Raw genomic sequence first — 57,671 nt, forward strand, 5'->3', positions numbered from 1 at the left:
GCGGCCGGCGATCTCGCGCGTTCGGACGAGTACGACATCGAGTCCATGGCCGACGTGGCCGCCGAATCCGGCGTCACCAAGTTCGCGGGAACGTGGGTGAACGATGCGACCGCCGAGGTGCAGTGGCCGTTCCCGGTCGGTGTGCCGATCTCGGCGCAGTTCGGATCCACCTCGTACCTGTCGAAGTTCTCGCGGGTGCATCACGGCACCGACTTCACCCCCGGGCGAGGCGCCGAGATCCACGCGGTCGCAGCGGGTACCGTGCGCATCGCCACCGAAGCGGGCGGGGACTACGGCGTGACGGTCGTCCTCGACCACATCATCGACGGCCAGCTCGTGTCGACCCGCTACGGCCACATGGAGTACGGCTCCCTCCGCGTTTCGCCCGGCGAGACCGTCAAGGCCGGCCAGGTCCTCGGCAAGGTCGGCAGCACGGGCAAGTCCACCGGTCCTCACCTCCACCTCGAGGTGCTGCTCGGCGGAACCACTCGCATCGATCCGCTTCCGTGGCTGAAGGAGCACACGCGAGGCTGACCCGGTTACAGAGGGATGCCGCGACTCTGGTATCCTCTTCTAGTTGCCCGCTTGCGGGCAGCACGCCCCGATAGCTCAGTGGCAGAGCACTTCCATGGTAAGGAAGGGGTCGTCAGTTCAATCCTGACTCGGGGCTCGCAGCATCCTTCAGATGCGCCACGGCGGGGTAGCTCAGCTGGTCAGAGCGCACGACTCATAATCGTGAGGTCGCGGGTTCAAGCCCCGCTCCCGCTACGCAAAACCCCTGGGCTCCACCCCGGGGGTTTTGTCATGTCCGGGCGGGGGTCAGCTCGCCGTTCCCATCGCGTCCAGCAGCGCATCCTCCGGATCGACCGGTCGCGGTGGCCGCCGCTCACGGCGTGCACGTGACAGGAACGCCACTGCTCGCGCCGCTGCTACGCAGATGCCGCAGAGTACGGCGACACCCAGCATCCGCAGACTAAGGACGGGTTCGCCCTCCAGCGACGTCCACGGGAGCATGACCCAGACGACGGGGACGGAGGCCACAGCGCCCAACGCCCCGAACGCGACGATGTGCACCCACGTCGAGGTGACGGTCCGCAACGCTCGCGCCGTCAGCCACGCCAGCGGCGAGCCGAGGCAGCAGAGGATGAATACGGCGACGGCGCTGAAAGCGAGGAACCAGCCGAGATAGTCGAACCCGCCGCCCGGCGAGGAGGCCTCGGCCCCCCAGTACGCGCCGACCATGACCGATCCGAGCGCCCACGTCGTGAGCGTGTGCACCGTGATGTCGGCCGACGTGAACGGCACCTGCGCATCGGGAGCGGTATTCATGACCTGAATCTGACACAGATCGTGGGGGAGGTGAAGACGCAGGTCGAACCGCGGCATCCTCACCTATCGGCGGATGCAAGGGATTCGACGCGACACGCCGCCTCACCGGGTCGGTGGGCGGCGTGTCGAGCACGATCTATTGCATCGGTGAACGCGATGCGTCGATCCGGCGAGTCAGACGTCGATGGGGGAGAGGTCGCCCTCGCCCTCCTCGCCGAGCTCGACGACGACCGGATCCTCGCCCTGCGATTCGGGCTGGATGTCGGTTGCGGCATATGTCTCCTCGGGCTCGTCCGCGGGGGTGTCGAGGGGACGTCCCTCGAACTCGGCGTCGGCGGCCTCGGTGTCTCCGACCGTGGTGTCCTCGGTGGGTGCGTCATTCGGGTCGAGGCGGATGCCGTCGTCGCCGGTCTGCTCGGGAGTGCTCATGGTTGTTCCTTCCTTCGAGAACCCCACCTTCACCCACTCCACCTTGCTCACGCAGAGGCTGTCGCGTCGCGCCGGGCTGGGCTACCCTGCCGCGGTGACCACGCGACTGCTGCTGATCTCCGACACCCACATCCCCGGCCGTGCGCGCACTCTGCCCGACGCGGTCAGGCGCGAAGCGGATGTCGCCGACCTCATCGTCCACGCGGGGGACTGGGTCGCGGCATCCGTCCTCGGCGACCTTCGTGACCACGGTGACGTGCTCGGCGTGTACGGCAACAACGACGGCGACGATCTGCGTGCCGTCCTCCCCGAGATCGCGCGTCGCGAGATCGAGGGCGTCCGCGTCGCCGTGGTGCACGAGACCGGGCAGAAGCAGCGCCGCGAGGAGCGGATGGATGCTGCCTTCCCCGATGCCGACTTGCTGGTCTTCGGCCACAGCCACATCCCGTGGGACACGACGTCGCCGAGCGGGATGCGGCTCCTGAACCCCGGTTCACCGACCGACCGACGGCGTCAGCCCCATCACACGCTGATGGTGGTGGAGCTCGCGGACGGCGGCATCCGTTCCGTGGATCTTCGTCGCATCTGACGGGTTGCACCCCGCCGTCGGAGGAGTACTATCGCTGTCGGATTGCTAGAAAAGCGAGGTAAATCTCATGGCGAAGGACTCCCGCCGGTGGCTCGGACTGGTCTTCATCAGTGTCGCGGTGTCGCTGATCATCGTCGACTCGACGATCGTCAACGTCGCGGTGCCGTCGATCGTCGAGGAGCTGAAGATCAGCTCGACCGAGGTGCAGTGGGTCCAGGAGGTCTACACCCTCGTCTTCGCCTCGCTGCTGCTGCTGTTCGGTGCCTTCGCCGACCGCTTCGGCCGGCGCCGCGTCATGCTCATCGGCGTCTCGGTCTTCGCGGCGTCGTCGGTGCTGGCGAGCTTCGCGCCGACGGGTGAGCTGCTGATCCTCGCCCGCTTCGTGCAGGGCGTCGGCGGAGCGATGATCCTGCCGACCACCCTGTCGCTCATCAACTCGACGTTCCGCGGCCGCGAGCGCGGCATCGCGTTCGCCGTCTGGGGATCGACGATCGGCGGCATGGCCGCGGTCGGCCCGCTCCTCGGCGGCTGGCTCACCACGGCGTTCTCGTGGCGGTGGGCGTTCGGCATCAACATCCCGCTCGGCATCATCATCGTCATCGGTGTGCTGCTGACCGTCGCCGAGTCGCGGGAGAGCCGTAAGCGCTCGATCGACGGGGTGGGCGCTCTGCTGTCCGTCATCCTCTTCGGCTCGCTCGTGTTCGGCCTGATCGAGGGCAGGACGTTCGGCTGGTGGATCGCCGAGCCCGGGCTCACGATCGGCGGCTGGACCTGGCCGCTCTCCGTCTCGCCGATCCCCTTCGCCTTCACCATCACGCTCATCGCGCTGGTCCTGTTCGTCCGGTGGGGCCTCCGTCGCGGTCGCCGCGGCCAGGACCCGCTCATCGATTTCTCGCTGCTGAGCATCTCGTCGTTCAGGAACGGCAACATCGCGGCTCTCGTCGTCTCGCTCGGCGAGTTCGGGCTCATCCTCGCGCTGCCGCTGTGGCTCCAGTTCGTCCTCGGCTTCGACGCGCTCCAGGTCGGGCTCCTCCTCCTGGCCCTCGCCGGGGGATCGTTCGTCGCGAGCGGCGCCGCGGGCGCGTTCAGCGGCAAGGTCCCGGCGGTCGTCGTGGTGCGCGTCGGCATCCTCGCCGAAATCATCGGCATCGCCTGGGCGGGGTTCATCATCGGACCGGAGGCCGCCTGGGGCTGGCTCATCCCCGCTCTCGCCGTCTACGGGTTCGGCGTCGGACTCGCGACGGCCCAGCTGACCGGTGTCATCCTGCAGGACGTCCCCGTCGAGAAGTCGGGCCAGGGCTCGGGCATGCAGTCCACCGCCCGCCAGGTCGGGTCGGCGCTCGGCGTCGCGATCCTCGGGACGGTGCTGTTCACGACGACGGGCGGTGTGCTCGCGGCATCCCTCGACGATGCCGGTGTCCCGTCGACCGCCGCCGACAAAGTCGTGACGGCCGTCGTCGACTCGGCGGGAGCGGCGATCGCCGGTCTCGAGGCGGACCCGTCGCAGGCGCAGATCGCGGATGCCGCGCGCACCGCCTTCTCGGACGGCACGCGCGCCTCGGCTCTGACAGCCGCCGGCTTCCTCGTCATCGGGCTGGGCGCGACGTTCGCTCTCGGTTCCGGCCGCCGCCGCGACGACGAGGCTCCGGGACCTCAGCCAGCGGAGCGCTTCCAGGGAGCGTGACCGTCATTCCCCTGTCGCAACACGCCGCGAGCGGCCGCAGTTCGCGACAGGGGAACGCAGCCCACGCCGCCGGCCCGCACTCACCTGTCACAACACGCCGCCGGGTCTCGCCGTTCGTGACAGGGGAGGTCAGTGCGCCGTGAGAGCGGCATTGACCTTCGCGGCCGCCTGAGCGTGATGGCCGAACACGTCCGCTTTCGTGAGGCGGAGGACGGTCCATCCGGCGGCGCGCAGCGCGTCGTAGCGCTCGATGTCGTATGCCCACTGCCCGGGATCGAGCAGGTGATGCTCGCCCTCGTACTCGACCGCGACACGCGCACCCGGATAGACGAGGTCCCCCGTCGCCACGACGCGGCCGCCGGCGACGATCGGGTGGTTGAGACGTGGTTCGGGCAGTCCCGCGTCGAACAGCGCGAGCCGCAGATGGCTCTCTGGCCGCGAAGCCGCCCGGGTCCGGAGCCGAGGAAGCGCTTCGCGAAGTGAGCGGACGCCGACCCGCCGGCCGCGGTCGATCGCAACCGCCAGCTCATCGACAATCGCGAGGGGATCCGGCACCCGCCACGTCCGCACGATCGCGTCGCCCGCGGCCACGAGGTCCCGTTGCGAGCGCAGGATCGCGCCGAGCGTCGCCCATGTCGACGCGGGGTCCGTCACCCGGAGTCCGGTCGTGGGGTGGGTCGCGAACCGTGTGATGCCAGGGAGCAGTTCGTGGCCGCGCACCCCGGCGGAACGGGGGAGCCGTCGCGGGCCCTCGACTCCCACGTGCACTCGACGATCATGCAGCACACCCGGAGGAAGGGGGATGTCCCAGATGACCGCCGCGGTGATATGGCTGAAGGCTTCATGCGGAGCCATCCTTGCGGCGTACTGCCGTGCGCGAAGGAGGTGCGCCGCCTCGGCGTCTCCTCGCGGCATCCCGAAGCGATCAGATCCTGAGTCGTCGTGCGCGTCTCGACGCTCCCGAACACCGTGGAATGGCCGCACGAGGTCGCCGCCTCTTCGCAGTCGACTCGTCGGGATACCGGCTGCCCGAGCAGAGGCGACCGAGAACCGCTCGCCGAGCGACGCGGGAAGGGGGTGCATCCGTCCAGCGTCCCGCCGACGTCGACCCCGCCGCCGCTGGGCTGTGGAGTCGGAGAGGGGACGCCGCCGATCCCCGCCTGTGCAGAAGGCCTCCCCTGTCTTGAACTGCGAGCCGCCGCGGCGTGTCGTGACAGGGGAAGTGGCTGGGGTGGCGCGAAGCGCGGCCGAACTACGATCGGAGGGTCCCGCCCGGCATCCTTCTCTGGAGGTACACCCATGTCCACGCCCCTCACCGGCTCGGCAGCGCTCGACCACGCCGCCGATCTCGCCGACTTCGTCGCCGCCTCGCCCTCGAGCTACCACGCTGCCGCCGAGGTCGCCCGCAGAGTGCGCGACGCGGGCTTCACGGAGCTCGACGAGCGCGACGCATGGCCCTCCCAGCCCGGCGGGCGGTTCTTCGTCGTGCGCGACGGAGCTGTCCTCGCGTGGGTCGTCCCGAACGGGGCGGATGCCGCGACCGGCGTCCATGTCTTCGGCGCACACAGCGACTCCCCGGCCCTGAAGCTCAAGCCGCGTCCCACGACGGGGAGCCTGGGCTGGCTGCAGGCCGGCGTCGAGGTCTACGGCGGTCCGCTGCTGAACTCGTGGCTCGACCGGGAACTGCGCCTCGCCGGTCGCCTCGTGCTCGACGACGGGACGAGCGTCCTCGCCGCGACGGGCGCTCTCCTGCGCCTGCCGCAGCTCGCCATCCACCTCGATCGCGAGGTCAACGACGGCCTCGCCCTCGACAAGCAGCGTCAGACCCAGCCGGTCTGGGGCCTCGGCGACGCGGACTCCGCCGACCTGCTCGGCGAGCTCGCCGCCGAAGCCGGCGTCGACGCCTCGCGCATCCGCGGGTACGACGTTGTCACGGCCGACGCCGCCCGAGGGGCGGTGTTCGGCAAGGGCGATGTGTTCTTCGCCTCGGGCCGTCTCGACGACCTCGCCTCGGTCCACGCCGGCGTCGTCGCCCTCGAGCGTGCGGCCGACGGGTTCGACGCGGAGCGCATCGCGATGCTCGCCGTGTTCGATCACGAGGAGGTCGGGTCCGCGACCCGCTCGGGTGCGGCCGGACCGTTCCTGGCAGACGTCCTCGAGCGCATCCAGCTCTCCCTCGGGGCCGACCGCGAGCAGCAGCTGCGCTCGCTCGCGTCGTCGTGGTGCGTCTCCAGCGACGTCGGGCACGCGGTGCACCCGAACTACGCCGAGAAGCACGACCCGGTGGTCCAGCCTCGCCTCGGTTCCGGCCCGATCCTCAAGATCAACGCGAACCAGCGCTACGCCACCGACGGCGCCGGCGCGGCCGCCTGGCACGGCTGGTGCGACGCCGCCGGTGTCGGCTCGCAGGAGTTCGTCTCGAACAACGCCGTGCCGTGCGGCTCGACCATCGGTCCGATCACGGCGACCCGGCTCGGGATCGCGACGGTGGACGTCGGCATCCCGATCCTGTCGATGCACTCCGCGCGCGAGCTCGCCGGCGTGAGCGACCTGCACGACCTGTCGCGGGTGGCGGAGGCCTTCTTCACCGCCTGAGGCTCAACGCCGAAACGACGGATGCCGCGGGCCCGCCGACGTCATGTCGGGGACCCGCGGCATCCGCGGTGTCAGCTGGTGATCAGTACCAGCCGTTGTTCTTCGAGTGGCTCCAGGCGCCGCACGGGCTGCCGTAGCGGCCGTCGATGTAGCCGAGGCCCCAGGCGATCTGCGTGGCGGGGTTGGTCTGCCAGTCGGATCCGGCGCTGCTCATCTTGCTGCCGGGAAGGGCCTGCGGGATGCCGTACGCGCCGCTCGAGGAGTTGTGCGCGCGGTAGTTCCAGCTGGATTCCTTGTTCCAGAGCGAGACGAGGCAGGAGAACTGGTCGTCGCCCCAGCCGTAGTTCCCGAGCATGCCCCGTGCGGTCGACTGCGCGGCGGCGGCCGACGTGCCGCTGCGAGCCTTGCCACTGGTGGGGACGGAGTTCGAGGAGCTGGAGGAAGACGAAGAAGAAGAGGACGACGAGCGGGACTCGCTGGCGGCAGCCTCAGCGGCCGCTGCCTCTTCCGCAGCCTTCTTCTCGGCCGCGGCCTTAGCGGCAGCCTCTGCCTTGCGCTTCTCCTCGGCGAGGCGTTCCTTTTCCTTGGCGATCGCGGCGTCGAGACGTCCCCGGAGGGCGCTGGTCTTCTCGGTGACGGCGGTGATCTCGGTCTCGAGCTCGGCCGTCGCGTCGCGGGTGTCGAGCAGGAGCGGCAGCGACGACACGGTCTCGAGGTCGTCGACGGCCTTCGAGAGGCCGTCGGTGGGGACCGTGATGTCCGTCGTGCCGACGTTGAGCTTGGACGCCGTGATGTCGGCGGTCACGTCGGTGGAGGCAGCCGCGGCTTCTTGTGCGCGCTGGAGTGCGGACTGGATCTTCGACTCCGGAGCGGAGGTCGCGACGCCGTCGGTCAGCGACTCGGGAAGCTTCTGAGTGAAGGAGGCCAGAGCGATCGCCGGAGTGGAGGTCTCCGAGGATGCGGCCTGCGGCGCGGGGGCCATGGCGGTCGCGCTCGCGGCGATGACGAAGGCCGTGGTCAGCGTCGAGAGGACGAGGACCGGACGGCGCCGCAGGCGGCGGGCTTCGATCTGGGTGGAGCGGATGGAGCGGCGGGTGGAGGGCACAGTCGAGTCAGTAGGCATGCAGCAGTAATGGTTCCGTGTAGCGAGGGGCACGCCTGAGAAGGCGAGCGTGACCGTTCGGGCGGGCACGAGTCGCCCACTCTGGCCGACGTACCTGGGCGTTACCCGAACGTTACCTGGGCGTACCCGATCCGTCGCCCGTTCATAAAAGTCCTGATCACGGAGCCTGGCAACTTCCTGAGGTCGGCCGCGTGGCCTTCCGAACGATATATCGTTGTGTATCGGTCACCACTCAAGGGAGACAACATGAACAGTCCATTCGGTTCGCAGGGCTTCGGATCCAGCGGTTTCGGCGGCAGCGGCCGCGGGTTCGGCTCCGGCCCTCAGGGCGTGGATCTCGGCAACCTCGGCGCCGGGCTCATGGAGGCGTTCGAGCAGTTCCGCACCTCGTTCGATCAGCGCCCCGGCCCCTCTCGCATGAGCCGCGGCGACGTCCGGACCGCGGTGCTCGCGCTCCTCGCCGAGAAGCCCATGCACGGCTACCAGATCATCCAGGAGATCGACTCGCGAAGCGGCGGATCGTGGAAGCCCAGCGCCGGGTCGGTCTACCCGACGCTCCAGCTCCTCGCGGATGAGGGACTCATCGTCGCCGAAGAGGCGGGCGGTCGGAAGACTTACTCGCTCACCGACGCGGGTCGGATGGTCGCCGACGAGGCGGCCGGCTCGGCGCCCTGGGAGACCGCTGGCCCGACGAAGGAGCACCACCCGCGCGCGACGGCGCTGCCGAAGGCGGGCGTCGAATTGGCGCAGGCCGCCGCGCAGGTGGCGCGATCCGGGTCCCCCGAGCAGGTGGCGGAGGCCGTGGAGATCCTCGAAGAGGCTCGCCGTCGGCTCTACGCCCTGCTCGCGCAGGGCTGATCCGCGTGGCAGCACGGCGTCGGGAAGGCGAGGACCTTCCCGACGACCGCGATGCGCGGGCGCGCTATCGGCGGATCCTCCGTTTCGCGGCGAGGGCACTCGCCGTCACATGGTGGTTCGAGCTCTTCCTGCCGCGAATCGGCCTCGGCTGGATCGGTGTGCGGGGACGCTCGGCGCGCATGCAGCGCATCGCCCGCCGATTCCACGGTCTCGCGATCGACCTCGGTGGCCTGATGATCAAGGTGGGCCAGTTCATGTCGTCGCGCCTGGACGTCCTTCCTCCCGAGATCACGAAGGAACTGGAAGGACTGCAGGACGAAGTCCCTGCCGTCCCGTTCCCCGAGATCCGTGCCGAGGCCGAAGGGCAGCTCGGCGTGCCGCTCGACCGCGCGTTCGTCGCCGTGGAGAGCGTGCCGGTGGCCGCGGCATCCCTCGGTCAGGCCCATCGGGCCAGGCTGTCGGAGGAGGATGCCGCCCTCACCGGGCTCGACGCCGTCATCCTGAAAGTGCAGCGCCCCGGGATCCAGCGGATCGTCGACACCGATCTCGCGGCGCTGCGTCGCGTGGGCCGGTGGCTCAGCCACGTCCGCATCGTGTCGGACCGCGTCGACGCCCCCCAGCTCGTCGAGGAGTTCGCCGAGACGAGTCTCGAGGAGATCGACTACCTGCAGGAGGCGGCCAACGGCGAACGGTTCGCGGCGGACTTCGCCGGTGATCCCCGCGTGGGCGTCCCCGCGGTCGTCTGGGAGCGCACGTCCCGTCGCGCGCTCACGCTCGAGGACGTCACGGCGATCAAGATCACCGACCACGACGCGTTGCGTGCCGCCGGGATCGATCCCGCCGAGGTCGCGAAGGTGTTCGCGTCGGTCATGTTCGACCAGGTGTTCACCCACGGGTTCTTCCACGCCGACCCGCATCCGGGGAACATCTTCGTCACGCCTCTCACGGGGACGGATGCCGCCGGTGCCGACGCCCCGTCGTGGCGGCTCACCTTCATCGACTTCGGCATGATGGGCGAGGTCCCGCCGGGCCTGCGAAACGGATTGCGGCGCCTCATGATCGCCGTCGCCGCCCGCGACGGTGTCGCGCTCGTGCAGAGCATCCGCGACGTGGGCGTCCTGCTGCCGAGCGCGGACACGACCGAGCTCGAACGAGCGATGACGCAGCTCTTCGCCCGCTTCGGCGGCATGGGGTTCGCCGAACTCCGCGAGGTGGACCCGCGGGAGTTCCGCGCGTTCGCGATCGAGTTCCAGGACGTCGTGCGGGCACTCCCGTTCCAGTTGCCGGAGAACTTCCTCCTCATCGTTCGCGCGATGTCGCTGACCTCGGGTGTCTGCAGCGCCCTGGATCCGACCTTCAACCTCTGGGATGCGGTCGAACCGTACGCCTCACGTCTCGTCCGCGAGGAAGGACGCAACGCCGTCGGCGACGTCCTGCGGCGTGCCGTCTCGAGCATCACGACCGCGTCGCGGCTGCCGGGGCGCGTGGATGAGCTCATCACGCGTGTGGAGGACCGGCGGATCTCGTTCCCCGACCCGGCACTGGAACGCCGCGTCGCGCGGCTGGAGCAGCTGGGCCGTCGCACGCTGTCGGGACTGCTGTTCGCCGCCCTCCTGGTCGGCGGGGCGACACTGCGTCCCGACGACCCGGTTCTCGGCGGCGTCCTGATGACCGGTTCGCTCCTGCCTCTCGCCCACGCGCTCCTGGCGGGCGTCTTCGGCCGCCGCGGGTGACGGGCGGCCGCCGCCTAGGATGAGTCGGGCGCACCGGCACAGCTCTGACGGTGCGCGTGGAGGAGGCGGCATGGCCGACAACCGGAGGACCTGGATTCTCGTCGACGGCGAGAACATCGACGCGACCCTCGGCGGATCGATCCTGGGGCGGCGCCCCCAGCCCGACGAGCGGCCCCGGTGGGACCGCATCCTCACCTTCGTCGCCGACCAATGGAACCAGGACGCACGCGGCCTCTTCTTCCTGAATGCCTCGACGAACCTGCCGATGTCGTTCGTGCAGGCCCTCCTCGCGCTCGGCTACCAGCCAGTGCCGCTGTCGGGCGACCCCGACGAGAAGGTCGTCGACCTCGCCATCCAGCGGACGCTCCAGGCACTGCAGCAGCACGGTGACGACGTGGTGCTCGTCAGTCACGACGGCGACTTCGTCGACGACCTCGGCGTCCTCGCCGACGGATCGCGACGCATCGGCGTGCTGGCATTCGAGGAGTTCCGCAACGCCGGCTTCGCCCAGATCCCCGGCATCCGCTTCTTCGATCTCGAATACGACGCCGGCGCGTTCGACGCGCAGCTGCCGCGCGTGCGGATCATCCCGATCGACGAGTTCGACCCGGAGCAGTTCCTGCGCTGAGCGGGGTCAGGCGAACCGCACCCAGTTCGCGCCGCGGCCGGTCTCGTACCGCCCCTGCAGGTGCAGGTCGGCGCCGTCGACGCGGTACAGCGAGACTGTCGTCGACCGCTCGCCCGCCGCGACGAGCAGCGCGCGGTCGTCGCTCACGGCGAACCCGCGCGGCTGCTCCTCGGTCGCCGCGAAGCCGGTCGGCGCGCTGAGCGAGCCGTCGGCGTCGATGCGCAGCGCCGCGAGGGTGCTCGCCGTGCGCTCCGACGCCCACACGACGCCGTCGGTGAGGTGGATGTCGGCGCCCCAGACGTAGTGGTTCTCGCGCGGGTCCTCGTCGATGACGCTGTGGCGGAGCTTCTCGGACGGGTCGTGGGCCGGGGTCGCGTCGACGAAGTCGAGGATGCCGTTCGCCGGGTCGCGGCGGAAACGCAGCACCTCGCCCGTGAACTCGGTGAGGACGTAGACGGTCCTCTCGTCGTCGCTGAACGCGAGGTGCCGCGGTCCACTCCCTGCGGGGGCGTCCGCGGTCGCCGGGTCGAGCGCGGAGAGGGAGAGGTCGTCGCCCAGTGCGTACTGCGCGATGAGGTCGGTCTCGAGCGAGACGAAGTAGGCGTGGCGCCCGTCGCCGCTCGCGAGCACCGAATGCAGCCGCGGGAACCGCACCTCGGTGGTCGGTGCGGAGACGACGCCGTCGTCGCCGACCGCGCACACGATGCCGTACCCGCCCGAGTAGGCCGCGCCGAGCAGCACGGAACCCTGCCGCGTCAGCGAGAGGTAGTTCATCGCGCCACCGGGCAGCGCGACCCGCGAGAGCGGGGTGAGCGCGCCGGTCTCGCGATCCAGGGCGAGGGTCAGGATGCCGGCGTCCGGGTTGTCGTCGTCGGCCTTCACCGATGCGTACACGACGCCACGGTCGACGTCGACGGCGAAGTTCGAGCAGCCGGTGGTGCCCGCAGTGACGGCGAGGCGTTCGAGCCCGGCATCCGTCACGCGGAACGTGCTGATCGAGGAGTCACCGGCATTGGCCACGAGGACGAGCGAAGAGGACATGATCCGATCGTATGCCGCTGACCGGAGCGGCCGCTGCGGTCGCCGGGAGTAGGGTCGAGGCATGCGTTTCGTGTCGGATCTGCCCTCGTGACCGCGCTCCCGACCATCAACCGCACCCCGCGCTACTACCTGAGCGCCCTCGGCATCGGTCTGCTCGCCGGGCTCATGTCGGGCATGTTCGGAGTCGGCGGCGGCACGGTCATCGTCCCGCTCCTGCTGACGCTCCTCGTCTTCGACCAGCGCCGCGCCGCAGGCACGTCGCTCGCCGCCATCGTCCCGACCGCCGCCGTCGGCGTCATCTCGTACGCCGCTGTCGGTGCGGTGGCGTGGATCCCCGCGCTCATCCTCGCCGCGGCCGCCGTCATCGGTGCGCAGGTCGGCACCTGGCTGCTCGCGCGGCTGCCGCAGAACGCGATCCGGTGGGGGTTCATCGCCTTCCTCGTCGTCGTGATCGTGATGCTGTTCATCGTGGTGCCGTCGCGTGATGCGGAGGTCCCCCTGACGTGGGGCACCGGTATCGGATTCGCCGTGCTCGGCGTCTTCACCGGGATCATGGCGGGGCTCCTCGGCGTGGGCGGCGGAGTCATCGTCGTGCCGGCGCTCATGTTCCTCTTCGGGACGAGCGACCTCGTCGCCAAGGGCACCTCGCTGCTGATGATGATCCCCACCGCCATCTCGGGCACGATCGGCAACCTGCGTCGCCACAACGTCGACCTCGTCGCGGCGGCGGTCATCGGCGTCGCGGCGTGCACGACCACGGCTCTCGGCGCCTGGCTCGCGACCCTCGTCGATCCCTTCACGGCGAACGTCCTCTTCGCGGTGTACCTCACCTTCATCGCGGTGCAGCTCGGGATCAAAGCGATCCGCGCCCACCGCGCCCGCTGACCGGACCCGCGGGAGGCCCGGACGGTAGGATCGTCCGGTGCCTGTGAATCCCGAGTTGCTCGGTCGAGCCTTCCCGCCGACCACCCCGTACCTCGTCGGACGTGAGAAGGTGCGCGAGTTCGCCCGTGCCGTCTTCGCGACCGACCCGCAGCACGACGACCCGGCCGCGGCTCAGGCCCTCGGCTACGCCGACGTCGTCGCGCCGCCCACCTTCGCGATGGTGATCCAGGACATCACGCTGCAGCAGCTGCTGGGCGAGCCCGACTCGGGCATCGTGCTCGAGCGCGTCGTCCACGCCGAGCAGCGCTTCCGGTACACGCGACCCATCGTCGCCGGCGACGAGCTGACCGGGCGTCTCACGGTCACCGGCATCCGTGCATTCGGCAAGGGTGCGATGGTGACGAGCGAAGCCGAGATCACGGATGCCGGTGGCGACCACGTCGTCACGGCGACGTCCGTCCTGCTGGTGGGAGGAGACGAATGATCCCCCTCGAGGTCGGCGCGGTCGTCGCCGAGCGCACCGTCCACCTGACGCGCGCGTCGCTCGTCCGGTACGCGGGAGCGTCGGGCGACTTCAACCCCATCCACTACAACGACGCCGTCGCCGAGCGCGTCGGCCTGCCCGGCGTCCTCGCCCACGGCATGCTGACGATGGGCCTCGCCGTCGAGACGATCGTCGAGTGGCTCGGCGACTCCGGTCGCATCCTCGAGTACGGCGTGCGCTTCACGCGCCCCGTCCTCGTCGACACCGAGGCCGGCGCGGACGTCACGGTCGTCGCGAAGGTCGGCGCGGTCGACGACGATGCCGTGCGTATCGATCTGACGGTCAGCCACGACGGCACGACCGTCCTCGGCAAGGCGCAGGTGCGCGTCCGCGCGGCATCCTGATGCCCGAGATCACGCCCGTCCCGCTCTCTCAGCTCACGACTCTCCGGGTCGGCGGGTCTCCGCAGCGGATGGTCGAGGCGACGACGGCCGACGAACTCGCCGACGCGCTCCGCGAGGTCTGGGCGGCGGGGGAGCCGTGGCTGGTCCTCGGCGGCGGATCGAACCTGCTCTTCTCCGATGAGGAGTTTGAAGGCACCGTGATCCTCGTCCGCTCGTCGGGCATCGAGCGGCTGCCCTCGCCGAACCCCGGTCACGTGCGCCTCAGGGTGCAGGCGGGTCACTCGTGGGACGACCTCGTCGCGCAGACGGTCGCGGCTGGGCTCAGCGGCATCGAGGCGATGGCCGGGATCCCCGGCACGACGGGCGCCGCGCCCATTCAGAACGTCGGTGCGTACGGTCAGGAGATCGTCGAGACGCTGGTCGAGGTCGAGCTCATCGACGAGGCGACCGGCGAGGTGTCGGTGGTCCCGGCATCCGATCTCGGTCTCGGTCTGCGCACCTCGGTGCTGAAGAAGCACTACGGGTCGGTGCCGGAGCGTTCGGCCGTCATCCTGTCGGTGACCCTCGAACTCGCCCAGGTCGGCCACGGCGCGGTGCCCGTCCGCGGTGCGCAGCTGCGGTCGGCGCTGGGACTCGACGCGGATGCCGAGGTCACCCTCGCGTGGATCCGCGAGACCGTCCTAGAGATCCGCGGACGCAAGGGCATGGTGCTCGACGAGGACGACCACGACACGTGGAGTGCCGGGTCGTTCTTCCAGAACCCGGTCGTGTCGGCGCAGTTCGCCGCGACCCTCCCCGCGGAGGCGCCGCGGTGGTCGATGGCGCCCGCCCTCGAGGCGGATCGCGTCATCCCGCTCGACCGGTTCGACGGGTTCATCCCGCCGCGGGCCGGCGGACCCGCGCCCGTCAAGATCAGCGCCGCATGGCTCATCGAGCACGCGGGGATGCGCAAGGGCTTCCGCCTGCCCGGCTCGCAGGCGTCGCTGTCGACCAAGCACGCGCTCGCGCTCACGAACCGCGGCCGGGCGACGGCCGAAGAGGTCGCCGCCCTCGCGCGGCTCATCCAGCAGCGCGTGCAGTCCGAGTTCGGCGTGCTCCTGCAGCCCGAGCCGGTGCTCTTCGACGTCGAGCTCTGACCCGGGGCGATCGTCGCCCGAGTCCGCCCTGCGTCAGGCGAAGAGGCGCTGAAGGCGCTGGACGCCCTCCAGCAGCTGGTCCTCGCCGAGCGCGTAGGACAAGCGCAGGTAGCCCGAGGGGCCGAACGCCTCACCCGGGACGACGGCGACCTCGGCGCGCTCGAGGATGAAGTCCGCCAGCTCGAGGGAGGTCTCGATGCGGACGCCGTCCCATTCGCGTCCGAGCAGGCCCGTCACGTCGGGGTAGACGTAGAAAGCACCGAGCGGGTTCGGGACGGTGACGCCCGGGATCTTCGCGAGTTCGGCGACGATCAGCCCGCGACGACGGTCGAACGCCTGTCGCATCTTCTCGGCCTCGTCCTGCGGCCCGGTGAGGGCGGCGAGGGCCGCGCGCTGCGCGATGTTGTTGACGTTGGAGGACAGGTGCGACTGCAGGTTGCCGGCGACCTTGATGGCGTCGGCGGGGCCGACCATCCAGCCCACGCGCCAGCCGGTCATGGCGTACGTCTTCGCGACGCCGTTGACGAGGATCGTCTGGCCGGCGAGCTCCGGTACGGCCTCGACGATCGATTGGGCCCGCGCGCCCTCGTAGACGAGGTTCTGGTAGATCTCGTCGCTGATCACCCAGATGCCGTGGGCGAGGGCCCACTCGCCGATGGCCTTCGTCTCGTCGGGGGTGTAGACCGCGCCGGTCGGGTTCGACGGCGAGACGAACACGAGCACCGTGGTCTTGTCGGTGCGAGCGGCCTCGAGCTGGTCGACGGTGACCTTGTACTCCTGGTCGGCGCCGGCGAACACCTCGACGGGCACGCCGTCGGCGAGGGCGATCGCCTCGGGGTAGGTGGTCCAGTAGGGCGCGGGGAGGAGGACCTCGTCGCCGGGGTTCACGACCGCCTGGAAGGCCTGGTAGACGGACTGCTTGCCGCCGTTGGTGACGATGACCTGCGACGGCGCGACCTCGAGCCCGGAGTCGCGGAAGGTCTTCGCCGCGATCGCCTCACGGAGCACCGGGAGGCCGGCGGCGGGCGTGTAGCGGAAGTTGGCGGGGTCGCGCAGGGCCTCGGCCGCGGCATCCACGACGAACTGCGGCGTCGCGAAGTCGGGCTCTCCGGCCGCGTACGAGATCACCGGGCGACCGGCGGCCTGCAGGGCCTTGGCCTTGGCATCGACCTTGAGGGTCGCGGACTCGGCGATGGCGCTGAGCTTTTCGGACACACGGGGTTTGCGGGAGACGGGGGCGCGTTCGGTCACCCTCCGAGCGTACCGTCGGGCATCGCTCGGGCGAGAGGTGTGACGCGGGTCAGCGCGTGGGGCGCGTGAGGATCTCGTTGCCCGATTCGAGGATCGCGACAGTGTGCTCGGTGTGCGCGGTGCGGCATCCCGTCGCGCTCCGGAGCGTCCAGCCGTCGTCGTCGACCTTCAGCTCGTCGGTGTCGACCATGACCCACGGCTCGATCGCGAGCATGAGGCCGGGGCGCAGGCGGTAGCCACGGCCCGCGCGGCCGATGTTCGACACGTGCGGATCCTGGTGCATCGTCGTACCGATGCCGTGCCCGCCGAACTCGGTGTTGACGGGGTAGCCCGCGGCGGTGAGGACGTCGCCGATCGCGGCCGAGATGTCGCCGATCCGGGCGCCGGGCTGCGCCGCCTCGATGCCGGCGGCCAGGGCCTCCTGGGTCGCCGTGATGAGCGGGTCGTTCTCGGCGTGGGCGCCGCCCCCGACGGTGAAGCTGATCGCGGCGTCCGCGGCCACGCCGCTCGTCTTGATCGCGAGGTCGAGGGTCAACAGGTCGCCCGCGACGACGCGCTGATCGCGCGGCCGACCGTGGAGGACGGCGTCGTTCACGGCCGTGCAGATGTAGTGGCCGAACGGGCCGCGACCGAACGACGGCGCGTAGTCGACGTAGCAGGATTCGGCACCCGCGCCGAGGATCATGTCCTTCGCCCACGCGTCGATCTCGAGGAGGTTCGTCCCCGGCTTCACGCGCTCCTTGATCCCGTGCAGGATGTCGCCGACGAGTCCACCCGTTGTGCGGGCGCGGTCGATCTGGTCGGGGGTGAGGATTTCGATCACGAGGCAGTCCGTTCGGTCATCAGGCGCAACGGACAATCATACGTCCGCATGCCTCGCCGTGGTCGGGAGCCGCTCGACGCCCATCTAGGCTCGTCGTGTGCTCGAGTGGATCCTGGCCGAATGGATGCAGATCGTCGGATTCGCGACGGGGGCCGCGTGCGTGTTCCTCGCCGCTCGCCGGAACATCTGGACCTACCCCCTCGGCATCGCCAACAACATCGTCTTCCTCGCCGTCTTCGTGCCGGCCGGGCTCTACGCCGCCGCAGCACTCCAGGTCGTCTACCTCGTGCTCGGGGTCCACGGCTGGGTGCGCTGGGGGCGCGGCGTCGAGCAGGACAAGGGCTACATCGCCCGCACGCCGCGCCGTGCCGTCCCCTGGCTCGTGGTCGCCGGCATCGGCGGGACGGCCGTGCTCGCCTGGTTCCTGGCGACCTTCACCGACTCGCAGGTGGCGGTGGCGGATGCCGCGACCACCGCGGCGAGCCTCGTCGCCCAGTACATGCTCAACCGCAAGTGGATCGAGAACTGGTTCGTCTGGATCGGGGTCGACATCGCCTTCGTCGCGCTGTCGATCGTGACCGGCCTGTGGATCGTCGCGGCGCTCTACGTCCTGTTCATCGGGCTCTGCGTCGGCGGGTACGTCGGCTGGCGGCGCGTCGAGCGGACGTTGGCTCCCGGCGAGGTCGCGGCCGCGCGTGTCTGACACGCGGTTCCGCCACGGCGTCGTGGTGGGGAAGTTCTACCCCCTGCACGCCGGGCACGCCCACCTCATCCGCTCCGCGGCGCGTCAGTGCGAACGGGTGACGGTCGAGGTCATCGCCGCGTCGGTCGAGTCGATCCCGCTCGCCGAGCGCGCGGCCTGGATCCGCGAGGAGCACCCGACCGTCCGTGTTGTCGACCACCTCGACGACACCCCCGTCGACTTCGCCTCCGACACCGCGTGGCAGGCGCACACCGCGACGATCGCGGGCCTGCTCGACAGCCCGGCGGATGCGGTCTTCACGTCCGACGCCTACGGCGAGGAGCTCGCCCGACGCCTCGGCGCGACCTGGGTGCAGGTCGACCCGGGGCGCATCCACAACCCCATCTCGGGAACGGCGATCCGCGCCGACATCGCTGCGCACTGGCACGAACTCGCCCCCGCGGCCCGGGCGTCGCTTGCGGCCCGCATCGTCGTGCTCGGTGCCGAGTCGACCGGTTCGACGACCCTCGCCGCGGCGCTCGCCGAAGAGCTCGGGACGACGTGGGTGCCCGAGTACGGCCGCGAGTACTCCGAGATCCGTGACGGCGGCCTCGACGCCCCGTGGCGGAGCGACGAGTTCGATCTCGTCGTCGACCGCCAGATGGCGATGGAGGATGCCGCGCTCCGCCGCGTCCGCACGCCGGTGCTCGTCTGCGACACCGACGTGCTCGCCACGGCGCTCTGGCATGAGCGCTACGTCGGGCGCCCGGCCCCCGGCATCCGTCGTCGTGCGGAGGGGCACCGGCCGGCCCTGTACGTCCTCACGGGGGACGAGATCCCGTTCGTGCAGGACGGGATGCGCGACGGCGAGCACATCCGGCACGCCATGCAGCGCCGGTTCCGCGAGGTGCTCGCCGAGCAGTCGGCGCCGTGGCTGGAGGTGCGCGGATCGGTCGCCGAGCGGGTCGCCGCCGTCCTGCCGGCCGCGCGCGAGGCGATCGCGCGGGCCACGTCGTTCGCGGCTCCCCTCGAAGGACGCCCGCTCGCCGAGCAGGAGGCCCTCCGCGGGCGCACCACAGGCGACGCGTCCCGTTAGGCTGGCGCGATGGCGGACCGCTGGCACAAGCTCTCGGAATCACCCACGACGAGCGCAGCGGATGCCGGTGTCGCACCGCTCACCGCGGAGGATCTCTTCCGCGCACCCGGCCGCGCCGAGGCGCCCGCGCTCGATGAGAAGGCCCGTCGCGCCTACTACTGGATTGTCAACCGTGCCGTCATCTCGCCCTATTACGACATCGAGTTCTCCGACGGCGATCCGCTGACCTTCGGGGTGGGGGATGCCGGGGCGGAGATCTCTCTGCCGACCCAGCCGTCCTTCTCATCGAACGTCCTCCTCCCGCTCCTGTCGTTCGTCGTCGGTGGCAAGTGCCTGCTGATCGGCGGACCCGGCCGCGGCAAGACGACCGTCGCCGTCCTCATGGGCGTCCTCTCGGGGTCGACCGCCGAGGAGGTGCGCCGCGGCGTGCAGCAGGGGCAGCCGCAGCTCACGATCAGCGACCTCGTCGGCATCCCGCTGCCGCGCGACCTCGTGCAGGCGGGTTCACTCGCCGAGATCGGCATCGCGTGGCGCGAGTGGCTCACGCGCCCCGTGAAGATCGTCGACGAGTACAACCGCATCCCGACCAAGACCCAGTCCGCGCTCCTGACGATGGTCGCCGAGGGGTATGTCGAGAGCCACGACCAGATGCGGCGGACGGCGCCGGAGTCGGGCGTCGAGAGCTGGTTCTTCACCGCCAACGACGACGCCGGCGGCGGGACGTTCCCCGTCATCCAGGCGCTCCGCGACCGCATGGACGTCACCGTCCCGGCGGCGGGGTTCAACAGTCGGTTCTTCGACGAGCTCGTCGCCCGCGTCGAGGCGGGCGAGAAGCCGGAGGAGCACGTCCCCGACGAGCTCGTCTTCGACGGCGACGAGCAGCGTCGGATGCGCGACGAGGTGCGGGCGGTGCCCGTTCCCGACGCCGTGCGTCGCCGCCTGGAGTTCTTCTTCAGCCACTTCGAGTTCGTCCAGGGTGGCGGGCGGCGGTTCGAGTACCGGACGAAGGACACCGTCACGACGGCCGGCGGCCGGGTGCCCGAGGTCATCGAGTCGAACTCCGGCGCCGACCTCACCGCGGACCTCGGCGCCCAGACGATCAACGGGCCGTCGGTCCGGGCTCTCCAGACGCTCATCCTCTACGCGAAGGCGATGGCGTGGTTCCGCGGCCGGCCGACGGTCGAAATCGCCGACGTCGCCGCGATCCTGCCGTTCGTCCTGCGTGGCAAGCTGCTGCCGAACCCGACGCATCCGCGGTTCGACGTCGGCGCCGAACGCGAGCTCGCCACCGACCTGTCGAGCTGGCTGAGCGACATGTTCGCGGAGTCGTGCCGGCAGTACGAGGCGCTCGGCCGCGGGCAGGACGATCCGGTCCGGACGCTGCTGGCCGACCTCGACCGCGGGCTCGACGGCGTCAGCGCTGTGGACGCGTCGCGCCGCCTCACCGAGATCGAAGCGCGCATCCGCGCGATCGCGGCGACGGGCAAGGTCTACGGCCGCGACTTCGACGACCTCGTGACGCTCAAGTACCTCCACCAGCGCTACACGGCCTACCTGCGGTGGGCGGAGCGCCGCGCGTGATCCGGCGTCCCGGGCACCTCGCGGCTGCGCCCCCGTCCGCGCCGATGCCGCACGTCGAGGGCCTCGACGTCGATCTCGCCGCCCGGAACACGGCGGCAGCCGGGGGTGACCCCGCACGCTTCGCGGCGTCGTTCGCCGCCGGGTTCGCCGCGGCATCCGACGTCGACGCCGTCGACCTCGCCGGTGTCGCCGCCTGGCGAGCCGGTGCCCTCGCGTTCCGGGACGACGCCCTGCAGCGTCTCGCGCGGCTGTCGCAGACGCATCCGGATGCCGCGGCCGCAGCCCTCGGGCTCGATTCCGCCGACCTCGACGCGTTCCTCGAGGCGCAGCGGGACGACCGGTTCTGGTGGCCGGAGCGGGCGGCATCCCGCGGCTACGTGTGCGCCGTCGGCGGCTTCGCCGGCCTCGGCGGGGCGTGGATCGCACCGCCTGTCGAGGCGGCTCCGCTCGCCGACCCGGGAGCCTTCGGCATCCGGACGGGCGAGCAGTGGTGGCGCCTCGACGCCGACGCGTGGGGATCGCGGCTGCGTGCTCTCGACGCCGCGCCCGAGGTGGCGGCCGGGGGAGCGGCGAGCATCGTGCTGTTCCCCGATTCCTACCTCGCCTGGGTGCACGTGCGGGATGCCGCGTGAGCGCCCCGGCGACGGTCCCGCTGGAGGGTGGGACGCGGGAGGCATGGGAGAGCGCTCTCGGGCTCTGGGGTGTGCACCTGCGCGACGTGCGTCTCGCACCCGGGGAGGGCGCCGCGAAGGGCACCGCTGCCTGGTTCTCGTTCCCGCCGTCGGTGACCGTCGACCCCGACATGATCCGCACGTGGGGCGTCGGGCACGAGGCCGAGAGCCTGTTCGCCCATGAGATCGGCCATCACGTCCTCGCCCCGGCCACCCGGATGGATTCGCTGAAGATCCGGCATCAGCTCGCCCGCGCACTCGCCGCCGCGGGGGCGGACCCGGTCACGGCGGACGACCTCGCGCTCCTGTCGAACCTCTGGACCGACCTGCTCGTCAACGCCCGGGTCGCGCTGCTGCAACGCCGCCGCGGCGACACGGAGCCGGTCGGGATCGTGCGACTCGTGCAGGCGACGCTCCCTGCGCCCGAGAGCTCCGATCGCCTCTGGTGGGTCTACCTGCGGACGTTCGAACTCGTCTGGGGCCTTCCTGCCGGGCGGTTGTGCCCGCCCGCGCCGCCGACTCCGGCCCCGCCCGCTCCGCCGCACGGACGCTCCGACGCACCGTGGGAGGAGATACCCGAGAAACACCGCGAGAAGGAGCGTGCGCTCCGCGAAGCGCGTCGCGAGCGCGAACGCATCGCCGCCGAGCTCGCGGGCGCGATCACGACGCGTCCCGAGGCGGATGCCGACCAGCTCGCCGGCGTCGTGCGCTCCTTCGCGCACGATCCGGTGCTCGGGGCGTTGCGGTTCGGGGTGCTCACAGCGCCCTACATCGTCGAGCGGCAGCGGTCGTCGCGACGGACACCGCCGACCGGGCCGGCCCACGGCGCGGGCTGCGCCGCCGACGACGCGCCGGTGACCGCCGAGGAGCTCGGCCGCATCCTCTCCGACCGCCGGTTGCACGGCGGCATCCCGGCCCATCCCGGGTCGAGCGGCCCGGGTGCGATCGGCGAGGGCGGCGGGGGAACCGGCGCCGGCGGCGGTAACGGCCAGGCGCTCGGGCTCGCCCGCACCCTCGCGCTGTACGGGGCGAGCGATCCGGACGAGGTCATGGCCGCCTGGTACCGCGCCGAGGCGGCCCCGTGGGTGCGACCGTTGACGCAGCGGATGCCGGCGGTCCCCGCTCCGGAGCTGCCGGGGCCGCTCGAGGTCTGGGAGACGGGCGACGACCTCGCCGACCTCGACCTGCCCGCGACCCTGCAGGCCGGGGCCACCGTCCTCCCCGGGGTCACGACGCGTCGGCGATCGTTCCTGCCCGACGAGCCGACGCCGCGTGAGGCGAGCATCGCGCTCGACGTCTTCATCGACTCGTCGGGCTCCATGCCGCGGCCGGGCCGCGGATCGTCGGCGGTCCTCGCCGGCATGATCGTCGCGCTGTCGGTGCTCCGCGGCGGGGGCCGCGTGCGCGTCACGAGCTTCTCGGGGCCGGGCCAGGTCGCCGGCTCAGACGACTACCAGCGGACGGTCGGCGGCGTCGTCCGCGACCTCGCGTTCTTCTTCGGCGGCGGGACGACCTTCCCCCTCGACCTGCTCGAGCGCCGCTACACAGGGCTCCGCCCACCCGCACCGGATGAGCGGCGGCACCTCCTCGTCCTCTCCGACGACGGTCTCGTGTCGATGTTCGGCGACGGCAATGCGGAGTACGCCGACGTCGCCGCGCGTGTGCGGCCGCTGCTGACGACGGCGACCCTCCTGCTCTCGGCGCGCTCGACGCGCGTCGACGCGCAGGCCGCGGCGGCCGGGTACGACGTCCTGCACGTCCAGACGATGGACGACGCCCCCGCTGCGTGCGCCCGATTGGCGGAGGCGCTCCGTGGCTGAGTCCGAAGAACTGCTGTCGGCATGGTCGGCATCGGCCCCGCCCGAGGACCGCGCGTGGGAGGCGACCGTTCCGGGTCCTTCTCTCGCTGCGGTCGCGGCACGGATGGCGAGCGTCCCGCGCTCCTTCCTCGACGCGCGGGTCTCGATCGCCGCGCTCGCCGGCGACGTGCTCCGTCCCCGGCTGCTCGCGGTGTCCCACGAGGACGACGACCGCGTGCGCCGCGGGGCCGCGGTCGGCCTCTGGCTCGTCGCGAGCGAAGACCTCGTCGAACCGTTCGCACCCTCGGTGGCAGCGGCCCCGGGCATCGGGCGCGCCGTCGACGCCCTCGCGCTCCGTCTCTCCCCGGTCGTCGACCCGTGGGAGTGGCTGTCGGACGACGAGCGCCGCGAGGAGGCGGTCCGCACGTTCCTCCTGTGGGCGGGGCTGCGACCCGCCGGCGAGGACGTCACGACCGCCCGCAGCCTGCTCGAGGCGCGGGATTCCCTGCGCCGGAACGCCGCCCTCGCGCAGGCCTACGCCGCGCACCGCCACCGCGACGAGATCGCCCGCCGGCTCGCCGAAGCGCGGGCGAAGGAGGCCGCCGCGAGGTACTCGAGTGAGTGACCCCGACGACTCCCTCGCCCTCGCCGAGTACACCCCGGGCTCGGCGGCCGTCCTGACCGACGCGGAGCGATGGCCGACGATGGATGCCGCCGGTGCCGCACGGTTGGACCGGTGGCGCCGGCATCCCGCCGCACCCGACTGGGTCCACGCGACCGGCGACCGGCTGACGGCCGAGATGGTCGAGCGCACCCGCCGGCCGCTGCCGACGGACGGCTGGCTCGAGGAGCACCTCGGGGCGGCGCGGAACCTGCTCGCGTACCGGGGGCTCGGCGACCTCGCCGCGCTCACGGACTTCCCGCCGATCACGCGGCAGCACCTCGTCGACGACCTCGCCGCGTTCGTCCCGCTCGACGCGGACCTCGACCGGATGCTGCACGGCACGAGCTCGGGGTCGACCGGCGCCGCCCTCCTCATCCCCGACGACGTCGAAGAGGTCGCCCGCGGCTTCCACCTCATGGTCTCGCTCGTCCGGGCGCAGGGGATCGACTGGTCTCCCGACGGCGAGCGGTTCGCCGTGGCATCCGTCGTCTTCCAGCGGCAGGCGTTCACGTACGTCTCGCTCGTGAGCGGGTTCGCGCACCGGGCGATGGCGCGTCTGAACCTCGACACCGGCGCGTGGCGGCGACCGGGCGACCGTGTCGCGTTCCTGCGCGACGCCGATCCCCAGGTGATCACGGGGCACCCGACGAGCCTCGCCGACTTGCTCCAGCCCGAGCTGCGGGGCGTCCTGCGTCCGCTCGCGCTTTTCTCGGGCGCGATGGCGCTGTCGGGGCCGCTCCGCGCCGACCTCGAAGAGGCCTACGGATGCCCCGTCTTCGACGTCTACGGTCTGCACGAGACCCGGCCGATCGCCGTCCGCACGGACGACGGACCGTTCCGTGTGCTCGACCGGCGCGTGCACGTCGAGGTCCTCGACGCAGAGGGAACCGTGGTGCCCGAGGGTGAGGTGGGGGAGATCACGGTGACGGCGGGGGAGAACCCGCTGCTGCCGCTCGTGCGCTACCGCACCGGTGACACCGGACGGCTTGTGCGCTTCGCCGACGGCGGGATCGGCATCGCGGACCTCGAGGGGCGGGAGAACACCGTGTTCCTCGCCACCGACGGCCGGCGGATCCCGTGCGTCGACCTCACCCAGCAGTTGCAGACCCACGGGGCTCGGGGGTGGAGCATCGAGCAGGCGGCGGACGGGAGCATCGACGCGCGGATCGTCGGCGGCGACGCGGATGCCGTCGAGCGCGTCCTGTCGGCGCTGCTCGGTCGGGACGTCGACGTGCGGCGGTACGAGCGGCTGATCGAGCTCGGCGAGGGCAAGCCGCGGCGCTACCGCAGCGCCGCCGGCTGACCGGCCCGGGCGCTTCCCAGCCCACTCCACTACGGTGGATAGGTGAGTGACCCCCAGACCCCGACCGAATCCGCTGAAACCCCCGCCCTCCCCGGCTTCGATGAACTCGGTTTGACCGGTCCCGTCCTCGCCGCCATCAAGGACCTCGGCTATGAGACGCCCTCCGCGATCCAGGCCGCGACCATCCCCGTCCTCCTCGGCGGCCGCGACGTCGTCGGCATGGCGCAGACCGGTACCGGCAAGACCGCCGCATTCGCCCTTCCCATCATGGAGAACCTGGATCTGACCCAGAAGACTCCGCAGGCGCTCGTTCTCGCCCCTACCCGCGAGCTCGCGCTCCAGGTGTGCGAGGCGTTCGAGTCCTACGCCGCCCGCATGAAGGGCGTCCACGTCCTCCCCGTCTACGGCGGGCAGGGCTACGGCGTGCAGCTGTCGGCCCTCCGCCGCGGCGTGCACATCGTCGTCGGCACCCCCGGCCGCATCATGGACCACCTCGAGAAGGGCACCCTCGACCTCTCGCAGCTCAAGAACCTCGTCCTCGACGAGGCCGACGAGATGCTGAAGATGGGGTTCGCCGAGGACGTCGAGCAGATCCTGGCGAAGACGCCCGCCGAGAAGCAGGTCGCCCTGTTCTCCGCGACGATGCCGCCGTCGATCCGCCGTCTCGCGCAGCAGTACCTTCGCGACCCGGAGGAGATCACGGTCAAGACCAAGACCTCCACCAACACGAACATCACGCAGCGCTACCTGATCGTGTCGTACCAGCAGAAGGTCGACGCGCTCACCCGGATCCTCGAGGTCGAGGACTTCGACGGGATGATCATCTTCGTCCGCACGAAGAACGAGACCGAGACCCTGGCCGAGAAGCTCCGCGCCCGCGGATTCAGCGCCGCACCCATCAACGGCGACATCCCGCAGCCGCAGCGTGAGCGGTCGATCTCGCAGCTCAAGGACGGCAAGCTCGACATCCTCGTCGCGACCGACGTCGCCGCTCGTGGTCTCGACGTGGAGCGCATCAGCCACGTCGTGAACTTCGACATCCCGACCGACACCGAGTCGTACGTGCACCGCATCGGCCGCACCGGCCGTGCCGGCCGCAAGGGCGACGCGATCAGCTTCGTGACGCCCCGCGAGCGCTACCTGCTCGCGCACATCGAGCGCGCGACGCGTCAGGCGCCCACGCAGATGCACCTGCCGACCACCGAGGACATCAACTCGACGCGACTCGCCCGCTTCGACGACGCGATCACCGCCGCGCTCGCCGAGACCGACCGCATCACCGGGTTCCGCGACGTCATCGCGCACTACGTGCGCAACCACGACGTGCCCGAGCAGGATGTCGCCGCCGCCCTCGCCGTCGTGGCACAGGGCGAGACGCCGCTGCTGCTCGACCCCGCATCCGACCAGCTCGCGAAGACGCTGGCCGCCGACGCCGACCGTGGCAACCGCAGCAAGGACCGTCCGGCGCGCGAGCGTTCCGACGCTCCGCGCGAGCGTCGCGGCAAGGGCGACTTCACGACGTACCGCATCGCGGTCGGCCGTCGTCACCGTGTCGAGCCGCGTCAGATCGTCGGCGCGCTCGCGAACGAGGGCGGCCTCGGCCGTGACGACTTCGGCGCGATCACGATCCGGCCCGACTTCTCGCTCGTCGAGCTGCCGACGTCGATGGACTCGTCGGTCCTCGACCGTCTGAGCGGCACCCGCATCTCGGGCCAGCTCATCGAGATCCGCCCCGACCGCGGCCGTCCCGGTGGCGAGCGCCCGCAGCGCTCGTTCGACGACCGGCCGAAGCGCTCGTACGACGACCGCCCGGAGCGCAAGCCCCGCCACGGCCGCGACTGACGGCATCCGCCGACCGGGCGGCGCGCGGCATCCGCTCGTTCGGCGATGCGCCGGCTCTCCGTTTCGCGGGCTGGACCGGTGACGTTGGTCGTCGTTCGCGGATGCAATGGATCGCGGGCGACGCGCCGTGCGCGGGCCGGATGCCGCGGCGTGTCGTGCCGAAACTATTGCATCCGCTGACGGCTCACCGGGCGCCCCACCTCAGCCGGCGTGGCTCCCGATGATCGCCGCGCGGATGCGGTCGATCGGGATCTTCGGCGTGCGGTCGTCGGTCACGAGGCCGTTCGTCTCCTGCAGGGTGTCGGCGAGCTGGGTGTAGCAGAAGCCCGCGAGGGCCTCGCTCGCGTGCACGGCTGCCATGAGCCCCTCGAAGCGTTCCGCGAAGTCGTCGGGCGAGGTCGCGGAGGAGTAGCCCCAGGCACCCTCGGCCGCGGCGGTGTCGAACGAGATGCCGCCGAACTCGGTGAGCATGACGGGCGCATCCGACACGTCGCCGCCGAGGATCAGGTCGCGACCCGCCGGTCCGGTCGCGTCGATGAGTCGGCGGATGCCGGCATCCGTCGCATAGCGCTCCCGCACGACCTCGGGCCGCCACTCGTAGTCGTGGATCGCGACGATGTCGGTGTCGACCTGCTCCCAGCCGTCGTTCGACACGACGGGCCGGGTCGGGTCGAGGGCCTTCGTGAGCGCCACGAGAGCGCGGGCGAAGTGCTGCATCCGCGGATCCGTCGCGATGTGCTGCACGCCCCAGCTCTCGTTGAGCGGCACCCACGTGACGATCGACGGGTGGGATGCGTCGCGGCGAACGACCTCGAGCCACTCGCGCGTCGTGCGCTCGATGGCGGTCTGCGTGAACGTGTAGGTGCCGGGCGCCTCGCCCCAGACGAGCAGACCCAGTTGGTCGGCGGCGAGGAGGAAGCGCGGATCCTCGAACTTCTGGTGCACCCGCGTCGCGTTGAAGCCCATCGACAGGATGAGCTCCGCCTCCTCTCGCAGGGCAGCCGCCGACGGCGCGGCGAGGTGCGACTCGGGCCAGTACCCCTGGTTGAGCACGGAGCGCACATAGTAGGGACGGTCGTTCAGCCAGAACCGTCCGCGGGCGACATGAGCGGTGCGGATGCCGAGGTACGAGGCGACGACGTCGTCACCGACCCGCACCTCGGCGTCGATGAGGCGCGGATGCTCGGGAGACCACAGCAGCTCCTCGTAGGCCTGGCCGTTGCGGAGCTCGGCGATGGGCAGGACGACGGTCGCCTCGTTCTCGGTGACGACGGCGCGGACCGTCGCGAGCGTACGTCCGGCGAACGAAAGGGAGATCGCGGCATCCGTCCCTGACCGAGGTCGAGCGGATAGTTCGAGGTCGACCGTGACGATCCCGGCGCGCGGGTCCGTCGTCCATCGGAGCCCGGTGACGTGGAGGGGTGGCACGCTTTCGAGCCACACCGGCTGCCAGATCCCGGTCGTCCGGTGGTACCAGATGACGTGGGGATCCTCGCGCCAGTCCTGCTTTCCGCGGGGCTGAGCGATGTCGAGCGGGTCGTCCTCGACGCGGACGACCACACGGGACCCCGAGCGTGCAGCGCGGGTCACATCGAGGACGAACGGCGTGTGACCTCCCTCGTGCGAACCGACGAGTGATCCGTCGACCCAGACGTCGCAGCGGTAGTCGACGGCTCCGAAGTGCAGGAGGAGGCGCCGGCCCGACTCGTGACCGGCGGCCCGCAGGTCGGCGTCGGTGAGGTCGCGGGAGTACCAGACGATCGGGTGCATCCCGGTGTCCCCGACGCCCGACGCGGACGACTCGGGCGGGAACGGGACGACGATGTCCCGATGGGCGACCCCGGATGCCGGCCACCCGGAGGCGACGCCCTCGTCGGCGTCGTCGTGGGCGAAGGCCCACGAGCCGCTCAGGTCTGCCCATGTCGACCGGACGAGCTGGGGCCGGGGGTAGGTGCCGTCTTGCGTGCTGGCACGCACGGCGCCGTGGTCGTCATCGATCATGGCGTCCAGCATGCCTCATGCTGTGCAGCGCTGTAAACCTGGAAGGTTCGATGGGCCCGTTCAGGGTGCAGGGATCGACGGCGCGCTCTCGCGGATGGCGATCCGATGGGGGGCGATCTCATGCCGCCCTGCGCCGTCATACCCCGCGACCCGCTCTAGGAGAAGCTCCATGGCACGGGTGAACAGTGCATCGACGTCGGGACTGACGCTCGTGAGGCTCGGGAACGTGACGGCGCTGAGGCGTGTGTCGTCCCACCCGGTGACCGCCACGTCCTCCGGCACGCGGATCCCGCGCTCGTGCAAGGCTCGAAGGGTGCCCATCGCGGCGAGGTCGTCGCGGCACACGACCGCGTCGACATCCCACCCCTCGCTCAGTGCCTGACGCACCGCGGCCGCCGTGTCGGCGGCATCTATGGACGCTGTGGCCACGAGCATCCGCGGGTCGGCCCGGACGCCTGCCCCCGTCAGGGCTTCCTGGTATCCGAGGATGCGCTGGCGGGACGTCTCGCTCAGGGACGTCGTCTCGTGGCCGACGAAGCCGATCCGTCGTCTGCCTGAATCCAGCAGGTGTGTCGTGATCTCGCGCGCTGCGGCCACGTTGTCGATCATGACGTGGTCCATCGTCAGGGGCGCGGGCATCTCGCCGAGGAGCACGATGGGGATCTGCGAACGATGCTGGGCGATCTCGGAGGGGCTCATCTTCGACGGCTGGAAGAGCATGCCGTCGACGAGGCCCGCCTCGGAGCTCGCGATGAGGGCGCGCTCGCCCTCGATCGTGTCGTCGGTCTCTTCGAGGAGCACGCGGTAGTCGAAATCCCGCGCCCGTCGCGACGCCACGTGCGCGAGTTCGGCGAAATAGGGGATCGCGACATCGGCGAAGGCGACGGCGACGAAACCCGTTCGCCCGGTGGCCAAGCGTCGGGCGACGACGTTGGGCCGGTAGCCGAGTTCGTCGATCGCCCGCTGAACTCGCTCGCGCATCGCGGCCGAGACGTGTGGGTGGTTGCGGACGACGTTGGAAACGGTCTTCATCGACACGCCCGCCCGTTCTGCGACGTCCTGTAGGCGCGGTCCTCGCATGGAGATTCCCTTCAACGGCTCGCGGGCCACAGTACAGCGCTCGCCCGGTTCGCTCCGGCAAGCGGTGGCCGAGCCCGTTGACACCAAATTTCTAGCGCTGTAAGTTCGACGACACTCACACAGCGCGCCCGAGCTTCCGGGCGGGGAGTACTCAAAGGAGAGCAATCACATGACTACGCGACTTTCGCGGGGCCTCGGTCTCGGCGTCGCCACGGCGCTCGCCGTCACACTCAGCGCCTGCGGGGCATCGAACTCCAGCGAGGGCGGGGTGTCGGGCGAGGACTACGACGGTCCCGCCGTCGAAGTCACCTTCTGGCACGGCTGGACGGGCGGCGCCGCGCCGACCATCGTCCCCAAGCTGATCGACAAGTTCAACGCCGAGCACGACAACATCAAGGTCAAGAACGTTCCCCAGGAATGGGCGGACATCAACTCCAAGATGCCGCTCGCGGTGAAGGCGGGCAAGGGGCCCGATGTCGCCGTCCTCCACGGCGACGACCTGGCGACGTACGCCGCGCAGAACCTGCTGCAGCCCGCCGACGAGATCATCGAGGGGCTCGGTTACAGCGAGGGCGACTTCCCGCCCGACGTGTTCGGGATGGGGGACTTCCGCGACGCGCAGTACGCCGTGCCGTGGAGCGTGACGCCGCTCGGGATGTTCGCGAACAAGGACGTCATGAAGAAGGCCGACCTCACCGAGGTGCCGACGGACCGTCAGGGCTACCTCGACGCGCTCGAGAAGCTGAAGGCGGCCGGCGTCCAGGGCGAGTGGGTCGACGGCTACGTCTTCACGGGGACGTTCGAGTTCCAGAGCCTGCTCTGGCAGTTCGGCGGCGATCTGTACAACGACGACGTGACCGAGGCGACCTTCAACTCGGATGCCGGGGTCAAGGCGCTCACCTGGATGACCGACCTCGTCGACAAGGGCTACAGCCCGAAGAACGTCGCGCAGGACGGCAACATCAAGGCGCTCCTCGCCGGCGACACCGCCTTCAACTGGAACGGCGTGTGGCAGACCACCAACACCGCCTTCGGCGACCTCGATTGGGCAGCCGCCCCGGTGCCGCAGATCGGCGACGAGAAGGCCGTCTGGTCGAGCTCGACGCACTGGGTTTTCCCCGCGAACAAGGGACAGAGCGCTGACGAGACCTCGGCCGCCGCGACCTTCGTGAAGTGGATGAACGACAACTCGGCCGGCTGGGCGGAGACGGGCGAGCTCCCCGCGGCCAACATGGTCCGCGAGGACCCGGCCATCCTCGAGAAGTACCCCAACCTCGAGCCGTTCATGGAACAGCTCGATTACGCCCACTATGAGACCGTGTCGCCCGGCATCAACGAGGCCAACGCGCTCATCACCACCGCGATCAATGAGGCGCTGACCGGCAAGAAGACGCCGCAGGCTGCGCTCGACGATGCGAAGGCGAAGGCGGACGCGATCATCGAACAGAACCAGCAGAAGTATGGCGAGTGACCTCGCCGCCACGACGGCCGTCCCGGCCGACCGTATCGTCGGTCGGCCGGGCGGTCGTGGCCGTCGTCCGGCCGCACGCCGTCGGCGCACCCTCATCGCTTACCTGTTCCTCGCACCGTTCCTGGCGTTGTTCGTCACGTTCGTCATCGTGCCGGCCGTGTTCGGCGTGTGGATCAGCCTCACCAACTGGTCCCCGTTCCGCGACAGTCAGGACTTCATCGGCCTGAAGAACTACCTCGACCTCTTCACCGCGGGCTCGACCACGTCGGCGGACTTCTGGAACTCGATGCGGGCGACGGGGCTGTTCGTCGTCCTGAGCGTCCCGTTCCTCGTGGTCGTGCCGCTGTTCATCGCCGTCCTCCTGAACCGCAAGCTGCGGGGAGCCACCTTCTTCCGAACCGTTTTCTTCGCGCCGTACGTGCTCGGTGTCGCGATCGTCGGCGTGATCTGGAGCTACGTCTTCGACACGCAGTCCGGCATCCTGAACCACCTGCTTGGGCTGTTCGGCCTGCCGAGCGACACTCCGTGGGTGGTCGACACGCCCTGGGTGTGGGTCTCGCTGGTCGGTGTCACCGTCTGGTGGACCGCGGGGCTCAACACCGTCATCTTCCTGGCCGGTCTCAAGGGCATCAACACCGACCTCTATGAGGCCGCGGCGCTTGACGGCGCGGGAGCCGCCCGCACGTTCTTCAGTGTGACGCTGCCCGGACTGCGCCCAGTCATGATCTTCATCACGACGACGACGATCCTCGCCTCGGCGAACATGTTCGGACAGTCGTTCCTGTTGACGAACGGTGGTCCCGGCAACGAGACCCGCACCGCGATCATGTACATCGCCGACCAGGGCCTGTCCCAGAACAACATGGCGCCGGCCTCGGCGATGAGCTACGTGCTCTTCGCCTTCCTGGCGATCATCAGCGTCGTCAACTTCCGCCTGCAGCGCGAGCGCAGCGAGAAAGCCGCCTCATGACCGACACCGCCGTCCGTCCCGCCACGACGAAGCCGTCGCGCCCCGTGCGCCGCCGATCCCCCCGTCGAGCGGGGGACCTCACCGCATACGCCGTTCTCGGCGCCCTGGCGCTCGTCGTGATCTTCCCGCTCATCTGGATGCTGCTCACCTCGGTGAAGACCGACGCGGATGCCGTCCGCAACCCGTACGCCCTTCCTTCCCCGCCCTCGCTCGAGGCCTACCAGACGCTCCTGCTCAGCGGTCAGCAGCCGATCTTCCTCTGGCTTTGGAACAGCTTCGCCGCGGCGACGCTGCAGACCGTACTCATCCTGGTCACCGCGTCGATGGCCGCCTACGCCCTGGCCCGGCTCGATTTCGCAGGCCGGAACATCGTCTTCGGTCTCATCATCGCGACCTTGCTCGTGCCGCCGGTCGTCTTCCTGATCCCGAACTACCTGCTGGTCGAAAACTTCGGGTGGCTCGATTCGATCCTCGCGATCACGGTGCCGGGGGCGGCGAGCGCTTTCGGGGTCTTCTTCCTCCGCCAGTTCTTCCTCGGCATCCCTCCCGAGATCGAGGAGGCGGCCCGCATCGACGGTGCGGGGGACTTCCGAATCTTCTTCCAGGTCGCGCTCCCTCTCGCGCGGCCGGCTCTCGCGACCCTGGCCGTTCTCTCCTTCCTCGGCAACTGGAACGATTTCCTGTGGCCCGTGTACGTCCTGCTCTCGCCCGAGAACATGACGCTCCAGCCCGGACTCGCCATGCTTCAGGGCGCGTTCCGAACCCACTTCGGCATCGTCATGGCCGGCGCCGCGATCGCCTCGATTCCGGTCCTCATCCTCTTTGCTTTCGCACAGCGGCAGATCGTCGATTCGGTGGCCGGAGCGGCGGTGAAGGGATGAGACGCGCCCTAGAGCTGGCAGCGTTCACAATCGTGGGGGTGCTGGCGATGAGCGGTTGCGGCGCCGCGTCGCAGTCCGCGCCGGCGCCCTCCGCGGACTCGGCATCCGGAACGGGTTTCGTGCTCGACGAGGATTTCCCCGATCCCGACGTGGTGTCGACCGATTCCGGGTACGCCGCGTTCGCCACCGGGAGCCACGGATTGAACATCCGCGTCGCAACGTCGGCCGACCTCGAGAGCTGGACGGTCGAACGGCGCGATGCGCTGCCGACGCTGCCGGCGTGGGCGTCGCCCGGGCGGACCTGGGCGCCCGAGGTGACGGCTCTCGGTGAGGAATACGTCATGTACGTCACCGCAGAGCACGCTGCGTCGGGTCGGCAGTGCATCGGCGTCGCCGTCGCGCCGTCGCTCGACGAGCCCTTCGTCCCGGCATCCGACGAGCCGCTCGTGTGTCCCGTTGAGGAGGGCGGCGCGATCGACGCCGCCACCTTCGACGACCCGGACGGCACCCGCTACCTGTTGTGGAAAACGGACGGAAACTGCTGCGCCCTCGACACACGGCTCATGATGGCCCCGTTGGCGGCCGACGGGCTGTCGCTGGCCGCCGCACCCGTCGCCCTCCTCGCGCAGGACCAGCCGTGGGAGGGGGCTCTCGTCGAAGCACCCACACTGGTCGCCCGCGACGGGGGCTACGCCCTTCTCTACTCGGCGAATGACTACGGCGGCGACTCGTACGCCGTCGGTGCGGCCTGGTCGGACGAGCTCGAGGGCCCGTATCGGAAGCAGCCCGAGCCGATCCTGACGACCTCCGGCAGCGACGGAGCCTTCCGTGGTCCTGGAGGCCAGGACGTCGTGTCGACCGCCGACGGCGATGTGCTCGTCTTCCACGGCTGGGACGAGCAGTACATCTATCGCGGCCTGCACGTCGCGCCCATCCGCATCGCGTCCGGCGGGGTGGCCGTCGACCTCGGCTGACGGTCACCCCGACGGCGGGTCACTCCACGAGGAATCGCGCGTAGGCGCCGAGGGTGAGGAACGCCGGGAAGTCCACGTCGAGCGCGACCTCGCGGAACACCTGTGCGGCGTCGTCGAACCGGTCGCCGTCGTGGCGGATCGCCTCGTCGAGCACCTGCGCGACGAGGCCCTCGACGTAGTCGCGCGTGATGCGCGTGCCGTCCTCGGTGGACAGGTCCTGGTGGATCCAGTGCCAGATCTGCGAACGGCTGATCTCGGCGGTCGCCGCATCCTCCATCAGTCCGTCGATCGCGACCGCCCCGAGGCCCCGCAGCCACGCCTCGATGTACCGGATCGCGACCGATACGTTGCCGTGGACACCGGCTGCGGTGATCGGCAACCCGATGTGGCAGTCGATGAGCTGTGCGGGCGACACGTGGACCTCGTCCCGTCGGCGATCGACCTGATTCGGGCGGTCGCCGAGGACGGCGTCGAACTCGGTCTGCGCCACCGGGATGAGGTCGGGGTGCGCCACCCAGGTGCCGTCGAACCCGTCGCCCGCCTCGCGCTTCTTGTCGGCGGCGACCTTCTCGAACGCGGTGCGGGTCGCCTCGGGGTCGCGCCGATTCGGGATGAAGGCACTCATGCCGCCGATCGCGAAGGCGCCCCGCTTGTGGCAGGTCTGGACGAGCAGTTCGGTGTAAGCCCGCATGAACGGCACGGTCATGGTCACCTGGCTGCGGTCCGGCAGGACGAAGCGCGCACCGCGGCCGCGGTAGTTCTTGATCATCGAGAAGATGTAGTCCCAGCGGCCGGCGTTCAGTCCCGCCGCGTGGTCGCGGAGCTCGAAGAGGATCTCCTCCATCTCGAACGCGGCGGGCAGCGTCTCGATCAGCACCGTCGCCCGGATCGTGCCGTGGGCGATCCCGAGGAACCGCTCGCTGAAGGTGAAGACGTCGTCCCACAGCTTCGCCTCCTCGGCCGACTCGATCTTCGGCAGATAGAAGTAGGGGCCGCGGCCGTCGGCGATCAGGCGTTCGGCGTTGTGGAAGACGTAGAGGCCGAAGTCGACGAGTGAACCGGATGCCGCGAGCGTCCGGCCCGAGCGGTCGGTGACGTCGATGTGCTTCTCGGGCAGGTGCCACCCGCGCGGACGCATGACGATCGTCGGCGTCCGTTCCGCGATGACCTCGTAGATCTTCCCTTCGGGGCTCGTGAAGCTCAGCTCGCCGCGGATCGCGTCGCGGAGCGTCAGCTGCCCCTCGATCACGTTCTTCCAGGTGGGGCTCGTGGCGTCCTCCTGGTCGGCGAGCCACACGCGGGCACCCGAGTTCAGCGCGTTGATCGTCATCTTCGGGTCGGTGGGGCCGGTGATCTCGACGCGGCGGTCCTCGAGGCCGGGGCCGGCTCCGGCGACCTGCCAGTCCGGGTCGTCCCGGATGTGCGCGGTGTCGGAGCGGAAGGTCGGATCCTGACCGTTGCCGATCTCGAAACGGCGCCGCATCCGGTCGGCGAGACGGTCGTGGCGGCGTCCGCCGAACCGCTCGTGAAGCTGCGCGACGAAGTCGAGGGCGCCGGGCGTGAGGATCTCCTCGTACCGCTCGCGCAGCGGTCCGCGTACGGTCAGGGCGGTCGTCGTGGGGGGAGGGGTGTCGATGAGGGTCATGTCGTACTCCTGGAGAAAGGGGATGCCGGGGCATCCGGTCGTGTCAGTGGAATTGCGCCGTCTCGGTCGATCCGACCAGGGCGAGGGTGGCGCTGTCGGGGTTGAGCGCCGTGGAGACGAGGTCGAAGTAGCCGGTTCCGGCTTCCCGCTGGTGCTTGGTGGCGGCGTAGCCGTGCTTCTCGGCGGCGAACTCCGCCTCCTGCAGGGCCACGTACGCGGTCATGCCGCTCTCCGCATAGCCCTTCGCGAGGTCGAACATCGAGTGGTTGAGAGCATGGAAGCCCGCGAGGGTGATGAACTGGAACGCGTAGCCCAGCTCGCCGAGGTCGCGCTGGAAGGTCGCGATCTGCTCGTCGTCGAGATGGCGTTTCCAGTTGAAGCTCGGCGAGCAGTTGTAGGCCAGCAGCTTGCCCGGGAAGCGCTCGTGGATCGCCGCCGCGAAGGCGCGGGCGAGCTCGATGTCGGGCTCGCCAGTCTCGACCCAGAGCAGGTCGGCGTACGGGGCGAAGGCGAGGCCGCGGCTGATGACGGCGTCGAGTCCGGGGCGCACCCGGTAGAAGCCCTCGGCCGTGCGCTCGCCCGTCGTGAATCCCTGATCGCGCGGGTCGACGTCGCTCGTGAGCAGGTCGGCGGCGAGCGCGTCGGTGCGGGCGATGATGATCGTCGGCACCCCCGCGACGTCCGCGGCGAGCCGGGCCGCGTTCAGCGTGCGGATGTGCTGCTGCGTCGGAACGAGCACCTTGCCACCGAGGTGGCCGCACTTCTTCTCGCTGGCGAGTTGGTCCTCCCAATGGATGCCGGCGGCCCCCGCCTGGATCATCGACAGCGCCAGCTCGTACGCGTTGAGGGGGCCGCCGAATCCGGCCTCGGCGTCGGCGACGATCGGAGCGAGCCAGTCGCGGGTCGCGCCGCCCTCGGCGTGCTCGATCTGGTCCTGCCGCGTCAGGGCATTGTTGATGCGGCGGACCACGGACGGCACCGAGTTGGCGGGGTACAGGCTCTGGTCGGGGTACGTCTGGCCCGCGAGGTTGCCGTCGGCGGCGACCTGCCACCCCGAGAGGTAGATCGCCTTCAGTCCGGCGCGCACCTGCTGGACGGCCTGGCCGCCGGTGTACGCGCCGAGCGCGTTCACGTAGTCCTCGGTGTGCAGCAGGTTCCACAGGTTCTCCGCGCCGCGACGGGCGAGGGTCGCCTCTTCGCGGACCGACCCGCGCAGCCGGATGACGTCCTCGGCGCTGTAGGTGCGTTCGACGCCGTCCCAGCGCGGGTCGGCGTCCCACTCGGCCTGCAGGTCGGCGGCGCTCTGCGTCTGATCTCCGGCGCGCATCGGATGGGCCAGCGGGGTGGTGGGGAAGGTCATGGCGTCCTCCTGAGGGGTCGGGAGCGGGTCGTGACACCACTGTGCGAGAAGAAGGCCGTACTGCGAGACGATTCAGGAGGGGAAGATTGCGCGATCTTCTGCTGCCGTGACACACTCCCCGTCATGACGATCGATGAAGATCGGGCGGATGCGGCATCCGCTGATCACGGACCGGACGCGCTGAGCATCGGGCGGCGCGTGCGACAGGTGCGCACGGCGCGCGGGATGACCCTCGACGAGCTGGCGGCCTCCGTCTCGCGAGCGCCGAGCCAGCTGTCGATGATCGAGACCGGCAAGCGCGAGCCGAAGCTCTCACTGCTCCAGGCGATCGCCCGGGCCCTCGGCACGACGATCGACGCGCTCCTGACGGCAGAGCCGCTCGACGAGCGCGCGACCCTCGAGATCTCCCTCGAGCGCGCGATGAAGGGACCGACGTTCCAGGCTCTCGGCATCACGCCCTTCCGTATCGGGAAGTCCGTCCCCGACGGCGTCCTCGAGACGCTGCTGACACTCCACGGCGAGATCGAGCGGCTGAACGACGAGCGCTCCGCGACACCCGAAGAGGCACGTCGGGCGAACGTGGAGCTGCGGCACCTCATGCGCAGGCAGGACAACTACTTCGCCGAACTCGAGGAGCAGGCCGAAGCCATCCTCGCGGCCGTCGACCACCCCGGCGGGCCGCTCACGCAGCGGACCGCGTCCGAGATCGCGGCGCACCTCGGGTACTCGCTGCACTACGTGTCGGACCTGCCGGCATCCACCCGCTCCGTCGCCGACAACCGCACCGGGCGGCTGTACCTCTCGAGCACGATCCCAGGCCGCGGCGACTCGCGGACGCCGGTGCTGCAGGCGCTCGCCGGTCGCATCCTCGGGCAGGCGGAGCCGACCTCGTACGCCGAGTTCCTCCGCCAGCGCGTCGAGACCAATTACCTCGTCGGCGCGCTCATGGTGCCCGAGTCGCACGCGACGGCGTTCCTGCAGGACGCGAAGACGCGCCGCGCGATCTCGATCGAAGACCTGCGCGACGCGTACTCGGTCTCGTACGAGACCGCCGCGCACCGGTTCACCAACCTCGCGACCCGGCATCTCGGCATCCCGGTCCACTTCCTGAAGGTGCACGAATCGGGCACGATCACGAAGGCGTACGAGAACGACGACGTGAACTTCCCCGCCGACCGGTTCGGCTCGATCGAGGGGCAGCTGTGCTGCCGGCGGTGGACGAGCCGGGTCGTCTTCGACATCCCCGACAAGTTCAACCCGTACTACCAGTACACCGACACCGGCAACGGGACGTACTGGTGCACGGCCCGTGTGGAGTCCTCGAGCGACGGCGCTCATTCGGTCAGCGTCGGCGTCCGCTTCGACGACACGAAGTGGTTCATCGGGCGCGAGACGCCGAACCGCGGGGTGTCGCGCCACGGCGTCGAGGTCTGCTGCCGGCGTCCCCCGGTCGAGCTCGAGCGCACGTGGCGCGACCAGGCGTGGCCGAACGTCCGGACGCCCCGCACCCTGCTCGCGACCCTCCCGACCGGAGCCTTCCCCGGGGTCGACACGACCGACCTGTACGAGTTCCTCGAGGCGCACGCGCCGGAGTGAGGTTCGGGTCGCACGGCGGCGATCTGCGCGACGCGCCGCGGTGCGGCATCCGTTCCCCGGCGTGTCGGAGCGCCGCGGGGGTGGAGGACTCCCCGGTGGCACGAACGGCGGAGATCCGGCGGGACACGCCGCGGAACGACCCCGCGAACCCCGCGTGCCGCGAAGATCTCCGTCGTTCAGCCCCGCGCCGCGCCACACGACACGCTCGCCCCGCCCTCACCGCCCGAGGTGCAAGGCCGCCCACAGCTCGGCGCGGGCGGCGAACGACGACAGGTCGACGCCGAGGATGCGCTCGGCGGCGGCGAGGCGCGTGCGGACGGTGTGCCGATGGACCCCGAGCGCGGTCGCGGCGGCGTCGTTCGAGCCGTCGGCGACGACCCAGGCCCGCAGGGTCTCCTCCAGCCGGGCGCCGTGCGAGCGATCGTGTTCGCGGAGCGGGTCGAGGTACGCCGCGGCGACCGTCGACGCCTGCCCTGCCGACAGGGCCGAGAGGATGCCGCGGGCCTGCACCTCTTCGAACCTCACGATCCCCGGGCCCGAGGCGCGGCCCCGTGCCGCGCGGGCCTGGTCGAGGGCGCGCGCGAATTCGGCGTAGGGTGCCGGCTCCGACAGGCCGAGGCGCACGTCGAACCGTTCCGGGAACTCCTCGAGTACTGGCGCAGCGGATGCCGGGACCACGATCACGACGTCGTCGTCGACGCTGCCGAAGAACAGACCGCCGTGGCGCTCCTCGGCGCGCAGCTCGAGCAGGTCGAGGAGGGCGTCCGTGCGCCGACCGGCGGCATCCGTCACCGCGACCACGACCGGCGCGGGCGGAAGGGCGCCCCACACGTCGCGGGAGATCTGCCGGGCGAGGCCCGGGTCGCCGGTGAGCATCGAGCGCACCATCCCGGACCGTAGCGCCTTGCGGGCGCGCGACAGTCGTTGGTGCTGTTCGAGGGCGAGGCCCGCCATCGCGATGACGGCCGTGACGACGTCTCGGCCGGCGCGGTCGAGCTCGCCCGCCGCGATCGCGAGGACGCCGCGCAGCTCTCCGCCGCGCCCCAGGGTCTGCAGCGTGAACGCGTCGGAGTCGGAGCGCAACGACGAACCGGCGCGCGCTCCGCGTCGCAGCACCGCCCCGACTTCGGCTCGGAGTGCTCCCGCCGCTCCCTCCGAGAGGGCGCCGGCGGGGTGTTCGCGGACGAGCTCGCCAGCCGCGTCGTACATCCCCACCCACGTGTCGAGCTGACGGGCGAGCTCGGCGATCGTCGCGTCGAGTCCGTCGGGCCGGAGCGCCGCGAGGGCGATCGCGCGTTGCGCCGACAGCGCCCAGCTGCGCCGCGCGTACGCCTGGGCGGCGACGGCTTCGGCGTTGGCGCGCGCGACGGCGATGAACGGCGTGCTGTAGGGCACCTCGAACAGCGGCAGGTTCGCACGGCGGCAGGCGACGGCGAGTCCCGGCGGGATGCCGTCGCGCACCACTTCGGTCCCGAACCCGAGTGCGGCGACACCGCGGTCGACGAGTCTCCCCACGTAAGCGTCGAAGGGGTAGCGGATGCCGGTGGGGAACTGCGTCCCGGTCGTCAGGAGCACGAGATCCTCGGCGAGGAACGGGGTCGGATCGTCGAGGTCGGAGCTGTGCACCCACCGCGTCGCCCGGTCGAGGGCGCCCGGCGGCAGATCGGCCTCGGCGCCCGCGAGCCGTAGTCTCAGCTCCCCCCGACCGATGAGGGCGCGCAGGGTGGGATCGGCATCCCGTGCCACCATATCGGCCTCTCCGGTGTACGACGCGTACAGTCCTGCGCCGAGAATAGACGCAATGGCGAGTGACCGCACGCGCGCACACCTCTACGCTCGCCGCATGAGTACCTCGATCGCTCCCGTCAGCACGCCCCTCGGTGGACCGTCCCTTCCGCAGGAACGCCGCCTCGAGACCGCGATCCCCGGCCCCCGTTCGCAGGAGCTCCTCGCACGCAAGGCCGAGGCCGTCGCTGCGGGCGTCGGTCACACCGTCCCGATCGCGGCCGTCGCCGCCGGCGGAGGCGTCGTCCTCGACGCCGACGGCAACTCGCTCATCGACCTCGGCTCCGGTATCGCCGTCACGACGGTGGGCAACGCCCACCCCAAGGTCGTCGAGGCGATCGCCGCGCAGGCCGCGCAGCTCACTCACACCTGCTTCATGATCTCGCCGTACGAGTCGTACGTCGAGGTCGCCGAGACCCTCAACCGGCTTACTCCCGGAGACCACGCCAAGAAGAGCGCGCTGTTCAACTCCGGCGCCGAGGCGGTCGAGAACGCGGTGAAGATCGCCCGCAAGTTCACCGGCAAGCAGGCCGTCGTCGCGTTCGACCACGCGTACCACGGCCGCACGAACCTCACGATGGCGCTGACCGCGAAGTCGATGCCCTACAAGAGCGGCTTCGGTCCGTTCGCCTCCGAGATCTACCGCGTGCCCGGTTCGTACCCGCTGCGCGACGGACTGTCCGGGGCGGATGCCGCGGCCCGCGCGATCTCGATGATCGAGAAGCAGGTCGGTGCCGACAACCTGGCCGCCGTCATCATCGAACCCATCCAGGGCGAGGGCGGCTTCGTCGTCCCCGCCGACGGCTTCCTTTCGGCCGTCGTCGACTGGTGCCGCGAGAACGGCGTCGTCTTCATCGCCGACGAGGTGCAGTCCGGGTTCGCCCGCACCGGCGCCATGTTCGCGAGCGAACACTTCGGCATCGCGCCGGACCTGATCACCACGGCCAAGGGCATCGCTGGGGGAATGCCCTTGGCCGCGGTCACCGGACGCGCCGACATCATGGATGCCACGCACACCGGTGGCCTCGGCGGCACCTACGGCGGCAACCCCGTCGCCTGCGCCGCCGCTCTCGCTGCGATGGACGCGTTCGAGAACGACGGCCTCATCGAGCGGGCGCAGGAGATCGAGAAGGTCCTGACGACGCGGCTCCGCGAGCTTGCGGCATCCGATCCCCGCATCGGCGAGGTGCGCGGACTGGGCGCCATGATCGCCGCCGAATTCGTCGATCCGACCACGGGGGCCCCCGACGCCGCGCTCACCGGGGCGATCGCGAAGGCATGCATCGCGGCGGGCGTCATCGTCCTGACCTGCGGCACCTACGGCAACGTCATCCGGTTCCTGCCGCCGCTGTCCATCTCGGACGAGCTCCTGGCGGAGGGCCTCGACGTCCTCGCAGAGGCGCTGGGGAAGGCCTGAGTATGGCGGGTACGGACAACTGGTCGAATCCCGTCTCGCCTGAGACCTCGGCGGGACTCGGAGCGGTCACCAAAGCGCGCTCGAACAAGCTCCGTTCGCGTCACGTGACGATGATCACCCTGGGCGGGATCATCGGCGCCAGTCTGTTCGTCGGCTCCGGCAACGTCATCCGGACGGTCGGCCCCGCGGCCGTCCTGTCCTACCTCGTCGGCGGCCTCCTGGTGTTCTTCGCCATGCGCATGCTCGGCGAGATGGCGGCATCCCGTCCCGCGATCGGGTCGTTCATGGAGTACGCCCGCGTCGGGCTGGGCGACTGGGCGGCCTACCTCGTGGGTTGGCTCTACTGGTACTTCTGGGTCGGCGTCCTCGCCTACGAGGCGGTGCTCGGCGGCGAGACGATGAACACCTGGATCCCCGCCCTGCCGTCCTGGGCGTGGTCGCTCATCCTCATCGCGATCTTCGTGGGGACGAACGTCATCTCGGTGCGGACCTTCGGCGAGGTGGAGTTCTGGCTCGCGAGCATCAAAGTGCTCGCCATCGTCGTGTTCCTGGGCGCCGGCATCCTGTTCGCCCTGGGGCTCTGGCCGAACGCGACGGTCGCCGTCCCCAACCTGTGGGAGCATGGCGGCTTCGCCCCCAACGGCATCGGCGTGGCCTTCACGGGCGTCGCGCTCGTGATCTTCTCGTACTTCGGCACGGAGATCGCCGTCATGGCCTCGGCCGAATCGGTCGATCCCGCCAAGGGCATCCGGCAGGCCACGAGCACGATCATCTGGCGCATCCTGCTCTTCTTCGTCGGCTCGGTCCTCGTCATCGTGACCGTCGTCCCGTGGGACGAGCTCCCCGTGCCGACCGACGTCGCGAATGCGCCGTTCACGATCGCGCTGGCGAAGTTCGGCATCCCCGGAGCCGACGTCATCATGCAGCTCGTCATCTTCACGGCTGTCATCTCGGTGCTCAACTCGGGGCTTTACTCGGCGTCGCGTATGTTCGCCGCCCTCGCCGACAAGGGGTTCGCCCCGAAGGTCGTCGCGACCCGCTCGCGAACGGGCGTCCCCGTCATCGCGCTGCTCGCCTCCACCATCGGCGGACTGATCGCGACGCTCGTCAACTTCGTCGCACCCAGTTCGGGAATCTTCGACTTCATCATGAACTCGGCCGGTCTCGTGGCCCTGTTCGTCTACGTCTTCATCGCTCTCACGCAGATGCGTCTGCGGCAGAAGATGACCCCCGACGAGGTCGCGAAGCTGAAGCTCAAGGTATGGCTGCACCCGTGGCTCAACATCCTCCTCATCGCGGCCATCGCCGCCGTCGTGGCCGTCATGCTGACGTCCGAGTCCGGCCGGTCGCAGGTGTGGACGAGTCTCATCGCCACGGCTGTGCTGCTCGTGTTCTGGCCGCTCGTTCGTCGCAACCTCCGTCGCCGTCCCGACCACGCGTCGAACGAGCGCATCCCCTCCAACGAAGGAGTCGTGAATGACTGAGATCACCCGAGACGTCGTCATCGTGGGCGCCGGCGCCGCCGGCCTCACCGCCGCGAACGAATTGCGCAAGGCCGGCCTGTCCGTCGCCGTCCTCGAGGCGCGCGAGCGCGTCGGCGGGCGTCTGTGGACCGACGTCATCGACGGCGCCATGCTCGAGCTCGGCGGGCAGTGGGTCTCGCCCGACCAGGACGCGCTCATCGACACGGTCGCCGAGCTGGGTCTCGACACCTTCAGCCGCTACCGCGAAGGAGACAGCGTCTACGTCGGACCCGACGGCACCGTCTCGCGCTTCACGGGGGAGATGTTCCCCGTGAGCCCCGAGACCGAACGGACGATCGACGAGATCACCCGGCGTCTCGACGCGATGGTCGCCGAGATCGACCCCGACCGTCCCTTCGCGCACCCGAAGGCCGCCGAGTGGGACACGATCACGTGGGATGCGTGGCTGCGCCAGCAGACCGACGACGATGAGGCGGTCCGCAACCTCGCGTTCGCGACCGGATCCGCCATGCTCACCAAGCCCACGCACGCGTTCTCGCTGCTGCAGTCGCTGCTCATGGCGGCGAGCGCGGGCAGCTACTCGCACCTCGTCGACGCGGACTTCATCCTCGACAAGCGCGTCGTCGGAGGACTCCAGCAGGTTCCCGTCCTCCTGGCCGAGCGGCTCGGCGACGACGTCTTCCTGAACCGTCCCGTCCGCACCATCGAGTGGTCGGATGCCGGGGTCACGGCGCACGCGGACGGACTGACGGTCCGCGCCCGGAGCGCCGTCCTCGCCGTCGCACCCGTGCTCTACAACCGCATCTCCTTCGTCCCGCCGATGCCGCGCCTGCAGCACCAGATGCACCAGCACATCTCGATGGGCTTCGTCATCAAGGTCCACGCCGTGTACGAGATGCCGTTCTGGCGCGAGAAGGGGCTCTCGGGCACCGCGTTCAGCCCGTACGAGATCTGCCACGAGGCGTACGACAACACGAACCACGACGACCCGCGCGGGACGCTCGTGGGCTTCGTCTCGGACCGGAACGCCGACGACATGTTCCGCCTCAGCGCGGAGGAGCGCAAGGAACGGATCCTCGAGTCGCTGTCGCACTACTACGGTCCCGAGGCGAAGGACCCCGTCGTCTACTACGAGAGCGATTGGGGCACCGAGGAGTGGACCCGCGGCGCGTACGCGGCCAGCTTCGACCTCGGTGGTCTGCACCGCTACGGCGCCGACGTCCGCACCCCGGTAGGCCCGATCCAGTTCGCGTGCAGCGACATCGCCGGTGCCGGCTACCAGCACGTCGACGGCGCGATCCGCATGGGACGCCTCGCCGCGCGGAACATCCTCGCGGACGGCCGGGTATGAGCAGCCGCATCGTCGTCGGGTACACCGCGACGAAGGCGGGCCGCGATGCGGTGGCCGTCGCGGGCGGGATCGCGGCGGCATCCGGATCCGAACTCGACATCGTCCTCGTCCTGCCGGGGGAGGGGCGGAGCGTCATCACCCCGCCCGACGCCTCGTACGATCGGTACCTGCTCGGTCAGGCGGAGTCCTGGCTCGCAGAGGCCGCCGCGTCGGTGCAGACGGGCGTCGTGCACCGTGAGCACGCGCGCTACGCCGAGTCGTTCGCCGAGGGGCTCGTCGAGGCCGCCGACGAGTTCGGCGCGACGCACCTCGTCGTCGGTGCGGCAGACGGCGGCGCCCGCGGACGGCACCGGCTCGGTTCCACGACGAGCCAGCTCCTGCACTCCTCCGACGTGCCGGTCGTCCTCGTGCCGCGCGGTGCCCGCAAGCGGGTGACGGATGCCGGTGTCCCACGCCTCACCGTCGCCGTCGGCACGCGTGCCGGAGCGGACGTCCTCCTCGAGGAGGCCGTCGCCCTCGCCTCGGCGACCGGTGCCTCGCTGCGGCTCGTCTCGCTCGTGACGGTCGACCTGCCGGCATCCGTCGACACGGGTGTCATCCGCCTCGCCGGCGCGGCGCACGCCGAGCAGGTCCTCACCGATGTGCTCGCGGCGATCCCGGAGGGGGTCCGCGCCGACATCGTGACCGCCAAGGGCGACAGCATCGAGGACGCCGTCGCGCACCTCGACTGGCTGCCGGGAGAACTGATCCTCGTCGGGTCGAGCCGGCTCGCCCAGCCGCGCCGCCTCTTCCTCGGTTCCGTCGCCGCGAAGCTCCTGAGCGAGATCCCGGTCCCGATGGTCGTCGTCCCCCGTACCCGTACCACCGACCCGTCCCGCTGACCCGAAGGAGCTCGACGATGAGCCAGCACGCAGCAGAGAAGGCCCCCGTCGCCGACGGCGGCCTCTCGAAGAAGGGCCTCAGCGCCGGGACGATCGGCCTCATCGGGGCTGTCGTCATCGGCATCTCCTGCATCGCGCCGGCGTACACGTTCACGGCCGCCGTGGGGCCGACGGCCTCCGTCGTGGGCTCGCAGATCCCGGCGATCATCCTCGTGGGGTTCATCCCCATGCTGCTGGTGGCCTTCGGCTACCGCGAACTGAACAACCGGATGCCGGATGCCGGGACGTCGTTCACGTGGGCAACCCGCGCCTTCGGTCCGTGGATCGGATGGATGGCCGGCTGGGGCCTCGTCGTCGCGACGATCCTCGTGCTGTCGAACCTCGCGGGAGTCGCGGTGGAGTTCCTCTTCCTCCTGATCTCCCAGATCACCGGCAACCCGGGGATCGCCGACCTGGCGTTCATCCTGCCGATCAACATCGGCGTCTGTCTGCTGTTCATGCTCGCCGCCACGTGGATCTCGTACCGCGACATGCAGACGACGCAGAAGCTCCAGTACGTCCTCGTCACGTTCCAGATCGCCGTGCTCGTCCTGTTCGCGGTCGTCGCGATCGTCCAGGCGGTCAGCGGCGGCGGATTCGACCCGCAACCGTTCGACCTCGAATGGTTCAACCCGTTCGCGGTGTCCTCGTTCGGTGCCTTCGCCGCCGGGCTTTCGCTGTCGATCTTCATCTTCTGGGGGTGGGACGTCACGCTGACGATGAACGAGGAGACGAAGGACCCCGAGCGTACGCCGGGTCGAGCCGCCACTGTCACGGTCATCACCATCGTCTCGCTGTACCTGCTTCTGGCGGTGGCGATGATCATGTTCGCCGGCGTCGGCACAGGGGAGCTCGGCCTCGGCAACGAGGACATCCAGGCGAACGTGTTCTTCTTCCTGTCCGATCCGGTGCTCGGGCCGCTCGCCTTCCTCGTCTCCCTCGCCGTCCTCACGAGCTCCGCGTCCTCGCTGCAGTCCACGTTCGTGGGACCCGCGCGGACGCTCCTGGCGATGGGGCACTACGGCGCCCTGCCACCCTCGTTTGCGAAGGTCAGCCCGCGGTTCTTCACGCCGGGTTACGCCACCGTCGTCTCCGCGATCGTGGCCTCCGCCTTCTACGCCGTGATGCGCATCGTCAGCGAGGACACGTTGTGGGACACGATCCTCACCCTTGGCATGATGATCTGCTTCTACTACGGCATCACGGCCTTCGCGTGCGTCTGGTACTTCCGCAAGCAGTGGTTCGACTCGGTGAGAAACGTGTTCTTCACGTTCCTCTTCCCACTGATCGGCGGCGTGATCCTCGCCGTACTGTTCGTGACGACCCTCGTCGACTCGATGGACCCCGCCTACGGGTCCGGTTCGCAGATCTTCGGCGTCGGGATCGTCTTCATCCTCGGCATGCTGATCATCGTCGTCGGGATCGTCACGATGATCTGGCAGTCGATCCGTCGTCCCGCGTTCTTCCGTGGCCAGACCCTGTCCCTCGACGCACCCCCCAGCGCGCGAAAGCTGCGCGCAGAAAGTGAGACCCTCCGATGACGTCCCGCGAGTCCGACCTCCTGTCCCGCATCCCGAACCAGCTCTTCATCGGGGGTGAGTGGGTGGATGCCGAGGGGGCGAAGACCCTCGACGTGGTCGACCCGTCGACGGGCGAGGTCATCCGCAGCATCGCGGACGCGTCCCCGGCCGACGGCATCCGCGCCCTCGATGCCGCCGTCGCCGTGCAGGAGGCCTGGGCGGCGACCGCCCCCCGCGAGCGGAGCGAGATCCTCCGCCGGGCGTTCGACCTGGTGCAGGAGCGCAAGGAGGACCTCGCGCTCCTCATGACGCTCGAGATGGGCAAGCCGCTCGCCGAGTCCCGTGGCGAGGTCGCCTACGGCGGCGAGTTCCTCCGCTGGTTCAGCGAAGAAGCGGTCCGCATCTCGGGCCGGTACGGCATGAACCCCGAAGGGACCGGGCGCATCGTCGTCTCGCAGCGTCCCGTCGGGCCGTCGTTCTTCATCACCCCGTGGAACTTCCCGCTCGCGATGGCGACCCGCAAGATCGCCCCGGCGCTCGCCGCCGGCTGCACCGTCGTGATCAAGCCCGCCGAACTCACGCCTCTGACGACGCTGTTCTTCGTCGAACTGCTCGCCGAAGCCGGCGTCCCCGCCGGTGTCGTCAACGTCATCACCACGGCATCGTCGGGCGCGGTCTCCGGGCCGATCATCGCCGACCCGCGACTGCGGAAGCTGTCCTTCACCGGATCGACACCGGTGGGCCAGAAGCTCATCGCGCAGGCCGCCGAGGGTGTCCTCCGCGTCTCGATGGAACTCGGCGGCAACGCCCCGTTCGTCGTGTTCGACGACGCCGACCTCGACAAGGCGGTGGACGGCGCCATGCTCGCGAAGTTCCGCAACATCGGCCAGGCCTGCACGGCGGCGAACCGCTTCATCGTGCACGAGTCGGTGGCCGCCGAGTTCTCGCGCCGCGTCGCCGACCGGGTCCGCGAGATGACCGTGGGTCGCGGTACCGAGGACGGCGTGCAGATCGGACCCCTCATCGACGACCGTGCGGTGTCGAAGGCGAAGGACCTCGTCGGCGACGCCGTCGAGCGGGGGGCCCGCATCGTCGTCGGCGGCAACGCCCTGGAAGGACCCGGCACGTTCTACGAGCCGACCGTCGTCGAAGGCGTCGTCCCCGGCAGTGCGATCCTCCGCGAGGAGATCTTCGGCCCGGTCCTCGCCATCAGCACGTTCTCGGACGAGGACGAGGCCGTGCGCCTCGCGAACGACACCGAGTACGGCCTCGTCTCGTACGTCTTCACCCAGGACCTCGCCCGCGGGCACCGCATGATCGACCGCCTCGAGACGGGGATGATGGGGCTCAACGTCGGTGTCGTCTCGAACGCGGCAGCGCCCTTCGGCGGCGTGAAGCAGTCGGGCATCGGCCGCGAGGGTGGCCTCGAAGGCATCCACGAGTACCTGAACGTGAAGTACACCCTGATCCCGGCCTGACCGGATCCCCTGACCGACCGGAATCACTGGAGAGAATCATGAGCGACTACGCCGTCATCGACCCCGCCACCGGCGAGACCCACGCGACGTACCCCACCGCCACCGCCGACGAGGTGGAGCGCGCCCTCGGGGCCGCCGACGAGGCCGCCCGGGGGTGGGGGCGGACCTCCACTCCCACCGAGCGCGCCGACCTCCTGCGCCGTGCGGCGCAGCTGCACCGCGAGCGGCGCGAGGACCTCGCGAAGATCATCGTCCGCGAGATGGGCAAGCAGATCGACGGTGCCCTCGGCGAGGTCGACTTCGCCGCCGACATCACCGAGTACTACGCCGACCACATCGACGAGATCACCGCCGACGCGCCGATCCCGATCGAGGGGGAGGGGACCGCCGTCATCCGCAAGGCCCCGCTGGGCGTCCTCCTCGGCGTCATGCCCTGGAACTTCCCGTACTACCAGGTGGCCCGGTTCGCCGCCCCCAACATCGCGGTCGGCAACACGATCCTGCTCAAGCACGCACCGCAGTGTCCCGAGTCGGCGGCCGCCATCGAGGCGATCTATCGCGATGCGGGCTTCCCGGCGGGGGTCTACACGAACGTGTACCTCACGAACGAGCAGGCCGCCGACGTGATCGCGGACACGCGTGTGCACGGTGCATCGGTGACGGGGTCGGAGCGCGCCGGCGCCGCCGTCGCCGAGGTCGCCGGACGCAACCTCAAGAAGGTCGCCCTCGAGCTCGGTGGCTCGGACCCGTTCATCGTGCTGTCGGCCGACGACATCGACGCGGTCGCGCAGGCCGCCGTCGACGCGCGTCTCGACAACACGGGCCAGTCCTGCAACGGCGCGAAGCGCTTCATCGTCGTCGACGGCCTGTACGACGCGTTCGTCGAGGCGTTCACAGCGAAGATGTCGGCGGCATCGGTGGGCGACCCGTGGAGCACCGACACCGTCCTCGGCCCGCTCTCGTCGGTCGCTGCGGCCGAGCGTCTCGAGAAGCAGATCCAGGATGCCGCGGCCCAGGGCGCGACGATCGTCACCGGCGGCACGCGCGACGGGGCGTTCTTCGCGCCGACCGTCCTGACGGACGTCACCCCCGAGATGGACGTCTACCGCGAGGAGCTGTTCGGTCCCGCCGGCGTCGTCTACCGCGTGGCCGATGAGGACGAGGCGGTCCGCGTCGCCAACGACACCCCGTTCGGCCTCGGGTCCTACGTCTACACGACCGACCCCGAGCAGGCGACCCGCGTCGCCGACCGGATCGAGGCGGGCATGGTCTACGTCAACCTCGTCCTCGCCGACGAGCCGGGCCTGCCCTTCGGCGGCATCAAGCGCAGCGGCACCGGCCGTGAGCTGGGCCTGCTGGCAGCCGACGAGTTCGTCAACAAGAAGCTCGTCCGCATCGGCTGAACGAGTCGTGAGGGGCGGCATCCGATCGGATGCCGCCCCTCACCGTTCCCGCTCAGGCCGAGGTCGTCGCGCGGACCTCCGCGGCGTCGCCGTGGCGACCGAGACCCTCGTAGACGTCGCCGAGTTCCAGCGCCGCCTGCTGGCGGAGCGGCTCGTTCTCGCTCGTGGTCGCGTGCTCGATGGCGGCCCGGTAGAGCGGGACGGCATCGGCCGCTCGCTCGGCGCCGACGAGCAGCCGGGCGGCGAGGAGTTCCGAACCGGCGCCCGAGCCGGCGTCGCCGGCCTGAGCGAACCCGTCCGCGGCCTGGAGTGCGGTCGCGACCGCTTCGTCGGTGCGCTGACGCGCGGCCAGCAGGCGGGCGCGCGTGTCGAGCACGTCGGCGACGTACCAGTGCGCTTCGTTGGCGCGACCGAGCGCCAGCGCCTGGTCGATGACGTCGAACGCGTCTTCGTCGCCGCGCTGCATCTTCGCCTGCGCGAGCAGGTGGAGCGCCTCGGCGTGCAGGCCGATCTGCTCCTCGCGGCCGGCGATCAGTGCGATGGCGGTGTCGAGCGCGATCACGGAGTCGTCGTACTCGCCGAAGTTGCCGAGGTGGCGGCCCTGCGCCACCAGCGCGAAGGCCTGGCCCTCGGCCTCGCCCGCCTCTTCGTGGAGGTCGGCGGCGAAGCCCCACGCTCCGACGGCGTTCCCGAAGTCGCGGGCGCCCTCGTAGGCCCCGGCGAGAAGCCCCACCGTGATCGCGCGCGATCCGGCGGGCACCTCAGCGGCGGTCTCGTCCGAGAGGACCTGGTGGAGCGCGTCGACCGCCTCCTCCGGCATCCCGGCGGAGATCATGGCCCGGCCCAGCCGGTACCGCGGATCGGCCGTGGGAGCACCCGCCGATTCGAACCGCTCGACGGCGGATCGGTAGCGACCCGCGGCGAGGGAAGCGGCTCCCGCGTCCTCGTGCAGGGCTCCGGCCAGGACGAAGGCCTCGCCGACGCGCAGGTCGTCCGCGCCCAGCGAGAGGAGCAGTCTCACCGCTTCGTCTGCGGCGGCCGCGCCCTCGGCGAACTCCTCGGCCACGCCGTGCAGGCGGGCCTTCGCCGCGAGAGCCCGCGCCCGACGGCCGTCGCTGATCGGTTCCGAGAGCAGTGCGTCCAGATCGGCGCGGGCATCGTCGAAGAGCGACGCGGATGCCGCGGCGTCGACCGCGAGCAGTCGCACGCCCTGCGCGCGCACCGCGTCGCCGGCCTCGAGGAACAGGCGCACGCCCTCGCGCGCGTCGTCGCGGGCCTCTGCGAACGATCCCTCATACATCTTCGCGACCGCCAGCGTCGCGACCAGGTCGGCCCGGACCGCGGGGGGAGCGCCGACAGCGGCGGCCGCCTCGGCTCGGAGGGCGTCGCCGGCCTCCGCCAGATCCTTCCCGAAGAGGATCAGGCCGAGGCGGTCCTCGAGATCGGCCTGCTCGGCGTGGCCGGCGGCGCGCAGGATGGCCAGGCGCTCGGGGAGGAACGCCTCGGCCTCGTCGATCCGATCGGTGGCGACGAGGCCGCCCAGCAGGTGGGACGAAAGTGTCCCGCGCTCAGCGGGATCGGCATCCGTCAACAGGTCGCGGAGCGGGTCGATCGCGGCGGACGAGCCGGCGTGTGCGAGGGCGACGGCGCGCGCGACCCGGTCCTCCCGCGTGAGGACGGGAGCTGCCGCGACCACCGTCGAGAAGTCGTGCGAGCGGATCGGCACGTCGTAGCGCTCCGTGCCGATCTCGCGCAGGCGCTCGAGGTTCCGGGTGTGGGCGTCCGTGCCGTTGCGGCGGTCGAAGGCGTCGGCGATCGAGCCCGCGGCGGCCCAGGCGGCGGTCGCGAGGTCGTCGACGCGCCACGGGCCGTCGTGTTCGCCGAAGACGGGGACCAGGTTCTCCGCGTCCGAGCCGCGGACGGTGAGCTCCGGGTGGCCGGCCGCAGCGACGGCGTCGAGGGCCAGTGCGAACGCGCCGAGGGCCGTGCCGTGTCCGTCGGCGTCGAGACCGTCGTGGACGAGCCACGGCAGGTGGCGCTCGACGAGGGCGAGGGCGCGCGCCTCGTTGCCGGTGACGGCGCAGAACACGACGTTCTTCGCGACGATCGCGAGGTTGTCGGGGTTGTCCTTCGCGAGGCGGTAGCTGCGCAGGTGCGCGGTTCGGGCCTCGTCGAGCATCCCCGCGTGCAGGTAGGGGAGGAGGATGCGCGCCAGCGCGTGCTCGGGCTCTTCGCCGCACGAAAAGCCGTTCTCGATCATCTCGCCGACGAGACGGATGGCGTCCTCCTCGCGGCCGGTCTCGATGAAGAACCCGGCGAACTGGCTGCGCACGCACGCGTCGCAGTGGCTGTAGTCGTCGCGGGGGGTCGCCTCGAGCGTCCGCTGCAGCTCCGTCGCCTCGTCGATGCGCCCCGCGGCCCAGGCATCCTCGAATCGGGCCATGAGCACCCCGCTGGGACCGACGCCCGCGCGCTGATAGTGGGCTTCCATGTCGTCGAGCACGGCGGCGATCTGCTCGGAGGGGAACTCCGGCGAGTTGCCGAGGGCGCTCGCCATCCACTTGTACTGCCACAGCACGTCGCCGGCGCCGTCGACCTCGGCGGGGAACCGCTCCGGGTCGGCGTCGTGGTGGGCCAGGCACCACGCGAACGACGTCAGCATGAGGTCGGTGTCGCCACCCATGTTGGCGCTCGAGGTCTGCCGCAGGCGGGCCTCGTACTCCAGGCGCTCGTCGCCGCTCTCCTGGGCCAGCGCGACCGCCTGTGCGACGAGGGCCTGCTCCTGCGGGCCCCACGGGGTGTTGTCGATCTCGTCGAAGAGGGATCGGATGCGGGTGGCATAGCCGGTCATGAGGCTCCTTCTGTCGCGGGCGGGATGTCGGTGTCGATCGCGCGGTCGACCAGCTCCGAGAGTGCGGTCGACATCATCGTGCGGTCGCGCGGTCCGAGGGGGTGGTGGCCCGCGAGCAGCGACTGCACGTACAGCAGCTGCACGCTCAGGTCGAACACGCGACCCGCCGGGGTCGCGGCGAGCTTGCGGATCACCGGGTTCGTCCAGTTGAGGCAGAGTCGCGCGGCAGGCTCCTCCGCCCCGCGGCCCGACACGACGCTCGCGGCCCGGTCGAGGACGCCGCCCCACAGGGCCCCGCCGGCGCTGCGTGCCCGGCCGCGATCGAGTGCGCGCAGGACTTCGGGGTCGGCGACGAACAGACCCGGGAGCTCCGGACGCTCGAAGGTGCGGACGGCGACGACCACGTCCTCGAGTGCGGCCCGGGCCCGGTCTTCGAGAGCGGTCGCCGCAGCGCGGTCGTCGAGCGGCGCCAGATCGAGACGGTCGATCTCGCCGACGACGTCGACGCGCTCCACCTCGACACCGGGGAACAGCTCCGGGATCCGGCGGACGAGGTCCGCGTCGTAGAGGTAGCCGCCGTTGACGAGGATGCCGCCGGCAGAGGTCATGCTGGCGACCTGGCGGAACTCGTCGACGCTCTCGGCGTAGCGCACCAGCGGGAAACGGCGGGCGATCTCCTCGATGCGCAACCGCCCGGCGGTCGTGTCGACCGACAGCCATCGCACGATGAACCGGGCGAGTTCGTCGTCGTGGCGGACGAGCGATTTGAGGGCCACCTCGTGGATCGACACGAACTGCGACAGCCGCAGGGGGTCCTGCAGTGCTGCGTCGAGGATCCAGCGGCGGATCGCCTCGCCGATCTCCTGCCGGGTCTGCTCGAGCGCGTCGTCATCGACGAGCGACTCCCGACTGGCGGTGGGGTGCAGCGAGCCGGAGTCGACGACGGCCCGGGCGAAGAACGCCCAGGCGGGCAGCAGCTCGTCGGCGCGCTCGGTCAGCAACATCCGCCGCAGGTAGACACGGGTGCTCTGACGTGCCGTCGGGGGAGGGGCGAAGGGCAGGACGAAGGCCACGCCCCGCGTCTGCGTTCCCGGCACGTGCAGCGGGATGACGTCGAGAGGCTCGGCGCCGATGAGCTCGCGGCCGTAGGCGAGCTGTCGCTCCACGTCGCCGTCGAGGAAGGGCGCCGGTTCGGTCACGGTCGTCTCGCCGCCGCCGGGGAGGTCGACGACGACCGTGTGCGGCAGGTACCGGCCGAACGTCTCGGCGAGTTCCATGACGGTGCTCGTGCCGAGGAGCGCCCGGGTGTCGGCGCGCGGAGTCAGGTGCACGCTCGTTCCGACCGGGATGTCCTGGGCGTACGGCGCGACGGTGAAGGTGCCGTCCGAGTGGCCGGTCCACTCGACGGCAGCCGATCCGGCGGCGCTCCGTGAGCGGATGACGATCGTGTCGCACACCATGAAGCACGACAGCATCCCGATGCCGAACTGCCCCAGGAAGTCGCCGCGCGGCAGATCGAAGATGTCGCGTTTCGAGCTGCGTCCCACTGTCGCGAGCAGGTCCGCGACCTCGGTCTCGGTGAGACCCACGCCGTCGTCGCGCATCACGAACTCCGTCGACCCGTCGCTGACGGGTGTGATGCGGATGCGGCCGCCGCCCCCGTCGAGCGCCCGTCGCGCCGCGATCGCGTCGACGGCGTTCTGGAGCAGTTCGCGCAGGAACACCCGCGGGCTCGAGTAGATGTGGCGGCTCAGCAGGTCGATGACTCCGCGGAGGTCGACCTGGAACTGTTGGGCGGCAGTACTGTCGGTCACCGCGCTCCTCGGTAGTCGTCGTTCGTCCGATGCCGCACCCCCCGATGCACCGGCTGCGGGACGGCCGATCAAGCCTACCGACGGCGCCCGACGGCGACGAGGGATGCCGCGCGTTCGCCACCCTCCGAGCCATGCCGTATGCTTGTCCACGCAGTTGTCTGCATTCTTTTGCCGTGCCCATGGGCCCGGCAGGATGCGGATTCCCGGGTCGCAAGACCTTAGGGCGGTAGCTCAATTGGCAGAGCAGCGGTCTCCAAAACCGCAGGTTGCAGGTTCGATTCCTGTCCGCCCTGCGCGTCAGCGTCAGCTGACTCGAACCGAGCAACAGGTGGGTTGAATGGTCCAGGATGAGCCGAACGGCGAGGTCGTCGCTGCCAGCAGCGGCGCCACCCGTGAGAAGAAGCTCAACTTCTTCCAGCGAATCGCCCTCTTCATCCGCCAGGTGGTCGCCGAGCTTCGCAAGGTCGTCACGCCGACTCGCCAGGAGCTGGTCAAGTTCACGCTCGTCGTCCTGGGCTTCGTCGTGGTGGTGATGGCCATCGTGTACGGCCTCGACCTGCTCTTCACCTGGGTCGTCGACGTCGTCTTCGGCGTACCGAGCTGACGACCGGACGACCATCCGTCGCGGTGACGGGCGGCATCCCGGGCAACCGGACGCACCCGCTGTCGCCGCTGAACATCGAAGCCGAACCTGCAGGGAAGTGAATCACGTGACCGAGAGATATGTGGACGACGCCGACTGGTCGACCGCCGCAGAGCAGTCCAGCGAGGACGACGAAGCCCAGGAGGGCAACGTCCTGGCGAGCCAGGAGCGTTCCGCCGAGTCCGCCGAGCACGCCGCCCTGCACATCGAGGATGACGAGCCCGTCGAGGACGAGCCGACCGGAGAGGATGCCGTCGTGATCGAAGACCCCGAGGCAGACCGTATCGTCAACGACGCGCTCGAGATCGACCAGGCCGACGAGGCCGAGGCCGCCGCTGAGGTGCTCACCGAGTCTCTCGCCGACGAAGAGGAAGAGCGCGCCGCGGCAGCCGCCGACGAGGTGGCTCCGTACGACGGTCCCGAGCTCGGCGACGACGAGGACGAGACCTCCGACGACCCGTACGAGGCGTTCCGCCAGGAGCTCCGCTCCCTCGAGGGCAAGTGGTACGTCATCCACTCCTACGCCGGCTTCGAGCGCAAGGTGAAGGCCAACATCGAGCAGCGCAAGTCCACGCTCGAGGTCGAGGACGACATCTACCAGGTCGAGGTCCCCATGGAGGACGTCGTCGAGATCAAGAACGGCCAGCGCAAGATGGTCAACCGCGTGCGGATCCCCGGCTACGTGCTGGTCCGCATGGAGCTCAACGAGGACACCTGGTCCGTCGTGCGTCACACCCCCGGTGTCACCGGCTTCGTGGGCAACGCCCACAACCCGACGCCGCTGCGTTTCGAAGAGGCCTTCAACATGCTGAAGCCGCTCGTCGAGGCCAAGGAGGTCGCGCCCGCCAAGGGTGGCGCCGCCACGAAGGGCTCCGCCACGCAGGCCCGCTCGGTCATCACCGAGGTCGACTTCGAGATCGGCGAGACCATCACGATCAAGGAGGGTTCGTTCGCGGGCCTGCCCGGATCGATCTCCGAGATCAAGCCCGAGAGCGGCAAGCTCACCGTCCTCGTCTCGCTCTTCGAGCGCGAGACGCCGGTCGAGCTGTCGTTCGATCAGGTCACCAAGCAGTAAGCGCAGCATCGCGCGATGCGAAGGCCCCGCTCCGGCGGGGCCTTCGTCATGCTGGGGGATGCCGGATGCGGTAGACTCATGTGGTTTGTGCGCCGTTTCGTCGTGCGCGCAGACACCACCACGACCCGGATCCGCCGGGAGCGTGGGAGAACGAGGCATCCGCCTCGCTCGTGAAAGGAAGAGGAAATGGCACCGAAGAAGAAGGTGACCGGCCTGATCAAGCTTCAGATCAACGCCGGTGCAGCCAACCCGGCGCCGCCGATCGGCCCCGCGCTCGGTCAGCATGGCGTCAACATCATGGAGTTCTGCAAGGCGTACAACGCCGCGACCGAGTCGCAGCGCGGCAACGTCATCCCCGTCGAGATCACCGTCTACGAGGACCGCAGCTTCACGTTCATCCTGAAGACCCCGCCCGCCGCGGAGCTCATCAAGAAGGCCGCCGGTGTGGCCAAGGGTTCTGCGACCCCGCACACCACCAAGGTCGCGAAGCTCACCAAGGATCAGGTTCGCCAGATCGCCGAGACGAAGATGCCCGACCTGAACGCCAACGACATCGAGGCCGCCTCGCTGATCATCGCCGGCACCGCCCGTTCCATGGGCATCACGGTCGAGAGCTGAGGGGAACAGAACAATGGCTAAGTCCAAGGCTTACGAAGCAGCAGCGGCCAAGATCGACCGCTCCACGTTCTACTCCTCCGAGCAGGCTGTCGCCCTCGCCAAGGAGACCGGTTCGGCCAAGTTCGACTCGACCGTCGAGGTCGCGCTGAAGCTCGCCGTCGACCCGCGCAAGGCGGACCAGATGGTCCGTGGCACGGTCATCCTGCCCCACGGCACCGGCAAGACCGCCCGCGTCATCGTTTTCGCGACCGGTCCCGCCGCTGAAGCCGCTCTCGCCGCTGGTGCGGACGAGGTCGGTGGCGCCGAGCTCATCGAGAAGGTCGCCGGTGGCTACACCGCGTTCGACTCGGCAGTCTCGACCCCGGAGCTCATGGGCCAGGTCGGTCGCCTCGGAAAGGTCCTCGGACCCCGTGGCCTCATGCCGAACCCGAAGACCGGCACCGTGACCCCCAACCCGGCCAAGGCCGTCGAGGAGATCAAGGGCGGAAAGATCGAGTTCCGCGTCGACAAGCACGCCAACGTGCACTTCGTCGTCGGCAAGGCGTCCTTCTCGGAGGACCAGCTCAACGAGAACTTCAACGCCGCGCTCGAAGAGATCGTGCGTCTGAAGCCCTCGAGCTCGAAGGGCCGTTACATCCAGAAGGGCGCCATCTCGACCACGTTCGGTCCTGGCATCCCGCTGGACGTCAACGCTCTCGTCTGAG

49 protein-coding genes and 3 tRNA genes (1 of these 52 running past the window's edge) are annotated in these 57,671 nt (G+C 70.3%); 38 read left to right on the forward strand and 14 right to left on the reverse strand.

What is annotated here, in order from left to right:
* The 3 genes from H286_RS15235 to H286_RS0110275 form a co-directional block, all read left to right on the forward strand.
* Positions 1-534: the end of a M23 family metallopeptidase gene (locus H286_RS15235; protein ID WP_020098090.1), read on the forward strand. Its footprint begins 834 nt before the window's first position; the window shows 534 of its 1,368 coding nt (coding positions 835-1,368); its start codon lies beyond the left edge, outside the window; the stop codon is at positions 532-534.
* A gap of 64 nt (positions 535-598) precedes the next feature.
* Positions 599-670, forward strand: a tRNA-Thr gene (locus H286_RS0110270).
* 24 nt (positions 671-694) lie between these two features.
* Positions 695-768 (forward strand) — tRNA-Met (locus H286_RS0110275).
* A 51-nt stretch (positions 769-819) separates the two neighbouring features.
* Here H286_RS0110275 and H286_RS0110280 read toward each other — a convergent pair.
* Entirely contained in the window at positions 820-1,329 is a 510-nt protein-coding gene (locus H286_RS0110280; RefSeq protein ID WP_231370935.1) for a hypothetical protein, read from the reverse strand.
* Between the two features lie 174 nt (positions 1,330-1,503).
* Positions 1,504-1,758 (reverse strand): hypothetical protein, encoded by a 255-nt coding sequence (locus H286_RS0110285; RefSeq protein ID WP_020098092.1) that lies wholly within the window; start codon positions 1,756-1,758, stop codon positions 1,504-1,506.
* On the opposite strand from H286_RS0110285, the gene H286_RS0110290 reads away from it, so the two are divergent.
* Complete coding sequence (locus H286_RS0110290) at positions 1,757-2,347, forward strand: metallophosphoesterase family protein (protein WP_018186910.1); 591 nt, start codon at positions 1,757-1,759, stop codon at positions 2,345-2,347. The two genes, H286_RS0110285 and H286_RS0110290, sit on opposite strands and share 2 nt — an antisense overlap.
* 67 nt (positions 2,348-2,414) lie before the next feature.
* The gene (locus H286_RS0110295) at positions 2,415-4,031 is read left to right on the forward strand and encodes a DHA2 family efflux MFS transporter permease subunit (RefSeq protein WP_020098093.1); all 1,617 of its coding nucleotides are present in this window, start codon (positions 2,415-2,417) and stop codon (positions 4,029-4,031) included.
* A 129-nt stretch (positions 4,032-4,160) separates the two neighbouring features.
* Here the strand turns inward: H286_RS0110295 and H286_RS14585 are convergent, their stop codons facing one another.
* Positions 4,161-4,886, reverse strand: a complete 726-nt coding sequence (locus tag H286_RS14585; RefSeq protein WP_231370936.1) for an endonuclease domain-containing protein — start codon at positions 4,884-4,886, stop codon at positions 4,161-4,163.
* Between the two features lie 444 nt (positions 4,887-5,330).
* On the opposite strand from H286_RS14585, the gene H286_RS0110305 reads away from it, so the two are divergent.
* Positions 5,331-6,626 carry a M18 family aminopeptidase gene (locus H286_RS0110305; RefSeq protein WP_020098095.1) on the forward strand — a complete coding sequence of 432 codons (1,296 nt, stop codon included), beginning with the start codon at positions 5,331-5,333 and terminating at the stop codon, positions 6,624-6,626.
* A gap of 82 nt (positions 6,627-6,708) precedes the next feature.
* Here H286_RS0110305 and H286_RS0110310 read toward each other — a convergent pair whose 3' ends face one another.
* Positions 6,709-7,731, reverse strand: coding sequence for a hypothetical protein (locus H286_RS0110310; protein ID WP_020098096.1), 1,023 nt, complete (start codon positions 7,729-7,731; stop codon positions 6,709-6,711).
* 264 nt (positions 7,732-7,995) lie between these two features.
* Here H286_RS0110310 and H286_RS0110315 point away from each other — a divergent pair, with 264 nt between their 5' ends.
* From H286_RS0110315 to H286_RS0110325, 3 genes are all read left to right on the forward strand, one after another.
* The gene (locus tag H286_RS0110315) at positions 7,996-8,607 is read left to right on the forward strand and encodes a PadR family transcriptional regulator (protein ID WP_028497482.1); all 612 of its coding nucleotides are present in this window, start codon (positions 7,996-7,998) and stop codon (positions 8,605-8,607) included.
* A 5-nt stretch (positions 8,608-8,612) separates the two neighbouring features.
* Positions 8,613-10,340 (forward strand): ABC1 kinase family protein, encoded by a 1,728-nt coding sequence (locus H286_RS0110320; protein ID WP_020098098.1) that lies wholly within the window; start codon positions 8,613-8,615, stop codon positions 10,338-10,340.
* A 70-nt stretch (positions 10,341-10,410) separates the two neighbouring features.
* The gene (locus H286_RS0110325) at positions 10,411-10,968 is read left to right on the forward strand and encodes an NYN domain-containing protein (RefSeq protein ID WP_018186917.1); all 558 of its coding nucleotides are present in this window, start codon (positions 10,411-10,413) and stop codon (positions 10,966-10,968) included.
* A 6-nt stretch (positions 10,969-10,974) separates the two neighbouring features.
* On the opposite strand, the gene H286_RS0110330 is transcribed toward H286_RS0110325, so the two are convergent.
* The gene (locus tag H286_RS0110330; RefSeq protein WP_020098099.1) at positions 10,975-12,009 is read right to left on the reverse strand and encodes a lactonase family protein; all 1,035 of its coding nucleotides are present in this window, start codon (positions 12,007-12,009) and stop codon (positions 10,975-10,977) included.
* Positions 12,010-12,096: 87 nt separating this feature from the next.
* Here H286_RS0110330 and H286_RS0110335 point away from each other — a divergent pair, with 87 nt between their 5' ends.
* Genes H286_RS0110335 through H286_RS0110350 form a run of 4 tightly spaced genes read left to right on the forward strand, consistent with a single transcriptional unit; the run spans position 12,097 to position 14,918 of the window.
* Complete coding sequence (locus tag H286_RS0110335) at positions 12,097-12,894, forward strand: sulfite exporter TauE/SafE family protein (RefSeq protein ID WP_020098100.1); 798 nt, start codon at positions 12,097-12,099, stop codon at positions 12,892-12,894.
* 37 nt (positions 12,895-12,931) lie between these two features.
* Positions 12,932-13,378 carry an FAS1-like dehydratase domain-containing protein gene (locus H286_RS0110340; protein WP_036324300.1) on the forward strand — a complete coding sequence of 149 codons (447 nt, stop codon included), beginning with the start codon at positions 12,932-12,934 and terminating at the stop codon, positions 13,376-13,378.
* A complete protein-coding gene (locus H286_RS0110345; protein ID WP_018186921.1) occupies positions 13,375-13,782 on the forward strand; it encodes a MaoC/PaaZ C-terminal domain-containing protein in 408 nt (135 codons plus the stop codon). The genes H286_RS0110340 and H286_RS0110345 overlap by 4 nt, the downstream gene beginning before the upstream one ends.
* The gene (locus tag H286_RS0110350; RefSeq protein ID WP_020098101.1) at positions 13,782-14,918 is read left to right on the forward strand and encodes a UDP-N-acetylmuramate dehydrogenase; all 1,137 of its coding nucleotides are present in this window, start codon (positions 13,782-13,784) and stop codon (positions 14,916-14,918) included. The genes H286_RS0110345 and H286_RS0110350 overlap by 1 nt, the downstream gene beginning before the upstream one ends.
* Before the next feature lie 33 nt (positions 14,919-14,951).
* Here the strand turns inward: H286_RS0110350 and H286_RS0110355 are convergent, their stop codons facing one another.
* Both H286_RS0110355 and map read right to left on the reverse strand, forming a co-directional pair.
* Positions 14,952-16,169: a pyridoxal phosphate-dependent aminotransferase gene (locus tag H286_RS0110355; protein ID WP_020098102.1), complete on the reverse strand. Its 1,218-nt coding sequence runs from the start codon at positions 16,167-16,169 to the stop codon at positions 14,952-14,954.
* Positions 16,170-16,218: 49 nt separating this feature from the next.
* A complete protein-coding gene (gene map / locus H286_RS0110360) occupies positions 16,219-16,992 on the reverse strand; it encodes a type I methionyl aminopeptidase (protein WP_020098103.1) in 774 nt (257 codons plus the stop codon).
* Between the two features lie 97 nt (positions 16,993-17,089).
* On the opposite strand from map, the gene pnuC reads away from it, so the two are divergent.
* From pnuC to H286_RS0110400, 8 genes are read left to right on the forward strand one after another with little or no spacing between them, the layout of a single operon-like run.
* Positions 17,090-17,695 (forward strand): nicotinamide riboside transporter PnuC, encoded by a 606-nt coding sequence (gene pnuC, locus H286_RS0110365; protein ID WP_020098104.1) that lies wholly within the window; start codon positions 17,090-17,092, stop codon positions 17,693-17,695.
* Positions 17,688-18,770, forward strand: a complete 1,083-nt coding sequence (locus H286_RS0110370; RefSeq protein WP_020098105.1) for an AAA family ATPase — start codon at positions 17,688-17,690, stop codon at positions 18,768-18,770. Before pnuC ends, H286_RS0110370 begins: the two co-directional genes overlap by 8 nt.
* Positions 18,771-18,779: 9 nt before the next feature.
* A complete protein-coding gene (locus H286_RS0110375) occupies positions 18,780-20,351 on the forward strand; it encodes an AAA family ATPase (RefSeq protein WP_020098106.1) in 1,572 nt (523 codons plus the stop codon).
* The gene (locus tag H286_RS0110380) at positions 20,348-20,983 is read left to right on the forward strand and encodes a hypothetical protein (protein WP_020098107.1); all 636 of its coding nucleotides are present in this window, start codon (positions 20,348-20,350) and stop codon (positions 20,981-20,983) included. Before H286_RS0110375 ends, H286_RS0110380 begins: the two co-directional genes overlap by 4 nt.
* Positions 20,980-22,842 (forward strand): VWA domain-containing protein, encoded by a 1,863-nt coding sequence (locus tag H286_RS0110385; RefSeq protein ID WP_020098108.1) that lies wholly within the window; start codon positions 20,980-20,982, stop codon positions 22,840-22,842. The genes H286_RS0110380 and H286_RS0110385 overlap by 4 nt, the downstream gene beginning before the upstream one ends.
* On the forward strand, positions 22,835-23,446 hold the full coding sequence (locus tag H286_RS0110390; RefSeq protein WP_018186935.1) for a hypothetical protein: 612 nt from the start codon (positions 22,835-22,837) through the stop codon (positions 23,444-23,446). Before H286_RS0110385 ends, H286_RS0110390 begins: the two co-directional genes overlap by 8 nt.
* Complete coding sequence (locus tag H286_RS0110395) at positions 23,439-24,788, forward strand: AMP-binding protein (protein WP_020098109.1); 1,350 nt, start codon at positions 23,439-23,441, stop codon at positions 24,786-24,788. The genes H286_RS0110390 and H286_RS0110395 overlap by 8 nt, the downstream gene beginning before the upstream one ends.
* 42 nt (positions 24,789-24,830) lie before the next feature.
* On the forward strand, positions 24,831-26,630 hold the full coding sequence (locus H286_RS0110400; protein WP_020098110.1) for a DEAD/DEAH box helicase: 1,800 nt from the start codon (positions 24,831-24,833) through the stop codon (positions 26,628-26,630).
* Between the two features lie 201 nt (positions 26,631-26,831).
* On the opposite strand, the gene H286_RS0110405 is transcribed toward H286_RS0110400, so the two are convergent.
* Together H286_RS0110405 and H286_RS0110410 are read right to left on the reverse strand one after the other, a co-directional pair.
* Positions 26,832-28,643, reverse strand: a complete 1,812-nt coding sequence (locus tag H286_RS0110405) for a glycoside hydrolase family 2 protein (RefSeq protein WP_020098111.1) — start codon at positions 28,641-28,643, stop codon at positions 26,832-26,834.
* Between the two features lie 48 nt (positions 28,644-28,691).
* Positions 28,692-29,663, reverse strand: coding sequence for a LacI family DNA-binding transcriptional regulator (locus tag H286_RS0110410; protein WP_020098112.1), 972 nt, complete (start codon positions 29,661-29,663; stop codon positions 28,692-28,694).
* 217 nt (positions 29,664-29,880) lie between these two features.
* On the opposite strand from H286_RS0110410, the gene H286_RS0110415 reads away from it, so the two are divergent.
* From H286_RS0110415 to H286_RS0110430, 4 genes are read left to right on the forward strand one after another with little or no spacing between them, the layout of a single operon-like run.
* Positions 29,881-31,182 carry an ABC transporter substrate-binding protein gene (locus tag H286_RS0110415; RefSeq protein WP_020098113.1) on the forward strand — a complete coding sequence of 434 codons (1,302 nt, stop codon included), beginning with the start codon at positions 29,881-29,883 and terminating at the stop codon, positions 31,180-31,182.
* Positions 31,172-32,152 (forward strand): carbohydrate ABC transporter permease, encoded by a 981-nt coding sequence (locus tag H286_RS0110420; protein ID WP_018186941.1) that lies wholly within the window; start codon positions 31,172-31,174, stop codon positions 32,150-32,152. The genes H286_RS0110415 and H286_RS0110420 overlap by 11 nt, the downstream gene beginning before the upstream one ends.
* Positions 32,149-33,033, forward strand: coding sequence for a carbohydrate ABC transporter permease (locus H286_RS0110425; RefSeq protein ID WP_018186942.1), 885 nt, complete (start codon positions 32,149-32,151; stop codon positions 33,031-33,033). The genes H286_RS0110420 and H286_RS0110425 overlap by 4 nt, the downstream gene beginning before the upstream one ends.
* A 47-nt stretch (positions 33,034-33,080) precedes the next feature.
* Complete coding sequence (locus H286_RS0110430; RefSeq protein ID WP_231370957.1) at positions 33,081-34,007, forward strand: glycoside hydrolase family 43 protein; 927 nt, start codon at positions 33,081-33,083, stop codon at positions 34,005-34,007.
* Between the two features lie 19 nt (positions 34,008-34,026).
* Here H286_RS0110430 and aceB read toward each other — a convergent pair whose 3' ends face one another.
* Together aceB and aceA are read right to left on the reverse strand one after the other, a co-directional pair.
* Positions 34,027-35,652: a malate synthase A gene (gene aceB, locus H286_RS0110435; protein ID WP_020098115.1), complete on the reverse strand. Its 1,626-nt coding sequence runs from the start codon at positions 35,650-35,652 to the stop codon at positions 34,027-34,029.
* 43 nt (positions 35,653-35,695) lie between these two features.
* Positions 35,696-37,012 carry an isocitrate lyase gene (gene aceA / locus H286_RS0110440; protein WP_020098116.1) on the reverse strand — a complete coding sequence of 439 codons (1,317 nt, stop codon included), beginning with the start codon at positions 37,010-37,012 and terminating at the stop codon, positions 35,696-35,698.
* 123 nt (positions 37,013-37,135) lie between these two features.
* Here aceA and H286_RS0110445 point away from each other — a divergent pair, with 123 nt between their 5' ends.
* Positions 37,136-38,608, forward strand: coding sequence for a helix-turn-helix transcriptional regulator (locus H286_RS0110445; protein ID WP_020098117.1), 1,473 nt, complete (start codon positions 37,136-37,138; stop codon positions 38,606-38,608).
* 216 nt (positions 38,609-38,824) lie between these two features.
* Here H286_RS0110445 and H286_RS0110450 read toward each other — a convergent pair whose 3' ends face one another.
* Positions 38,825-40,357 (reverse strand): PucR family transcriptional regulator, encoded by a 1,533-nt coding sequence (locus H286_RS0110450; protein WP_020098118.1) that lies wholly within the window; start codon positions 40,355-40,357, stop codon positions 38,825-38,827.
* A 94-nt stretch (positions 40,358-40,451) separates the two neighbouring features.
* Between H286_RS0110450 and gabT the strand changes: the two genes are divergently transcribed.
* Genes gabT through H286_RS0110485 form a run of 7 tightly spaced genes read left to right on the forward strand, consistent with a single transcriptional unit; the run spans position 40,452 to position 49,966 of the window.
* Complete coding sequence (gene gabT, locus H286_RS0110455) at positions 40,452-41,810, forward strand: 4-aminobutyrate--2-oxoglutarate transaminase (RefSeq protein ID WP_028497486.1); 1,359 nt, start codon at positions 40,452-40,454, stop codon at positions 41,808-41,810.
* A 2-nt stretch (positions 41,811-41,812) separates the two neighbouring features.
* The gene (locus tag H286_RS0110460; protein WP_020098120.1) at positions 41,813-43,294 is read left to right on the forward strand and encodes an amino acid permease; all 1,482 of its coding nucleotides are present in this window, start codon (positions 41,813-41,815) and stop codon (positions 43,292-43,294) included.
* On the forward strand, positions 43,287-44,645 hold the full coding sequence (locus tag H286_RS0110465; RefSeq protein WP_020098121.1) for a flavin monoamine oxidase family protein: 1,359 nt from the start codon (positions 43,287-43,289) through the stop codon (positions 44,643-44,645). Before H286_RS0110460 ends, H286_RS0110465 begins: the two co-directional genes overlap by 8 nt.
* Positions 44,642-45,526 carry a universal stress protein gene (locus H286_RS0110470; protein ID WP_018186952.1) on the forward strand — a complete coding sequence of 295 codons (885 nt, stop codon included), beginning with the start codon at positions 44,642-44,644 and terminating at the stop codon, positions 45,524-45,526. The genes H286_RS0110465 and H286_RS0110470 overlap by 4 nt, the downstream gene beginning before the upstream one ends.
* Positions 45,527-45,543: 17 nt before the next feature.
* Positions 45,544-47,106: an APC family permease gene (locus H286_RS0110475; RefSeq protein WP_018186953.1), complete on the forward strand. Its 1,563-nt coding sequence runs from the start codon at positions 45,544-45,546 to the stop codon at positions 47,104-47,106.
* The gene (locus tag H286_RS0110480) at positions 47,103-48,563 is read left to right on the forward strand and encodes an NAD-dependent succinate-semialdehyde dehydrogenase (RefSeq protein ID WP_020098122.1); all 1,461 of its coding nucleotides are present in this window, start codon (positions 47,103-47,105) and stop codon (positions 48,561-48,563) included. The genes H286_RS0110475 and H286_RS0110480 overlap by 4 nt, the downstream gene beginning before the upstream one ends.
* 38 nt (positions 48,564-48,601) lie before the next feature.
* Positions 48,602-49,966 carry an NAD-dependent succinate-semialdehyde dehydrogenase gene (locus H286_RS0110485; RefSeq protein WP_020098123.1) on the forward strand — a complete coding sequence of 455 codons (1,365 nt, stop codon included), beginning with the start codon at positions 48,602-48,604 and terminating at the stop codon, positions 49,964-49,966.
* A gap of 52 nt (positions 49,967-50,018) precedes the next feature.
* Here the strand turns inward: H286_RS0110485 and H286_RS0110490 are convergent, their stop codons facing one another.
* Complete coding sequence (locus H286_RS0110490) at positions 50,019-52,817, reverse strand: hypothetical protein (protein ID WP_020098124.1); 2,799 nt, start codon at positions 52,815-52,817, stop codon at positions 50,019-50,021.
* Positions 52,814-54,631 (reverse strand): HSP90 family protein, encoded by a 1,818-nt coding sequence (locus H286_RS0110495; RefSeq protein WP_020098125.1) that lies wholly within the window; start codon positions 54,629-54,631, stop codon positions 52,814-52,816. The genes H286_RS0110490 and H286_RS0110495 overlap by 4 nt, the downstream gene beginning before the upstream one ends.
* A 220-nt stretch (positions 54,632-54,851) precedes the next feature.
* On the opposite strand from H286_RS0110495, the gene H286_RS0110500 reads away from it, so the two are divergent.
* From H286_RS0110500 to rplA, 5 genes are all read left to right on the forward strand, one after another.
* Positions 54,852-54,924 (forward strand) — tRNA-Trp (locus H286_RS0110500).
* Positions 54,925-54,968: 44 nt separating this feature from the next.
* Complete coding sequence (secE, locus tag H286_RS0110505) at positions 54,969-55,235, forward strand: preprotein translocase subunit SecE (protein WP_018186958.1); 267 nt, start codon at positions 54,969-54,971, stop codon at positions 55,233-55,235.
* A 106-nt stretch (positions 55,236-55,341) separates the two neighbouring features.
* Positions 55,342-56,349: a transcription termination/antitermination protein NusG gene (nusG, locus tag H286_RS0110510; protein ID WP_026302872.1), complete on the forward strand. Its 1,008-nt coding sequence runs from the start codon at positions 55,342-55,344 to the stop codon at positions 56,347-56,349.
* Between the two features lie 186 nt (positions 56,350-56,535).
* A complete protein-coding gene (gene rplK, locus H286_RS0110515) occupies positions 56,536-56,967 on the forward strand; it encodes a 50S ribosomal protein L11 (protein WP_018186960.1) in 432 nt (143 codons plus the stop codon).
* A 13-nt stretch (positions 56,968-56,980) separates the two neighbouring features.
* Positions 56,981-57,670 carry a 50S ribosomal protein L1 gene (rplA, locus tag H286_RS0110520; RefSeq protein WP_018186961.1) on the forward strand — a complete coding sequence of 230 codons (690 nt, stop codon included), beginning with the start codon at positions 56,981-56,983 and terminating at the stop codon, positions 57,668-57,670.
* The last annotated feature ends 1 nt before the right edge of the window (position 57,671 follow it).

This window comes from Microbacterium sp. 11MF, from assembly GCF_000383475.1.
GTDB classification, from domain to species: domain Bacteria; phylum Actinomycetota; class Actinomycetes; order Actinomycetales; family Microbacteriaceae; genus Microbacterium; species Microbacterium aquilitoris.

Coding starts and splice junctions, on each gene's coding strand:
- H286_RS0110280 (WP_231370935.1), bottom strand. CDS start 1,329: ATGAATACCGCTCCCGATGCGCAGGTGCCGTTCACGTCGGCCGACATC.
- H286_RS0110290 (WP_018186910.1), top strand. CDS start 1,757: ATGGTTGTTCCTTCCTTCGAGAACCCCACCTTCACCCACTCCACCTTG.
- H286_RS0110285 (WP_020098092.1), bottom strand. CDS start 1,758: ATGAGCACTCCCGAGCAGACCGGCGACGACGGCATCCGCCTCGACCCG.
- H286_RS0110295 (WP_020098093.1), top strand. CDS start 2,415: ATGGCGAAGGACTCCCGCCGGTGGCTCGGACTGGTCTTCATCAGTGTC.
- H286_RS14585 (WP_231370936.1), bottom strand. CDS start 4,886: ATGGCTCCGCATGAAGCCTTCAGCCATATCACCGCGGCGGTCATCTGG.
- H286_RS0110305 (WP_020098095.1), top strand. CDS start 5,331: ATGTCCACGCCCCTCACCGGCTCGGCAGCGCTCGACCACGCCGCCGAT.
- H286_RS0110315 (WP_028497482.1), top strand. CDS start 7,996: ATGAACAGTCCATTCGGTTCGCAGGGCTTCGGATCCAGCGGTTTCGGC.
- H286_RS0110325 (WP_018186917.1), top strand. CDS start 10,411: ATGGCCGACAACCGGAGGACCTGGATTCTCGTCGACGGCGAGAACATC.
- H286_RS0110330 (WP_020098099.1), bottom strand. CDS start 12,009: ATGTCCTCTTCGCTCGTCCTCGTGGCCAATGCCGGTGACTCCTCGATC.
- H286_RS0110345 (WP_018186921.1), top strand. CDS start 13,375: ATGATCCCCCTCGAGGTCGGCGCGGTCGTCGCCGAGCGCACCGTCCAC.
- H286_RS0110350 (WP_020098101.1), top strand. CDS start 13,782: ATGCCCGAGATCACGCCCGTCCCGCTCTCTCAGCTCACGACTCTCCGG.
- H286_RS0110375 (WP_020098106.1), top strand. CDS start 18,780: ATGGCGGACCGCTGGCACAAGCTCTCGGAATCACCCACGACGAGCGCA.
- H286_RS0110405 (WP_020098111.1), bottom strand. CDS start 28,643: ATGCTGGACGCCATGATCGATGACGACCACGGCGCCGTGCGTGCCAGC.
- H286_RS0110410 (WP_020098112.1), bottom strand. CDS start 29,663: ATGAAGACCGTTTCCAACGTCGTCCGCAACCACCCACACGTCTCGGCC.
- H286_RS0110415 (WP_020098113.1), top strand. CDS start 29,881: ATGACTACGCGACTTTCGCGGGGCCTCGGTCTCGGCGTCGCCACGGCG.
- H286_RS0110420 (WP_018186941.1), top strand. CDS start 31,172: ATGGCGAGTGACCTCGCCGCCACGACGGCCGTCCCGGCCGACCGTATC.
- H286_RS0110425 (WP_018186942.1), top strand. CDS start 32,149: ATGACCGACACCGCCGTCCGTCCCGCCACGACGAAGCCGTCGCGCCCC.
- H286_RS0110430 (WP_231370957.1), top strand. CDS start 33,081: ATGAGCGGTTGCGGCGCCGCGTCGCAGTCCGCGCCGGCGCCCTCCGCG.
- aceB (WP_020098115.1), bottom strand. CDS start 35,652: ATGACCCTCATCGACACCCCTCCCCCCACGACGACCGCCCTGACCGTA.
- aceA (WP_020098116.1), bottom strand. CDS start 37,012: ATGACCTTCCCCACCACCCCGCTGGCCCATCCGATGCGCGCCGGAGAT.
- H286_RS0110445 (WP_020098117.1), top strand. CDS start 37,136: ATGACGATCGATGAAGATCGGGCGGATGCGGCATCCGCTGATCACGGA.
- H286_RS0110450 (WP_020098118.1), bottom strand. CDS start 40,357: ATGGTGGCACGGGATGCCGATCCCACCCTGCGCGCCCTCATCGGTCGG.
- gabT (WP_028497486.1), top strand. CDS start 40,452: ATGAGTACCTCGATCGCTCCCGTCAGCACGCCCCTCGGTGGACCGTCC.
- H286_RS0110460 (WP_020098120.1), top strand. CDS start 41,813: ATGGCGGGTACGGACAACTGGTCGAATCCCGTCTCGCCTGAGACCTCG.
- H286_RS0110465 (WP_020098121.1), top strand. CDS start 43,287: ATGACTGAGATCACCCGAGACGTCGTCATCGTGGGCGCCGGCGCCGCC.
- H286_RS0110470 (WP_018186952.1), top strand. CDS start 44,642: ATGAGCAGCCGCATCGTCGTCGGGTACACCGCGACGAAGGCGGGCCGC.
- H286_RS0110475 (WP_018186953.1), top strand. CDS start 45,544: ATGAGCCAGCACGCAGCAGAGAAGGCCCCCGTCGCCGACGGCGGCCTC.
- H286_RS0110480 (WP_020098122.1), top strand. CDS start 47,103: ATGACGTCCCGCGAGTCCGACCTCCTGTCCCGCATCCCGAACCAGCTC.
- H286_RS0110485 (WP_020098123.1), top strand. CDS start 48,602: ATGAGCGACTACGCCGTCATCGACCCCGCCACCGGCGAGACCCACGCG.
- H286_RS0110490 (WP_020098124.1), bottom strand. CDS start 52,817: ATGACCGGCTATGCCACCCGCATCCGATCCCTCTTCGACGAGATCGAC.
- secE (WP_018186958.1), top strand. CDS start 54,969: ATGGTCCAGGATGAGCCGAACGGCGAGGTCGTCGCTGCCAGCAGCGGC.
- rplK (WP_018186960.1), top strand. CDS start 56,536: ATGGCACCGAAGAAGAAGGTGACCGGCCTGATCAAGCTTCAGATCAAC.
- rplA (WP_018186961.1), top strand. CDS start 56,981: ATGGCTAAGTCCAAGGCTTACGAAGCAGCAGCGGCCAAGATCGACCGC.